Below are 56550 nucleotides of genomic sequence, written 5' to 3'. Positions count from 1 at the left end.
AAGCAGGTTGCGCGCCGACTTCTCGATGGTCTGCATGTAGTCGGTTTGGCTCGGGGTCAGGCTGGTTTTCAGCAGCTGGCGGGTAAAACCGATGACCCCGTTGAGCGGCGTGCGCAGTTCGTGGGACATGTTGGCCAGAAACTCCGACTTGACCCGCGCCGCCTCTTGCGCCCGTTTCTTGGCCATGTCGAGTTCGACGTTCTGGATCTCGATCTGCTCCAGCGTTTCGCGCAGGTCAGAGGTGGCCTGATCGATATTCTGCTGCATCTCTTCGTGATATTCGGAGAGCGCCTTGGCCATGGCATTGATGCCGTTTTTCAGCATATCCAGCTCGCCGGTGAGCTGGCCGCTGACCCGGGTATCGAGCCGCCCCTCCCTGATCTTGTGCACCGCCTGCACCATGTTGGTGATGGGCTGGGTCACGCTCTTGACCAAGCGGAAACCAAACAGGGTACTGAAGGCGACCCCGATGAGCACCATGATCACCGCAAAGAAGGTGTCGCGGTACTGCAGCAGCATGGCCCTGTCGGTCGCCATCTGCATCGAGATGTAGCCGATCATCGGCGGCTCTACATCGCTGGGCAGCGGGAAGCCATCGAGGCTGGTTTCAGCCTGGATCGGGGTGCGTAAAATGATGTCGTCCCCCTGAAACGTCACGCTGGTCAAATCCGGAATGGGCTCGCCATCGGGCAGCCTGAGCCGGGTGAAATCCCGGTGATAGTTCGAGGTAACGAATAGCTGGTTGTCCTGGGTGAAGACAGCGATGGATTTGATGAAGGGGGAGTTCTTGCGATGGGTCAGGCCAATCAGCCGCTTGAGGGATTCTCGACTGTGCTGGGTCATCCCGTATTCACTGGCGATCGCCAGCGGTTCGATGATGTTGATCCCCTGATCAATGAGGTTGTTTTCCAGCTGCTGGTAGCGGTGGAAGGTGAAGTAACCGGCCATCAGGCCACCGATGATCAGGGTTGGCAGGATGGTGAAGGCGAGAACGCGTGCTCTCAGGCCATATTTGGTCATACGAACAGGCCACCAGTGAACAGGGTTGGCGATAGGGTTGATGGCAATACACGGGCTCTGTGGCCGTATTTGGTCATACTATTATTCTTGTGGGACAATACCCGGCAGCAGATTCCACAATCATGACATAGCCACCTATAGGCACCAAGTTTTATGGCCCAGTTTTTCAAGCCCCAAAAGAAGTCCACCCAGCTCCAACGCATTGAATTTACGATAGACACCCTCGATCACCACTGCGTCGGTATCGGTCGCCATCAGGGCAAGGCGATCTTCGTCGAAGGGGCACTGCCCGGCGAGACCGTCAAGGCACGCATCACCGAAGAGAAAAAGCAGTATGGTCACGCCGCCTTGCAACAGGTGGTTACCCCGGCAGCCAACCGTATCGCCCCCTTCTGCCGCCACTATCGCGAGTGCGGCGGTTGCAGTGCCCAGCACATGTCGGTTGCCGATCAGCAAGCCGCCAAGGCGGCCGGACTGGTCAGCCTGTTCGAGCGGTTGGGCAACATCAAGGCGCCGGCGCTGGAGCCGGTACTGACCGGTGAAGATCGTGCCTATCGCCGGGTCTGTCGTTTGGCCATCAAATTTGACAAGAACGGTCGCTGCACCCGGGTCGGTTTCCGCCGCCGCAACAGCAACGATCTGGTGGAGATCGACGGTTGCCCGGTATTGGCCGAGCCGCTCTCTGCGCTGATTGCCCCGCTGCGTGAGTGCCTCAATCGCTTGAAGAGCCAGCGTGAGCTGGGCCATGTGGAGCTTATCCAGGCGGAGCAGGGGATCATGATGCTGCTGCGCCACACCGGCCGCCCCAATGAGGCGGATCGCGCCCTGCTGGTGGAGTTTGCAAAAGCGCAGGGGATCGACCTCTATCTGCAAGCGGCCGATGATCGCATCGAAGCGCTGCAGCAACAATTTTCCCCATCCTATTCGCTGGATGGTCTGTCTCTTGCATTTGCTCCGGGTGACTTCATTCAGGTCAACGGCCCCATCAACCAGAGCATGGTTGAGCAGGCGCTGACATGGCTCGGGGCGAGCAAGGATGACAAGGTGCTCGATCTCTTCTGCGGTATCGGCAACTTCACCCTGCCGCTGGCCCGTCAGGCTCGCGAAGTGGTGGGTGTGGAAGGTGAACTGGCCATGGTGCAGCGGGCCGAAGAGAACGCCCGTCGCAACGGCATCACCAATGCCCGTTTCTACAAGGCCGACCTGAGCGATGACATCGTCGGCATGTCCTGGGCGCGGGAAGGGTTTGATCTGGTGCTGCTGGATCCGGCTCGCCCCGGCGCGCTGGAAGTGATGGGGCACGTCGTGAAACTTTCACCCAAGCGGGTGGTCTACGTCTCCTGTAACCCGGTCACCCTGGCGCGGGACAGTCAGGTACTGGTGAAAGGGGGTTACCGTCTGGTGCGCCTCGGCATGCTCGACATGTTCCCTCACACCGGTCATCTGGAGTCCATGGCGCTGTTTGAACGGGAGTAAATGACTCATCAGTTCGGCGATGCCGGATAGGTCATCCGGCATGTTCGTTACTCTTTGAGCAGGTGTGTATATGAAGTAATCCTGCTCATCGGTACGGCGATGCGGATATGTAATCTGGCATGTCTGCGGCTGTTTGAGCTGATGTGATTGGGGTAATCTAGAACCTCGTCGTTCGGCAGGGCCTGTTGGCGCGCTCTATTGTCTTTCTGGACAATATGCCTTGAAAAGTGCGCTGGATATCCCCATTTGAGGCAATCTCATGAGGGGGGAAAGTGACAGCTTTCGGCCCGATAATTTAAAGGATTGATACCATGGTTGCGGTTCGCGATATTCATTTGAAAGACAACTTCACCCTGGAAGAGTGGGTCAGCTCGCTCTCCTTGAGTGACAGTGAAAAGGATCAGCTGCGAACCGTCTACCAGTATTGTCTGACGCTCGGTGACGAGGCGCTGACCAGCAAGCTGCTGGTGCGCGGCATCGAAATGGTGGGTATCCTGCAGATGCTCAGCATGGATATCGGTACCCTCAAGGCCGCCATCATCTACCCCTTCGTCGAAGCCGGTCTCATCAGCCAGGAGCGGATGGACGAGGATTTCGGCTCCAAGATCGCCAAGCTGGTGGAAGGGGTGCTGGAGATGGAGGCCATCCGCTCCCTGCAGACCCTCCATCGCAGCGAAACCTCGCCGGAGCAGGTCGACAACGTGCGCCGCATGTTGCTTGCCATGGTCGAGGATGTGCGCGCCGTGGTCATCAAGCTGGCGGAGCGGATCGCCTGCCTGCGGGAAGCGAAGACGGCAGATGAAGAGACCCGGGTGCTGATGGCCCAGGAGATCACCAACATCTATGCACCGCTCGCCAACCGTCTGGGCATCGGCCAGCTCAAGTGGGAGCTGGAAGATCTCGCCTTCCGTTACCTGCACCCGGATACCTACAAACAGATCGCCAAGCAGCTCGACGAGAAGCGGCTCGACCGCGAGCGCTACATCCGCGAGTTTGTGCAATCCCTGCGTAATGGGTTGAAAGAGGCGGGAGTTGACGCCGAGGTGTACGGTCGGCCGAAACACATCTACAGCATCTGGCGCAAGATGCAGAAGAAGCACCTCGAATTCAACGAGTTGTTCGACGTGCGCGCGGTGCGGGTAGTGACCAAGCGGCTGCAGGATTGCTATGCGGCGCTCGGCATCGTGCATACCCAGTTCCACCACATTCCTCGCGAGTTTGACGACTATGTCGCCAACCCCAAACCCAACGGCTATCAGTCGATCCACACCGTAGTGGTGGGGCCGGAGGGCAAGACTGTCGAGATCCAGATCCGTACCGACCAGATGCATCAGGATGCCGAACTCGGCGTCGCGGCGCACTGGCGCTACAAGGAAGGGGCGCAGGCTGGCGGCAAGGCCAACACCTTCGAAGACAAGATCGAGTGGCTGCGCAAGCTGCTCGCCTGGCAGGAAGATCTCTCCGAGAGCGGCTCCCTGCTCGAGGATCTGCGCAGTCAGGTGTTCGAGGACAGAGTCTACGTCTTCACCCCGAAAGGGGATGTCATCGACCTGCCGGCTGGCGCCACCCCGCTCGATTTTGCCTATCACGTCCACAGCATGATCGGCCACCGCTGCATTGGCGCCAAGATTGATGGCCGTATCGTGCCGTTCACCTACGCGCTGCAGACCGGCGATCAGGTGGAGGTGATCACCCAGAAGGAGCCGAACCCGAGCCGCGACTGGATGAACCCCAACGCCGGGTTTCTGCGCTCCAGTCGGGCGCGGGCCAAGGTGGCGACCTGGTTCAGAAAGCTGGATCGGGACAAGAATATCGTGGCCGGTCGCGAGCTGTTCGAGAAGGAGCTGGATCGCCACAACCTCAGCATGTCCAAGATCGACAAGGGCAACATGCTGCGCCGCTTCAATCTGGAGAGCACCGACGATCTGCTGGCCGGTATCGGCAGCGGCGATATCCGCATCAACCAGGTGCTCAATTATCTCGACACCTGCTACAACAAGCCGACGGCGGAAGAGGAAGATCGCCGCTTGCTGGAGAAGCTGGAGCAGAAGGCCAACGCGCCGATGCGCCACAAGCCCAAAGACCACATAGTGGTGGAAGGGGTCGGCAACCTGATGACCCATATCGCCCGCTGCTGCCAGCCCATTCCGGGGGACTCCATTCAGGGCTTTATCACCATGGGGCGCGGCGTTTCGATCCACCGGGAAGATTGCGAGCAGTTGAAAGAGCTGTCACGTCGCAACCCGGAGCGGCTGATCGATGCGGTGTGGGGGGAGAACTACTCCGGCGGCTATGGCCTCACCATCCGGATCATCTCCAACGATCGCTCCGGCCTGCTGCGCGATATCACTACCGTGCTGGCCAACGAGAAGATCAATGTGATGGGGGTGCGCTCACGCTCCAATGTGCGCGAACAGACCGCCGAGATCGACATGGAGCTGGAAATTTACAACATCAACGCCTTCAACCGGGCGTTGGCCAAGCTCAGTCAGCTTAACGACGTGATCAGCGCCAAACGGCTTTGATATCGAACCGACCGGCCCCAGTGGCCGGTCTGCATTTACGACCCTTTTTGAACGAATCGAAAGCGAATATCCCATGTCCCAACGTTACGATCTGCCCCAACTGCTCGACATCATGGCTCGTTTGCGTGATCCGCAAAACGGCTGTCCCTGGGATCTGAAACAGGACTTCCAGACCATAGTGCCGCACACCCTGGAAGAGGCCTACGAGGTGGCCGATGCCATCGAGACCGAAGATTGGCAGGGGCTGAAAGGGGAGTTGGGGGATCTGCTGTTTCAGGTGGTGTTTTACGCCCAGCTGGGTAAAGAGCGGGGCTTGTTCGACTTTGCCGATATCGTCGATACAGTGAGCGAGAAGCTCATTCGCCGTCACCCCCACGTTTTTTCCGATGCAGATCTCTCCAACGAGCAGGCGGTAAAAGCGAACTGGGAGGCGGAAAAAGCCAAAGAGCGGGCGGCCCTCGACAAAGAGAGCGTGCTGGACGACATCCCGCAGGCGTTGCCTGCCCTGACCCGCGCCGCCAAAATTCAGAAACGCTGCGCCACTGTCGGTTTTGACTGGAAGACGCTGGGGCCTGTGGTGGACAAGATCCACGAAGAGATCGACGAGGTGATGGAAGAGGCATTGATGGCCGATGTGGACGAGGCGCGGGTGAGCGATGAGCTCGGTGACCTGCTGTTTGCCACCGTCAATCTGGTGCGTCATCTGGGCAAGGATCCGGAGCAGGTATTGCGCGGTGCCAACGCCAAGTTCGAACGTCGTTTTCGTCAGGTTGAGCAGATAATCTCCGCAGAAGGCTTGAAAATGACCGATTGCACCCTGGAAAAGCTCGATGCCGCCTGGGATAAGGCGAAGGAAACCGAGCAAAGTTGATTTGGCGCAAGATGGGGGGACGGTGAGCCTGATAGATTTTTGCTCATTGTTTGGGAGAGGGGTTTTTGGTATACTGTTTCCCCGTCCTGCTTCATCCCCGAAGCACCCCTTAAAATTCCCTAAACTTCTTTCAGGTTCAGCATGACGACCAAATATATTTTTGTTACTGGTGGCGTTGTTTCATCCCTCGGCAAAGGCATTGCCGCAGCTTCTCTGGCAGCCATTCTGGAAGCCCGTGGTCTGGATGTGACCATCATGAAACTGGACCCGTACATCAACGTGGATCCGGGCACCATGAGCCCGACCCAGCATGGTGAAGTGTTCGTAACCGAGGACGGGGCCGAAACCGATCTGGATTTGGGTCACTACGAGCGTTTCATCCGCACCAAGATGACCCGTCGCAACAACTTTACCACCGGCCGTATCTACGCCGACGTACTGCGTAAAGAGCGTCGTGGTGACTATCTGGGCGCCACCATTCAGGTTATCCCGCACATCACCAACGCCATCAAAGAGCGGGTGATTGCCGGTGCCGAAGGCCATCAGGTTGCCATCGTCGAAGTGGGCGGTACCGTAGGTGACATCGAGTCCCTGCCGTTCCTCGAAGCCATTCGTCAGCTGGCCGCCGAAGTGGGCCGCAACAACGCCATGTTCATGCACCTGACGCTGGTTCCTTACCTGGCTGCTGCCGGTGAAGTGAAGACCAAGCCGACCCAGCACTCCGTTAAAGAGCTGCTCTCCATCGGTATCCAGCCGGATGTGCTGATCTGCCGCTCCGACCGTGCCATTCCGGCCAACGAGCGCGCCAAGATTGCCCTGTTCTGCAACGTGCCCGAGCGCGCCGTCATCTCCATGAAAGACGTCGACTCCATCTACAAGATCCCGGCACTGCTGAAATCCCAGAATCTGGACTCCTACTTCACCGAGCGTTTCGGTCTGGAGTGCAAAGAAGCCGATCTCTCCGAGTGGGAACAGGTTATCTACGAAGAGGCCAACCCGACTGGTGAAGTGACCATCGGTATGGTCGGCAAATACGTCTCCCTGCCGGACGCTTACAAGTCCGTCAACGAGGCGCTCAAGCACGGTGGTCTCAAGACCCGTCACTCCGTCAACATCAAGTACATCGACTCTCAGGATATCGAGACCCGTGGCGCCGAGCTGCTGGAAGGTCTGGACGCGATCCTGGTGCCGGGTGGCTTCGGTGAGCGCGGTGTGGAAGGCAAAATTCTGGCTGCCCAGTATGCCCGCGAGAACAAGATCCCCTACCTGGGTATCTGCCTCGGCATGCAGGTTGCCATGATCGAATTCGCTCGCAACGTGGCGGGCATGGAAGGGGCTCACTCCTCCGAGTTCAAGAAAGATTGCGCGTATCCGGTCGTCGGCCTCATCACCGAGTGGGTGGATGAAGAGGGCAACGTCGAGACCCGTACCGAGAAGTCTGATCTGGGCGGTACCATGCGTCTGGGTTCCCAGCTCTGCCACCTGGTCGAAGATTCCAAAGTGCGTCAGATGTACGGCAGCCCGACCATTTACGAGCGTCACCGTCACCGTTACGAAGTCAACAACAAGCTGCTGCCGCAGATTGAAGCGGCAGGTCTGAAAGTGACCGGTCTCTCCGCCGACAAGAAGTTGGTGGAAATCATCGAGATCCCGGATCACCCCTGGTTCGTGGCTGCGCAGTTCCACCCGGAGTTCACCTCTACTCCCCGTGATGGCCACGCTCTGTTCGCCGGTTTTGTGAAGGCGGCAGGCGAGTATCAGAAGCGTAATTTGAAGTAATTGAAAATAAATGCGGTTGGGGCACTGTGCCACAGCCGCTTTTTTTGGCATATTTTTGTTGTTTTTTTACGAAACCTGAGGAAATACACATGTCCAAGATCGTTAAAGTGATCGGTCGTGAAATCATCGACTCCCGTGGTAACCCGACCGTTGAGGCCGAAGTTCACCTGGAAGGTGGTTTTGTTGGTATGGCAGCCGCTCCGTCTGGCGCGTCCACCGGTTCCCGCGAAGCGCTGGAACTGCGTGACGGCGACAAGAGCCGTTTCCTGGGTAAAGGCGTGCTGAAAGCCATCGAAGCTGTAAACGGTCCGATCGCTCAAGCTCTGCTGGGTAAAGATGCCAAGGACCAGGCCACCGTTGACCAGATCATGATCGACCTCGACGGTACCGAGAACAAATCCAAGTTCGGCGCCAACGCCATCCTGGCTGTTTCCCTGGCTAACGCCAAAGCTGCCGCTGCTGCCAAAGGCATGCCGCTGTACGCCCACATCGCCGAGCTGAACGGCACCCCGGGTGTTTACTCCATGCCGCTGCCGATGATGAACATCATCAACGGTGGTGAGCACGCCGACAACAACGTCGACATCCAGGAGTTCATGATCCAGCCGGTTGGCGCCAAGACCCTGAAAGAAGCCGTTCGCATGGGCGCAGAAGTGTTCCACAACCTGGCCAAAGTGCTGAAGTCCAAGGGCTACAACACTGCAGTTGGTGACGAAGGTGGTTTCGCTCCGAACCTGAAATCCAACGCCGAAGCGCTGGAAGTTATCGCTGAAGCCGTTGCCGCTGCCGGTTACAAACTGGGCACCGACATCACCCTGGCTATGGACTGCGCTGCTTCCGAGTTCTACGACGCAGAGAAGAAAGAGTACAACCTGAAAGGCGAAGGTCGTGTCTTCACCTCCAACGGTTTTTCCGACTTCCTGGCTGACCTGACCACCAAGTTCCCGATCGTCTCCATCGAAGATGGCCTGGACGAATCTGACTGGGAAGGTTTCGCCTACCAGACTGCTGAACTGGGCAAGAAAATCCAGATCGTGGGTGACGACCTGTTCGTAACCAACACCAAGATCCTGAAGCGCGGTATCGACAACGGCATCGCCAACTCCATCCTGATCAAGTTCAACCAGATCGGTTCCCTGACCGAAACTCTGGCTGCCATCAAGATGGCCAAAGACGCTGGCTACACTGCCGTCATCTCCCACCGCTCCGGTGAGACCGAAGACGCGACCATCGCCGACCTGGCTGTTGGTACCGCTGCTGGCCAGATCAAGACCGGTTCCATGAGCCGTTCTGACCGTGTTGCCAAGTACAACCAGCTGATCCGTATCGAAGAAGCTCTGGGTGCCAAAGCTCCTTTCCGCGGTTGAAAGAAGTTAAAAACCAGGCTTAATTTGCTGGTTTGCCAGCCTCGGCTGGAATGAAAAAAAACCGGAACCCTTGGGTTCCGGTTTTTTTATGCCTGATCCTTGCCACAACGGCCTGAGAGGCGAGGGCGTTGTGCCTCTGGTCTCGGGTCAGACAAAGGGGTGCATGCGCTGATAGCGCCCTGCATGCGCCTTGAAGCCCAGCTTTTCAAACAGGGCGATAGAGCGGACGTTATCTGCATCGATATCTGCGGTGAGGCGGGTGACTCCCAACGTGCTGGCGTGGGCGAACAGCAATCCCAGCGCCTCCGACATAAACCCTCTGCGCCAATAGGCCGCATTGAGCAGGCAACCCACCTCGCAGCAGTGGCCCGCCTCACTGAAACTGTGCAGGCCGCAGGTGCCGATCACCTTATTGCTCTTCCGCTCGACAATCGCCCACTCTAGCGACTCCCCCGTTTGCTCCAGCCGCACCACGCTTGCCATCAACTGCGCCACCATGGTGGGAGAGGTAAAGCAGGGATCAGAGGCAAACTCCATGGTCAGCGGATTGCCATAAATCTCGAACAGATCGGCGGCATCCTGCGGGCCAATGGTGCGCAGTACAATCCGTGTGCTGGTTAAGTCAGGTTTCATTAATCTCCTTGGGTAGTATTACGCCAGTAAATATATAGGTGAATAAAGAGACCGTATAAAAGTCGGTCTATAAAGGCAATTGGTACTATCACGACATACTCGTATCGCTACCACGATTCCGTATAACAGCGTAGCCACAAAACTCAACGCATGATAAAAACGCTACTTGTTGGCAGCCCCTGTTCAAGCATTTTTTATAATTATTTACCCACGGTATGGTATTTTTGATTCGATTATTTCTATATGATGTTCTGACCAGCCAAATTCTCCTTCATATTTGTTCCACATAAAACGAATGTATTGTTCTAACGAGTTAACAACCATTTTCCTATCAGGAACTGGGCCCACGTGAATAGCCTTGATTGAAGATAGAGAAATTTCTTTTTCAATGTAAGGAACTAAAATATTACCTTTAACACGGAACATGGTCTTTGGATATTTTTCTCCAACAGCCTCAGCATGTCTAATTTCACTTTCCTCTGTAAAACCAGAGTCTTTGAAAACTGATGCTAGTTCAATCAACTTGGGAACGAAATCAAATGCATCACCGAAAAACTGGCCATCATTTCTCTGAAAAAAAGACTCTAAACCTAAAACAGCCTCCTTTGTTGCTTGTCTGGCATTTTCCCGCTTTTCATCACTGTCATATAAGCATTTCCTGAGGGTGAATCCTTCATTCTCAAGGTCAAGTTCTTCAAACTCAATGGCAAACATTCCATATGAACGCCACTGACTCAAGAGATCCGATTTTAAACTAAAAGAACAGATAAAAATGGGGTCTTCTTCTGTTCCATACAGCAAGTACTCATTGATTTCAGACTTGATATATTCAATGGCTCTTTTGCGTTGTGCTCTAGAACTTTCCGACCAACTACCATTTTCTATTGCGTCATAAATAAAGGTAAGACCATCAGATAGTTCTTTTGAGTCATTCAAATATCGGCTGTCTGTTAACCTCAGCTTTCTAGTTTCTATGATTGATTTAACTGCGTTTAAATCAGTGTAATGATAAATTGACACAGACTAACTTCTCCAATTCTTATAACAGTAATCAGATGGAATATGGTACTAAAACATTAATACAGCCTTCCATCTAACTCCGCTAAAACCGGATACAGGCTGCGATAATTAATTTTTAAAATCATATTCTTATCTTTACCCACATGAAACTATACGTATTCGCTTGATCTCTTCTTTTTCACAATAATTACGACTGTATAGAAACGCCGTGTGACGTTAGCCATGGCAAGCGCTGACATGGCTACCGCCCCTGAATTTCAGCTTCCAGTCTGCTGCGGTTCACCAACGGGATGGGGTTGGCATGGCTCATGGGAGACTCCGACGAGGCAAGTGTTGCCAAATGGCAATATTAACCATGGCGCTGTGGAGAGAAAGCTCAATATTGAGATTTTCTGTGCAAGATCAATAAATTAATCAAATATCCCCCGCGATTGATGACGCGCCGAGATAGCGTGGACAACCATTTTTCATCTATCACCATAGAATATTCATGGTCATATCCGGCTTGAACCAGCATAAAACTCTTTGTTATTGTCCGCATTCCCCGCTGAAATAGCTTATTTATCTATAAATCAACAAGATAGCATTATGTGGTGGCGTCGCGGGGGCATCTGCTATCGGGAAGGAGAGTTATGAAGTCGCAGTTCAAAGTGGCGCTGGCCATGTTGGTCCTGTTCGTCGTCCAAGGCTGCACAGCCCCGGATTCATCCGCCAAACGCAATGCACCCGGCCCGGTGCTGACAGTGCATTACGAAAGTGCCCCCCTGATCCCCGTCACCATCGCCGGTGAGCAGTACCAGTTTTTGCTGGATACCGGGGCCAGTATCACCTTTATCGATCGTCGTCTGGCCAGCCGCTTCAAGGCGCTGACCTTAAGCGAATTGCCCAGGGCCTATCAGGCTGATTTTGCCACTGTGAGCAGCGTTTCGAGCCAACTGGGCAGCGAGCAGCTTGGCTTTGTTGAGCCGCAGCCCTTCTCGCTGGGGTCGGTCACCATTGATGACAGCGATCTGTGGGCAACCGTTGATTTCGATCTTTTCTCCCAGTCTCTTGGCAGCCGTATCGATGGCATCCTCGGGATCGACACCATCCGCCGTTTCAACTGGGTGTTTGATCGCGACAGGCATCAGCTCACGGCTTCGCTGACGGCTCCGTCGGCAGCCACGTTCGAGCGTTGCATCGGCTATGAAGATAGCTACAACCGCTCCCCGGCAGTCTATCTGACCCACGGCGAGAGCAGCGTGCGCATGTATCTGGATACCGGGGCCGATCAGAGCTATGCCGACCATGCCTTTATCGACTTTATGGCGAGCCAGGAGGCGATCTCTGGCGAAGATGCGATGCCACGCAAAGGGGTGGATGCCAGCGGTATGGTGGAGGGGCGTGACCATATCCTCACCGGCCTGCACTTTGATGAGCGCCAGCTCGGTGAGCTGCGCGTGTCGGAAAACAGCAATGAGCAGTATGGTCTGGGGCTGGATTTTGTTAACCGCTTCAATCGCTTTGCGATCATGCCCGGGCGGATGATGCTCTGCTACGATGCCGACAGCCTGGCGCGCAAAGTGCCGCCAGTCCTGCGCAATATCGGGGTGCGTTTTGATGGCGAGCATCTGCAGGTCTACTACAGCGACGAACGGGATCTTGCCCCTTATGGTCTGGCCAATGGCGACATTCTGGAGCAGATCAACGGGGTGGCTTATCGTCCCCTCGATATCGACAAGGTGCGTGAACTGCTCAGCACCAGCAAGCCGGGGTCGCTCAAGTTGCGGATTGTGCGGGAAGGAAAACCGCTGGATATCGCTATCTAGTCAAGGTGGGGGGCGGCAAGACGAGCCGCCCCCATGAGCCTCAGCCCTTGGTCGGATTTTCCATGCAGGTGAGGGTTGGCTGGCCGTAACGCTCCAGCGTGGCGTCGTCCCCCTTGGTGAAGAAGGTGAGGTTTTGCCCTTCATAACGGGCGCCGCTGGCGCTGGGGGCTTCATAGGCGAGCACTTGTTGCTGCTTGTCGCCCTCGCTCAGGTTGATCACCGCGGCGGGCAGCTTGGCATCGTTATAGAAGTAGGTAGAGAGAGTGACGTTCTTGCCGCACTGGTAGTTGACCGGTGCCGGCACCATCAGCTGGCCGCCGCTGATTTGCAGTTCGGTGATCCGCAGCAGGTAGTTATCCTCCACACACTGGCGCAGATCCTGCCCCTTCCAGCAGTCGTTGCGACCCTTGATCCAGCCGCGCTGCATGGCACGCTCGGTCTTGAGCTGTTCGGGAGAGAGCGCGGCAATCGCCTTGGGGTAGAGGGCCGCCAGTTCATTATCAAGGGCGGCCAGTCCGGCATCCTTGCAGATCAGGTTTTCGACCGACCCGGAGGCTTTGGTGCAGTCAAAGGAGGGGGTTGCGGCACTGGCGAGCAGAGGGGCAAACAGCAGGGGGGCAAGCAAGGTCATGTTCATCGATAGGTTCCAGCAATGAAGAGGGCATATCTGCCTACTACAGCACACTCTACAGGGCAATGCAGCAGGTGAGCCGAGCCCACTTGCACTGCTGAATGGCTGCCAAACGGAAAAACCCGACACTCCTGGCCGGAATGTCGGGTTTTTTGTGGCCGCGATAAAGGGGGGAGGCGGGTTGCCCGGTCGATCAGGCCAGCGCCAGTTGTTGACTGCGGGCGCGCCACAGCCGCTCGTGGAAGAAGAACACCACGGTGTTGATGGCCGGTTCGATCATCGCCATCACGCCGCCGGTGAGCAGCTCGCCGCTCAGCAGGAAGGCCACCCCGAAGGCCACCGAGAAGTGGACCACCGCGAAGCTGCTGGTCTTGGCCTGCAGGCTGTGATTTGGCTTGAGCTTGTGCCAGCCAAGGTCATGAAAGTAGAAGGCGACCGTGTTGACGGCGGGCTCGATCAGGGCGATCAGGCTGGCGGTCAGCAGTTCACCGGTCAGCAGGTAGGCCACGGTAAAGGCGACACCGAAGTGCAAGATGGCAAAGCTGATGGTCTTTTTCATGATGGCGGCTCCCTCTGTTGATGATGAGAGTATCCGCCGAAATGAGATTAAATGAAAACTATTCTCATCTATTGACAGAATAGAGAGAACCTATCAACGGGCGAGTGGCCGGTGCGGTTCAGCGGTTGCCAATCGCAGCCAAGGCGATAAAGTACAGGTTCTTCACACTTGCCCATGAAAAAGGATCTTTCATGAATATCAATGCCACCCTGCTTGGCCAGTTCATTGCGTTGTTGATGGTCATCGTCGGCGTCATCGCCTGGCGACTGGCGCGCCGCAAGAGCGAGCATCCGGCGCTGATCACCCTTATCTGCTCCCTGCTCTGTCTGTTTCCGCCCTTTGGCCTGCTGGCCCTGTTGCTGGTTACGCTGAAACAGGATCTGCCCGCCCGCTCATAGGGCGCGCAGGTTCAGGCTGCCGCACACACCGGCTGCACCAATAGAAAAAGCCCCGTGATGGGGCTTTTGCGTTTCAACTTTGTGGTCGCTGTGGGGCGGGGGATTAACCTTCGGCCTTGTTGAGCCACTCGACCTTGTACTGGGCGCCGGCGCCCTGCGCCAGCTTGGCGCACAGTGGTTTGAGGAAGGTTTCAATCTGCTCGTCCAGCATCCAGGGCGGGCTGATGATCAGCATGCCTGAACCGTTCATGCCCCAGTCGGCAGTCTGACCGGCCACTTCCAGCTCGGCCACCAGTACGTTACCGAAGTTCTCGCGCTTGATGGCGCGCAGCATGTCGCGGGATTTGTCCGCCTCCTGCCCGAGGATCGGATACCAGAGGGCGTAGATGCCGGTCGCCCAGCGCTTCTGCGCCTTTTTCAGGGTGTCGACCACGGCGAAGTAATCTTCCTTGAGCTCATAGGGCGGATCGATCAGCACCAGCCCGCGGCGCGGGGTCGGCGGCAGCAGCGCGATCAGCCCCTCGAAGCCGTCACGGTGGTGTACGGCGACGCGAGGGTCATAACCCATGTTGGCGCGCAGGTCTTCGACCTCGTTGTTGTGCAGCTCCATCAGCGCCAGCTTGTCCTGCTCGCGGGTGAGGCGACGGGACAGCTCCGGCGAGCCGGGGTAGTAGTGCAGCTGGCCATCGCTGTTCATCTCTTCGATGATGCCGAGATAGGGGGCCATGGCAGACCACTGGGCCCGCTCGTCCCACAGGCGACCGATGCCGTCGGCATACTCGGCCTTCTTCTGGGACCAGTCGCCGCGCAGGTCGTAGAGACCGCCACCGGCATGGGTGTCCAGCACGATGAAGGGTTTCTCCTTCTTCTTGAGGGACTCGATGATCAGGGCCTGAACGGCATGTTTCAGCACGTCGGCATGGTTGCCGGCGTGAAAGGCGTGGCGGTAGCTCAGCATATTAGATCTCTGAGGGGGCCCTGCTGGGCACCCAGTAACGATAGATAGTTCAACAAATTGCGGCTGTTGCCGCGAAACAGGGAGAGGCTGCGCAGGGTCTGCAACAGGACGCCCTGTTGCAGCCGCTCCAGCTCCAGTTCGTGGGCCAGCATCGACTGATACTGCTGCTCGTCGAGTCGCGTCTTGGCGCTATGGCGCAGGGCGCGCCACGGGGTCAGCACCGCCTCGGTCTGCACCAGCGCCGGTTGCAGGTCTGTGAGATCGACCACGATGCCGAGTTGATCAAGTCGGTGCAGCAGCAGCGCCAGATTGACGTTGCCCCCCTGCTCCTGCACGGTGAGCCAATCCTGGCTGCGCTCACCATAGACCTTGCCGCTCCAGTGCCAGAAGCCGATCGGCGTCGGCAATTCGTGGACCGCGACCCGCTCGCTGACCATCAGCTGTTCGTCACGCAAAGAAGGCTTGCTCCATGGTTTCCAGCTCTTCTGAGAGGCTCATCCACTCCAGCTCCACCTCTTCCAACTGCTCCTTGAGGGGGCCCTGGGATTTGAGCAGCTCGGAGAGCTTGGTTTTAGCGCTCTCTTCGTAGATGGCCGGATCGGCCAGCTGGCTCTCGATGTCGGCCAGCTTGCCCTGCAGTTTCTCCATGCTCACTTCGAGCTTTTCGAGCTTCTGGCGCAGGGGACGGGTTTGCTGGCGGAATTCCGCCTCGCGCCGCTTCTGATCCTTGCGCGCCACCGCCGAGTTGGCAGAGACGGGGCCATCCGTCGGTTTGGCGTTGGCCTCTTTCTCCTGCTCGCCGAGCCACTTGTGGTAGTCGTCCAGATCGCCGTCGAACGGCTCGACCCGGCCACCGTGCACCAGATAGAAGTCATCAGTGGTGGTGCGCAGCAGGTGACGGTCGTGGGAGACCACTACCATGGCCCCTTCGAAGCCTTGCAGCGCCATGGTCAGGGCGTGGCGCATCTCCAGATCCAGGTGGTTGGTCGGTTCATCCAGTAGCAAGAGGTTCGGCTTTTGCCAGGTGATCAGCGCCAGCACCAGCCGCGCTTTTTCGCCGCCGGAGAAGGGGGCCACCTTGTCGAGCGCCTTGTCACCGTGAAAACCGAAGCTGCCCAGATAGTTGCGCAGCTCCTGCTCGGTCTTGTCCGGCGCGAGGCGGGCCAGATGATCGAGCGGGGAATCATCGAGACGCAGGGTCTCCAGCTGATGCTGGGCGAAGTAGCCGATGCTCACCCCAGCGCTCACTTCGAGCTTGCCCGACAGCGGCGGGTTGGAGCCCGACAGCATCTTGATAAAGGTCGATTTACCTGCGCCGTTGCGGCCGAGCAGACCGATGCGCGAACCCGGTACCAGATTGAGTTTGATCTTCTCCAGGATCACCTTGTCGCCGTAACCGGCAGAGAGGTTTTCCATGGCGATGAGCGGGGTCGGCAGGGCCGACGGCTCGCGAAACTCGAAGCTGAATTCCGAGTCGGCGTGGGCGGGCAGGATCTTCTCCATCCGCTCCATCGCTTTCAGGCGGCTCTGGGCCTGACGGGCCTTGGAGGCCTTGTAGCGGAAGCGGTCCACATACGCCTGCATGTGGGACATCTCCCGCTGCTGCTTCTCGTACATCGACTGCTGCTGGGCCAGCTGTTCGGCGCGCTGCAGTTCGAAGTCGGAGTAGCCGCCGGTGTATTCGTTGAGCTTGCCGTTCTCGATATGGATGATGCGGCTGATGACCGAATCGAGGAAATCGCGGTCGTGAGAGATGAGCACCAGCGTGCCCTGATAGCCCTTGAGCCACTTCTCCAGCCAGATGACGGCGTCGAGATCCAGGTGGTTGGTCGGTTCATCCAGCAGCAGCAGATCGGAGCGGCAGAGCAGCGCCTGAGCTAGGTTCAGGCGCATGCGCCAGCCACCGGAGAAGCTGCGCACCGGCGAGCTGAGCTGTTCGTCGCTGAAACCGAGGCCGTGCAGCAGCTCGGCGGCGCGGGCGCGAATGCTGTAGGCGCCAATGGTATCGAGGCGACCGTGCAGCTCGGCCACCAGCAGACCATTGTCATCCTGCTCGGCCTGCACCAGCTGGGCTTCCAGCGAGCGGAACTCCTTGTCGCCGTCGATCACGTACTCGAGCGCGGAGCAGTCGAGCGCCGGGGTCTCCTGCGCGACACCAGCGATCTGCCAGCCAGCGGGCAGGCTGAAGGTGCCGCTGTCGATGGCCAGCTCGCCCCGTACCAGTGCAAAAAAGGTGGACTTGCCACAGCCGTTTTTGCCCACCAGACCCACTTTGTGGCCGGGGTGAATGGTGGCGGAGGCGTTGTCCAGCAGCTTGCGGCCGCCGCGGATCAGTTCGATTTGACTGGCAACTATCATGGGTGGGATCTGCTTGCTCAAAATGGAGGAGAAAAACTGGCGCGGATCTTACGTGAAATGACGCTGATTTGCACTGTAGCGAAGGGCTGGCCACTGGCTGGCGCTGCAAAAACATGCCATAACAGAGAAACCAGTTTGGTTACGGGAGGTTAGCATGCATATCAGGGATATTATGACGACCCGGGTCGCCACCGTTTCAATGGATGATCGACTCCGAGTCATCAGGGATATCTTCGAGCAGGCACACTTTCGCCATCTGCTGGTGTTGGAAGAGGAGGAGCTGGTGGGGGTCATCTCGGATCGGGATCTGTTCCGCGCTATCAGCCCCTATCTCGACTCCGAAGCCGAGATGAGCCGCGATACCGAAACCCTCAACAAGCGGGCCCACCAGATCATGAGTCGTCAGCTCGTCACCATCGCTCCCCATCTCACCGTGCGCGACGGCGTCAAGCTGATGCTGGATAAGGGGGTATCCTGCCTGCCGGTGCTGGAGAATGGCGCTCTGGTCGGCATCATCAGCTGGAAAGATTTTCTCAAGGCGGCGCTGGAGAGTGACGCGCTGGTTTGAGCCCAACGCTCATCGCCATCAGCTGACAGAGAACAAATAGAGAGAGGGGAGCCAAGGCTCCCCTCTCTCTATATTGGCTTTGCCGACAATGCCGGTTTGCACGCCGCCAGCATCATCATGGCTCGGGCTGCCCTGCGACAAGACAGGAGGGGCCGCTGCCGGAGAGGTGCGGCTGAAGATGGGTGCGGATCTCCTGCAGGGTGCGCTGGTACTGCCGGGCATGTTGATCGAGAAACGCGGGGCTGTGCTTGAGGCGTCGCTCCAGGGTATCAACCAGCAGCGCCACCCTGGGAGCGGCCATACCCGCTGGCCAGCAGTGTTGCAGCAGCTCCAGCAGTTGCCAGGCATCGCCCGGCAGGGCGGGGAACTCCTCCAGCAGCTGCAAGCCCGCTTGCAGGGCTGTCTGATATTGGCTGGCCTGCATCGCCTTGTGGCGTAGCTGGCGCAGTTCGTTCAGCCGCTGCTCTCTCGCCGTCAGACGCTGGCCCAGCTCGGCCACCAGATGGTGGAACAGCTGGCGGGTGAGCGGGTGGGGCGCCACCCTGACGCGGTATTGGGTCAGCTGGGTCAGGTAGCGCTGGGCGTGGTGGGGCAAACCGCAGAACTGGCTGACCGCAAAGCCGAGCAGCAGGGTGAGGTGGTTGTCGCTCCCCTCATCCGGCTGGTGGTGGGCAATCAGGATCAGCGCCTCGTCGAAGCGGTAATCCAGCCCCAGTATCAACGCCTGCAGCAGCTCATATTCGTGGGGTTGCAGGTGGACGGTGCGCTTGAGGTGCTCCCACTCCTGTTGCAGGGAGCGGATCCGGTTGCTGGAGGGGGCGTGCCACAACACTGCCAGACTGGCATTGAGCATGAAGCTGTCGATGGCGAGCCGGACGCGCTGCTCGCTGAAGTGGCGCAGGGTCAGGCTGTTGGCCTGCTCCAGCACCTTCTCCTCATCTTGCAGCACCAGCCCGAGCAACATCGCCAGCTGGTGCCAGCGCGGCTGATGGGGGCGGATCTGCAGCAGCTCTCCCATGGTCTCCCACGCCGCCAGCCAGTGATGCTGATGCAGCTGGCTGGCGAGTTGCAGCTCCAGCAGGGTGGCCATCGAGACGCTGGCTTGATGGCGCTGCAAGTCGGTCCGGGCGCTCTGCAATTTGCCGAGCCCCAGCATGGCGTAGAAGAGCCCGGCCCTTGGCCAGCTCGCCTGATACTCGTTGGCACAGAGGGCATAGTGCTGGGCGGCGGTGATCCGCTCGGCTGATTGCAACAGCAGGTAGCCCTTGAGTCGATCCAGCCAGGGGGTCAGCGAGCGATTCTCTCGTTGAAACAGCAGGTCTTCACAGAGGGCGGTAGCCAGTTGCCACTCCCGCAGCAGAATGGGGGCGGCCAGCGTGCGGGTCAGGTTGCTTAACTTCACCAGCTGGCCGAGCACTGCGGTGAGCTGTTGGGTCATGAAGGGGAGGGGCAGATAGAGGGAGAAGTAGAGATCCGAGGGGAGAAACTCCTGTTCGCTCTGGTCGGCATCGAGCAGCAGCAATACGCAACCGGGTTGCAGCAGGCCGAGATAGTGCGCTTCGTGCAGCAGCCGGGCTCCGTCAAGATCCTGCTGCTTGTCCTGCTGACAGATGATGGCGTCGAAGGCGTGCTGTTGCAGCAGGGCCAGCAGGCCACTGCGCTCGTGGTTTGGATGACTGTGGTAGTGGATCCGGTCGGCGGGCACTCCCTGTTCGGTCAGTTCCCGGGTGATGGCGCTACGGAGCAGGGGATCCTCTTCAAGCAGCAGTATCGTCATGCAGGTACTTCCTGTGAGCAAACCATTAGGTTGATTATGGTAGACCCAAGAGGAACATAGGCACAGCACTCGCTGAGTGAAAAGCTGACAGTAGCCAGCAGGGTACTGGAGGGCGCACTATGGGCTGTTATTTCAATCGGTTATGCCACCTCTCAGGGCGGCAACCTGTTATTGCCGAGGGCGGATCTGCGTCCCGAAGGGGCTGTCGCTCTGGCGGATCAGCCGCGACCCCTTGCCCTGTTCCCCCAGCCAGCTCAATTCCAGCTTGCCGAGGCGGCCCAGATGGCGTAGCTCGAACTCGTAGCGCTGGCAGAGGTTGTCCTGGGGCAGGCTCGCCATCCCCGCTGGCAGTCGGTATTGATAGCGAAGGAGTGGCCCATCCTCCAGCTTGCTGGTCACCGGCACCAGCCCCTCTGGGGTGGGCAGCGGCGCCCCGAGCGCACGGCGCAAACTGAGCGGGGCATCGATCGCCTTTTGATAGTGCAAGCCGTTCATCGCCGCCAGCTCCTCTTCCAGTCGTTGCAACTCCCCTTCCAGTCCATTGAGTGCCGCCCCCAGCTGCTGGTGGGTCGTTGACGAGGCGCAGCCACCCAGCAACAGGGTGGCAAGCAGCAGGGCGGCTCTGATGGGGGGCACGGCATCTCCTTGGCTATGACGATGAAGCGTGAAGGTCAGGTCGGCTGGCCCTGACTATAGCAGGGGATTGCTGGGGGGCGTCCCCTGCAGCAGTTGCGCCAGACGGGCCAGCCCTTCGCCGACCCGGGCGTCGGTGGCGGGTTGGCTCAGGCTCAGGCGCACCCCCTGCGGAGCGGCAAACTGACCGGCGGCGAAGTGTTCCCCGCTCGCCACGCCAACGTCAAGGGCATCGGCGGCAGCGGCAAACTGCTGGCTGCGCCAGGGCTCCGGCAGCGGCAGCCAGGCGTGCATGCTGCCCGGCTGCCAGCGGGCGGCGGGCAGCAGGTGGCGCAGCAGTTCGCCACGGCGTTTGAGGATCTCTCGCTGCTGCTCGACCAGCGGCATGATCTGGCGCTGACTGACCATTTTGCAGGCGAGCTCGATCAGCAGCGGGCTCACCATCCAGCTCGACAGCCGCATGGTCTGGGCGAAGGCGCTGCGCAGGGCAGGGGGCGTCAGCACGAAGCCCACCCGCAGACCGCCGCAGGCGATCTTGGCCAGACTGCCCAGATAGATGACCCGCTCCGGCGCCAGATTGACCAGAGGGATCACAGGTTGCTGGGGCAGCAGGCCGTTGACGTCATCCTCGATGATCAGCAGATCGTGGCGACGGGCGATGGCGACGATGGCCTCCCGCCGCGCCTGACTCATGATGGCGGTGGTGGGGTTTTGCAGGGTCGGGGTGAGGTAGAGCAGCTTGGCCCGGCGGGTGCGGCAGGCGGCGTCCAGCGCCTCGGGCAGCAGCCCCTCCTCGTCCATCGCCAGTCCCACCACCTGATTCTTCAGCTGGCGAGCGTTGCCCAGCATGCCGGGGTAGCTCAGCCCCTCGCACAGAATGGTCTCCCCCACGCAGCCGGTCGCCAGCAGCGCCAGCATGATGCCGTGCTGGGCGCCGTGGCTGAACAGCAGGCGATCCTCACTGCAGGCCACCCCTTGCTCCGCCAGCCAGTCGACGAACTGCTGGCGCTGATCCGGTCGTCCCGCCTCCTGGTCGTAGCCGAGCAGGGCGTTGAGATCCCCGTCCGCCACTTCCCCCAGCATGGGGCGAATGATGGCCGCCCGATCCAGCTGCACCGGCAGGTTCTGCCACAGCTCGATGCGGTGCCCCTCCTCCTGGCGGATCACCCACTCATTGGCGGGATCCGTGTTCGCTCCCTTGACCCAGGTGCCGTGGCCCACCCGGGCGGCCAGCAGGCCGCGCCGCTCCGCCTCGCTGTAGGCGCGGGTGACGGTGCCGACGGTGACACCCAGACGATCCGCCAGGGATCGGTGGGTAGGCAATCGGGTCTGCGGTGGCAGCTCGCCATTCACGATCCCTTGTTCGATCGCTTTGACCAGCTTGAGGTAGAGGGGGCCATCGAAGGCCGCAAGGTCGGGCGTCCAGATTGTCATGGTGACAATAAATCCATTGATCAAAATTTGTTGTCAATATAGCGTGAATTTCAACCTGATAACAACCGAATAGCACACATTGTATCGATACAATGTGGCGAGCAAGGAGTCACAATATGACGATGGAGTGGTATGTCACCCTGTTCGGTTTTGCCGTACTCACCTGCGGTACGCCGGGGCCCAACAACCTGATGCTGACAGCCTCCGGCGCCAACTTCGGGGTGCGTCGCACCCTGCCACATCTGCTCGGGGTGGGGCTGGGGCAGCCGGTGTTGCAACTGGTGCTGGCGCTGGGGCTCTATCCGCTGTTCGAGCGCTGGCCCTTGTTGCGCCTCGGTTTGCAGATCTTCGGTAGCCTCTATCTGCTGTGGCTGGCGTGGCGTATCGCGGTGGCCGGGGCGCCGGGGGATCCGGCACGGAGGGCCCGTCCGCTAACCATGCTGGAGGGGCTGGGCTTTCAGTTCCTCAACCCCAAGGCGTGGATGATGGGGATCTCCGCCATCAGTCTGTTCAGCCTGCCCGGCGCCAGTTACTGGTCGAGTCAGCTGGCGGTGATGGTCATGTTTGTACTGGTGGCCCTGCCGGTCTGCTTTGTCTGGGTGCTGTTCGGCCATCAGCTGAGCAACTGGATCAGCTCGGATCGGGGCTGGCGCCGACTCAACGGTTCTCTCGGTCTGCTGACGGCGCTCTGCGTAGTAATGCTCTGGTATTGAGCCGTGTTGCGCTGGAGGGGGAGGTGGCCTAGAAAGAGGCATTTCTGACTTGTCGCCACGGGGTTGGCTCTGCATATTAGAAGGCTTTCCCCATAACGGGTGCGTTGTATCGACAAGAGGTTGAGATGGATCTGAACTGGTTACTGCCCCTGGCGGGGTTTGCCCTGGTTACCTGCGGCACGCCGGGGCCCAACAATATGTTGCTCACCAGCGCCGGGGCGGCGCAGGGGTTTCGCCGCACGATTCCTCTGCTGGTGGGGGTGGTGGGGGGGATCAATCTGATGATCCTCGCTACCGCGCTGGGGCTTGGTGTGGTGTTCGAGAAGGTGCCGCTGCTGCACGACGGCCTCAAGATTATCGGCTCGGCCTATCTGCTCTGGCTGGCTTGGAAGGTGGCGACCGCCAGCGGCCCGGCCGAGGGCAACCGGCCGCTCATTCCCGCTCATCAGGGGGCCATGCTGCAACTGCTCAATCCCAAGGCATGGATGATGGCGCTCTCCGCCATCAGCGGTTTCACCCTGGCGGGGGAGGCTTACTGGCCCTCTGCGCTCTGGGTGTTGGTGATCTTCTTTATTACCGGCCTCTACACCGGGGCGTTCTGGGTGCTTTTTGGTGCCCAGGTGCGGCAAATCATTCGCACCGCCCGGGGCTGGCGGCGTTTCAATCTTGGCATGGGGCTGGCGACGGCCGCCTGTGTCGGGATGATCTGGATTTAGCCCGGGGTTGACCCGGGCCTTTACCGGCTGTCTTGTTGGCCCTGCGGGGCCTTTTTTATCTCGATCCAGTGACCTTGCCTGCAAGGTGGCGTGGTTCTGCCCTCCCTTGGGATGAAAGGAGTTCATATGAAATGTATCGGTCTGCTGGGTGGCATGAGCTGGGAGTCCACCGTCAGTTACTATCAGGCGCTCAATCGCGGGGTGCGGGCGCAGCTTGGCGGCTTGCACTCGGCGCGGGTGCTGCTCAACAGCGTCGACTTTGCCGCTATCGAGCGGTTGCAGCATGCCGGTGACTGGCCCGCTACCGCCCGCCTGCTGGCGGCGGAGGCGCGCAAGTTGCAGGATGGCGGCGCCGATTTCTTGCTGATCGGCACCAACACCATGCACAAGGTGGCGCCCGAGATTGAGGCAGCCATCGATATCCCGCTGCTCCATATCGCCGATGCTACCGCGGCCAAATTGCAGGCGGACGGGATAACCCGGGTCGGCCTGCTCGGCACTCGCTTCACCATGGAGCAGGATTTTTACAAGGGGCGCTTGCAGGATCGCTTCGGGTTGGCGGTGCTGGTGCCTGCCGAAGCTGAGCGGGAGCGGGTACACAGGATCATCTATGACGAGCTCTGTCTGGGGGAGATCCGTGAATCGTCGCGGGCCGAGTATCTGGCCATTATCGAGGGGCTGGCGGCTGCGGGTGCCGAGGCGGTGATCCTTGGCTGCACCGAGATTGCCCTGCTGGTGGGGGATGCCCGGGCGGCGGTGCCGCTCTACGACACCACCGCCATTCATGCCGAGGCGGCGGTCGCGCTGGCACTGGCATCCGATTAATAAACTGGTCAGATCTCACTATTCATGCTTGTCTCATACCCCTTGCCATAAAAGCGTGTAAAATTGCGCCCTGAATTTTCCCCGGCCAACGCGGGTTGGCTGCGGTTTCCTAGCATGCAAGGCTGACATTGTGACTGAAGTAGATAGATTCGCGGATATTCGCCCCTACCGCGATGAAGAAGTGCCGGCAGCCATCGAACGGCTGATCCAGGATGATGAATTTATCGGCGCCATCGCCAAGTATCGTTTCGGTTCCCTGATGAGCTGGCTGGGTTGGGCCATCCGCCCGATGATCCGCCTGTTCCTGCGCCGCAAATGGTCAAAAGTGACCACTGTGCATCAGGTCCAGATGGGGGTCACCCGGTACATGTCCCGCATGATCGCCACCTCCACCAAGGGGGTGACCTTCTCCGGGATCGAGCATCTGAAGAAAGAGCAGGGCTATCTGTTTGTCTCCAACCACAGAGACATCGCCATGGATCCGGCGTTCGTCAACTGGGGGCTGCACACCCACGGTTTCGATACCGTGCGCATCGCCATCGGTGACAACCTGCTGCGCAAACCCTGCGCCACCGAGCTGATGAAGCTCAACAAGAGCTTTATCGTCAAACGCTCCGCCAAGGGGCCGCGAGAGATGATGAAGGCGCTCGGCGAGCTGTCTGCCTATATTGGCAACTCGGTCCACGAAGGTCACTCCATCTGGATTGCCCAGAAGGAAGGGCGCGCCAAGAATGGCGATGACAAGACAGATCCCGCCATTCTCAAGATGTTCTACGTCGACGGCAAGAAGCAGAAGATCGACTTCGTCGACTACATGCGCAGCCTCAATATCGTGCCGGTCAGCATCAGCTACGAGCTGGACCCGACCGACAAGGCGAAGGCGCGCGAGCTCTACGAGAAGTCGGTCAACGGCAGCTACGAGAAGGGTGAGTTCGAGGATATCGAGAGTATCGTCGCCGGTATCGTCGGCATGAAGGGGCGGGTACACGTCTCCTTCGGCGCGCCGATCACCGAGGGCTTCAGCGATCCGGACGAACTGGCCGCGCTGATCGACAAGGCGATCTGGAGCAGTTACCACCTGTTCCCCAGCAACTATCTGGCGGCAGATGTCTCCGGCAAGGCCAATACCATCGAGCAGGCGGCCTTCCTGACCCGTCAGTCAGAGGTGCCGGAAGAGCACAAGGCGATCTGGCGAGCCATGTACGCAAAACCGGTGGAAAACGCCAAAAAGGCTTGAATGAAACCGGTTGTTAAACGGTTTTGCGAAAAAAACGGGCGCTGATGCGCCCGTTTTTGCGTCTGGTCAAAGTCGAGGGGGAAAGGGTGGTGAATAATATGGTTTCAGCTGGTACGATCACTATGAAAATGGGATTATGTCTCTTGGCAAGGTGCTGACGAGTGTGTAACAGTGCCCATATAGCTGAACATGAGCAAAAGCTCTAAACCGGTTTGCACGGATTGCAGACGGCATTATTGAAGGACCTGTCACAGGTCCTTTTTCATTGGCTGGCAAAGATGCCGCCCAGATATACCTAACAGGAAACAGACGCCATGATCACCGGTAGCCTGAACACCCTGCAGCGAACGCCGCTGCCCGCCCCGCTGGCCCGCATCATGGCCGAGGTGGTGAAGAGCGTGGCTCACTGGGGTGACGCTCCGCTCGGCAAGACCGAGATCGATGGTCTCAACCTGTTCTGTCTGGTGAGCGAGGATCTGACCGAGCCAGCCGCGGATCGCCGTGGCGAATTCCATCAGCAGTATCTCGATATCCAGTTGCTGCTGCGCGGTGAAGAGTGGATAGGTGTGGGCCCCCACGACTACGTGAGCGACGGCGCCGACCATCCCCATCCCGACCTCTGGTTTGTCGAGGACGAGCAGACCAGCTATCTGGCGCTGCAACCGGGCGATTTCGCCATCTTCTGGCCGGGCGAGCTGCACCGCCCGCTCTGTACCTTCAACCAGCCCGCCAGGGTGAAGAAGCTGGTTGTCAAGGTACACAAGGATCTGCTGGCTATCGCCTGAGTACTCCCATTGAGGCGAGCCCTGCGCAGCTGATGCGTTGAGACTCGCAAGCATTGAAACCAGTGATACGCACCACAAGTTGCGATCACTCTTTCAAGAGCAAGAATTGAAAAATTGGACGCACCCTCCTGCGACCATAAGCCCCCGGCAGGGGAATCCCATCCTCTTTTGGATGACACGACACTGTCGGCATAAAGCCGAAGCACAGGAAGATGTAGAAAATGAGCAAGTTGGTATTGATCCTTAACTGCGGTAGCTCTTCCCTGAAATTTGCCGTAATGGACGCCGAAACAGGTGAGGACATGCTGTCCGGCCTGGCCGAATGCTTCAATCTGGATGATGCACGTATCAAATGGAAACTCCACGGGGTCAAGGGCGAAGCCATGCTGGGAGCGGGTGCCGCTCACCAGGAGGCCCTCGACCATATCGTGGGTCACATCCTGCCGCAGGATCCGACTCTTGCCGAGCAACTGGTGGCCATCGGTCACCGAATCGTACACGGTGGCGAGCAGTTCTCCCGTTCCGTGCGTATCGATGACGGCGTGATCGCCGGTATCGAAGCCGCCATTCCGTTCGCCCCGCTGCACAACCCGGCGCACCTCATCGGTATTCGCGCCGCGCTGAAAGTGTTCCCGCAGCTGTCCGAGAAGAACGTGGCCGTGTTCGACACCGCTTTCCACCAGACCCTGCCGCAAGAGGCCTACCTCTATGCGCTGCCGCACAAGCTCTACCGCGAACACGGCATCCGTCGTTACGGTGCCCACGGTACTTCTCACCGCTACATCGCGGAAGAAGCCGCGAAAGAGCTGGGCAAGCCGTTGAATGAGCTGAACATCATCAACTGCCACCTGGGTAACGGTGCCTCTGTCTGCGCCATCAAGAACGGCGAATCCGTTGACACCTCCATGGGCCTGACTCCGCTGGAAGGTCTGGCGATGGGTACCCGCTCCGGTGATATTGATCCGGCCGTGGTCTTCTTCATGCACGACCAGCTTGGATACAGCGTGGAGCAGATCAACCACACTCTGACCCGTGAGTCCGGTCTGCTGGGGATGACCGAAGCGAGCAGCGACTGCCGCTACGTCACCACCAACTACGCCACCGACGCCGGTGCCAAGCGCGCGCTGGATGTCTTCACCTACCGTGTGGCCAAGTATGTCGGCGCCTATGCCGCTGCGATGGACGGTCGTCTGGACGCCGTGGTCTTTACCGGCGGTATCGGTGAGAACGCCGCCATGGTGCGCGAGATGGTGCTGAACCGTCTGGCCCTGTTCGGCTTCAAGGTGGACAAAGAGGCCAACAACGCCGCGGTACTGGGTGGCGAAGGTCGCATCACCACCGCCGACAGCCGTTGCGCCATGGTGATCCCGACCAACGAAGAGCTGGTCATCGCTCGCGATGCCCTGAGCCTGGTCTGCTAAGTCAGCCTCGCTTTGAAACAACGCCCGGCCTGTGCCGGGCGTTGTCGTTTGTGGCGACCCGTTATTTGACATGGGGGAGGGGAGCGGTACCCTGACCACCACTGTTTTTGCAGCCTGCGGGCTGCCCGGTTCGGGAGAGAGCAATGAAAGAGGTGTTTTTTAACTGGTTGTCGGGCCTTGGGGTGGAAGTGACCAGCATGATGGCGCTGGTGATCGCGCTGGGCTTTATCGTCATCACCTCGTTGCTGCTGCACATGGCGCTGCACCGGGTACTGCTGGTCCGGCTGGTGGGGATCCTCGGCAAGGCCAAGCAGGTGTGGCTGCCGCCTCAGCTGCAACAGCGCCTCTTCAACCGGCTCGCCTTTGTGCTGCAGGGGGCCGTGCTGCTCGGTCAGGCGGAGATCTGGCTACCCCGCCAATCGGATAGCCTGAAACTTATCGAGATGGTGGCCCAGCTCTGGATTTTGCTGTTCCTGCTGCTGGCCTTCTTCGCCCTGCTCGACTGCCTGTTGTCGGTGAGCCGTTACACCCGTCTTGGTCGGGATTTGCCCCTGCGCGGCATCTTCCAGGGGGCCAAGCTGGTAGGCAGCATTCTGGTGGGCATCCTGATGATCGCCCTGCTGCTCGGCAAGTCGCCGCTGTTCCTGTTCAGCGGTCTGGGTGCCATGACCGCAGTGCTGATGCTGGTGTTCAAGGATCCCATCCTCGGGCTGGTGGCGGGGATCCAGCTCTCCGCCAACCGGATGCTGAGCGTCGGTGACTGGTTGCAGATGGACAAGTACGGCGCCGATGGCGAGGTGACCGACATCGGGCTTACCACGGTCAAGGTATCGAACTGGGACAAGACCATCACCACCATTCCCACCTATGCCCTGATCTCCGACTCTTTCAAGAACTGGCAGGGGATGACCGAGTCGGGGGGCCGCCGCATCAAGCGCAGCGTCAATATCGACATGACCAGTGTGCGTTTTCTGACGGCCGAGGAGCAGTTGCAGCTCAAGCAGGCCCAACTGCTGGCACCCTATCTCAGCCGCAAGGAGCAGGAGCTGAGTGCCTACAATCAGCAGCTGAGCGATGCCCTGAGCTGCCCCATCAACGGTCGTCACCTCACCAACCTTGGCACCCTGCGCGCCTATCTGGATGCCTACCTGCGCGCCCACCCCGGCATTCGCAAGGACATGACCCTGATGGTGCGCCAGCTGGCACCCACGTCAGACGGTTTGCCGCTGGAAATTTACTGTTTTACCGCGACCACCGCATGGGCCGATTACGAAGGAATCCAGGCCGATATTTTCGACCATATCTTCGCCATCATTGAGCAATTTCATCTGCGGTTGCATCAATCTCCCACAGGTTACGATATGCGTGCCTGGCAACGGGGATAAACAGGGAAATGGGGCGGGTCGAGGTCGTGGAAAAAACCGCATATTAATCATCGACCCGTCGCCACTTGTCAGTTGAAATTTGCCGTGCAGAGGAGAAAAATGGCGGCCTTCTCTTCGCGCCCCTGATCCCCTCTTGATCAGCTGCCAGCCCAGAGACGTCACTTCAAGTCATCATCATGGGAAAGTTATGAAGCTCCTTCGCAATAGTGTGGCAACACTCTGCTACAGCCTGCTGCTGACCGCTGCGCCGGTTTTCGCTGTTGAATATGCTCTGCCTGCGGCCAACAGCCGTCTGGTAGGGGAAAATCTGGAATATGTGGTTCCGGCCGAAGAGAACGGCCAGCCGCTGGAGGCCATTGCGGCCAAATTCCAGCTGGGGCTCACCAACATGACCGAAGCCAACCCCGATGCGGATCCCCTGCTGGTACAGACCGGCGAGAAGCTGGTGATCCCCCAGCAACTGATCCTGCCGGATGCACCCCGTGAAGGGATTGTGCTGAACGTGGCCGAGATGCGCCTCTACTACTACCCCAAGGGTAAAAAAGTGGTGGAAGTGCTGCCCATCGGCATCGGCCAGCTCGGCACCGATACTCCGGAAAACTGGGTGACCAGCGTGCAGCGCAAGAAAGCGGGCCCGACCTGGACCCCGACCGCCAAGATGCATGCCGAATACGCCGCCCGTGGCGAGAGCCTGCCTGCGGTATGGCCGGCCGGCCCTGACAACCCCATGGGTCTGTTTGCCCTCTACATCGGCAAGATGTACGCCATCCACGGTACTAACACCAACTTCGGCATCGGCCTGCGGGTGAGCCACGGTTGCGTGCGTCTGCGCAACGACGACATCGCCTACCTGTTCAAGCAGGTACCGGTAGGTACCCGCGTCCAGTTCGTCAACCAGCCGATCAAGGCCTCTCTCGAGCCCAACGGTGTCCGCTATCTGGAAGTGCATCAGCCGCTGTCGCGCAGCGAAGAGGAGTTCAACTCCAAGCTGCCGGCACCGCTGCCGATGACTCCGGCGGTGACCCGCTTCATTGCCCACGCCGACAGCGACTCCCAACTGGTGAAGCAGGCGCTGGAGCAGCGCAACGGCATGCCGATGGCGATCAACCGCTAACGGCAAATCCCCGTTACGACAAAGGGCGAACAGCATGCTGTTCGCCCTTTTTGTTTCTGCTAGGTTGACTCAGCTTCGCAGCAGATTTGTCTGCAGCTCGCTGCCGAGCTGATCGAGCAGCTGATAACGCGTCTTGTAGCTGGCCCGCTTGCGGGAGGGGATCTCCTCCAGCGTCTTGCGGGGCACCTCCAGCGGCAGGCTCATCCAGAGTTCATCCTGCACACAGCCCTGATGCTCCTGCCACAAGCCGTCGAGGTCGAACTTGACCCGATCGGCGGTGCGTTTGCTGCTCTGATAGACGTGGCTTTGGGTGCGGATCCCGAGCAGGCTCTTGCACGCCAACCCCCGGGCCAGCTCGGCGGCCATATAGACCAGCAGGGACATGGGGCGCAGCCCGCCGCACGCCTTGGTGACCAGCTTGATCTCCTCGCTCTGCCCCTTGCCCCCTTGCAGCGAACAGATCTCCAGCGTGGGCTGCGGCTCGCAGCGCAGATTGAGGGCCATGTAATAGAGCACCGCGTCACCCAGCTTGAGGGTCAGGCTCATCTCCCCCTCTTTGCCCATGTGGGTTTGGTAATCCAGTTGCAGGGTGAGGGGGGCCGTCAGCTTGTCGCTCTGCCACTGGGCCAGCAGCAGGCCGCGCCCGCTGTAGATTGCCAGCTGTTGCGCTTTGGGCAGTTGACGTGCCAGCTGCTGGTAGTGGCCGCTGATAAGCCCGGCTCGCAGGCGCTTGCGGAGCCCCTTGTGGCGATAGGGGTGGATCGGCTTTTCCAGAATATCGGGAAAGCGGCTGATCGCCTGCGCCAGCAGCGGTTGCTCCTGCTGCTGGCGATAGAGGGCACGGGCGCCGGGATTGAGCCAGAGACGCCCCACATACTTGGCCCGTCGGATGAGATGACCCGACTCCTCCACCGGATGAAGGCGGCGGGCGAGGGTTCGCAGGTGTGACAGATGAGATGACATGGTGCCGACCTCTGACTGGTGTGATGAGACAGGGCGGGGAGTGTAGGAGCGGGGCGCTGGCTTGTAAAAAAATGGATAGTAACAAAATGTGAAAACATAACGCTCAATAGCTGCCGTTGCGACGATATGGCCGTCACGGCCACGGCAGGAAATCTGGCGCCATCCTCTTGATGCGGCAGATGATTTGATGCGCAAAGGTTTTTATTGTGTTTTGTGTTTGTTAAAAGTGGTTGAGCTGGCGCGAACGGCTGATTAAGCTAGGCCGGTTTTTTAGGGATGAGCCCGTCACCAGAGCGGGCAGAAAATGACACAAAACGGAGTTTTGCATGACAGCTAGCACACCCATGTTAATCACCTTCCTGGTGTATATCCTCGGGATGGTGTTGATCGGCTTCGTCGCCTATCGTGCCACCCGCAACTTTGATGACTACATTCTGGGCGGCCGCCGAATGGGGAGCTGGGTGACCGCTCTCTCCGCCGGCGCCTCCGACATGAGCGGCTGGTTGCTGATGGGGCTGCCCGGCGCCGTCTTCGTCAGCGGCATCTCCGAGAGCTGGATTGCCATCGGTCTTGTCATCGGCGCCTACCTCAACTGGCGCTGGGTAGCGGGTCGCCTGCGGGTACATACCGAGAAGAACCGCAACGCCCTGACACTGCCGGACTACTTCACCTACCGCTTTGAAGATCACAGCAAGGTGCTGCGCATTCTCTCGGCGCTGGTGATCCTGCTCTTCTTCACCATCTATTGCGCCTCCGGCGTGGTGGCCGGTGCCCGTCTGTTCGAGAGCACCTTCGGCATGGATTACAACACCGCCCTCTGGGTCGGTGCCGCCGCCACCATTACCTACACCTTCTTCGGCGGCTTCCTCGCGGTGAGCTGGACCGATACGGTGCAGGCGACCCTGATGATCTTCGCCCTGATCCTGACCCCGGTCTTCGTCATCATCGCCGTCGGCGGGGTGGACAGCGCCATGATCGAGGTGGCCGCCAAGAGCGCTACCAACCTCGACATGTTCAAGAATCTGGATGTGATCGCCATTGTCTCGCTAATGGCCTGGGGCCTTGGCTACTTTGGTCAGCCCCACATTCTGGCCCGTTTCATGGCGGCGGATTCCCACCACTCCATGGCCAATGCCCGCCGTATCAGCATGACCTGGATGGTGTTCTGCCTCGCTGGCGCGGTGGCCATCGGTTTCTTCGGGCTGGCCTATTTCGCCCGCTTCCCGGAAGTGGCGGCTGGGGTGACCGGCAACCCGGAGCGGGTCTTTATCGAGCTCTCCAAGATCCTGTTCAACCCCTGGATCGCCGGTGTGCTGCTCTCCGCCATTCTGGCGGCGGTGATGAGCACTCTAAGCTGCCAGCTGCTGGTCTGCTCCAGCGCCATCACCGAGGATCTTTACAAGCCTTTCCTGCGCAAGAACGCCTCCCAGCGTGAGCTGGTATGGGTGGGGCGCCTGATGGTGCTGCTGATCGCGGTGATTGCCATCGCCGTTGCCATGAATCCGGAAAACCGGGTGCTGGGGCTGGTGAGCTACGCCTGGGCCGGTTTCGGTGCCGCCTTTGGTCCCGTGGTGCTGCTCTCCGTGCTGTGGCCGCGAATGACCCGCAACGGCGCCCTGGCGGGCATGCTGGTCGGTGCCATCACCGTCATCGTCTGGAAGCAGTTCGGCTGGCTGGGGCTGTATGAGATCATCCCGGGCTTCCTGTTTGCGCTGCTGGCCATCGTAGTGGGCAGCCTGCTAGGCGAAGCGCCTTCAAAAGCGATGCTGGAGCGTTTCCGCGATGCCGAGGAGGAGTACAACACTCCGGCCGAGAGCACGGGAGAGCCGGTCGCGGTGAACTGATCCCCCTTACCGCTTTCTGATTGAGAGCCCCGCCCCCGGACAAGGAGCGCCCTAGTTGGCCATCCTTGCACCGGTTTGGCGGGGCTTTGTGCTATCTGATTCACTCTTGGGCACTTTTTTATGTTCGGCCAGTGGCTCCCGGGTGCTCGCTTTCTTTTGTCTTGGCACCGAATATGGGACACTAGGCCGCCTGAAGGAGACCTAGTGCATGCGGCTATTCACCCTGATCCTGATCCTCCTGCTGGGGGGACTGCAATATGACCTCTGGCTGGGGAAGAACGGGCTATCCGATTATCAGAACCTGTCGGAGGCCATCTCGCAGCAACAGCGGGACAACCAGACTCTCAAGGATCGTAACGACCTCATTTACCGCGAGATAGATGATCTCACCTCTGGCCTCGAGGCCATCGAGGAGTTGTCGCGCAACGATCTGGGTTACATCAAGCAGGGGGAGACCTTCTACCGGATCATCCCCAAAGAGAAAGACAAAGAGACAGCGCCGGACGATGAGCCCTACGATGACTGATGCCAGCCGGATATCCGGCCTGACGGCGATCGTCCCTGCCGCCGGTATCGGCAGCCGAATGGGGGCCGATTGCCCCAAGCAGTACCTGCAACTGGCGGGTAAAACCATTCTCGAACATACCCTGGAGCGGCTGCTCTCCCACCCGGTAATCGCCCAGGTGATCGTGGCGCTGGCGCCCCATGACCGCTGGTTCGAGGCCCTGCCCGTGGCGGCCGACCCGCGAATTGTTCGGGTAGAGGGAGGCGCCGAGCGCGCCTTTTCCGTCCTCAATGGTCTCCATGTGGCGCAAGGGGAGTGGGTGCTGGTGCACGATGCGGCCCGTCCCTGTCTGACTCACGGCGATCTCGATGCGCTGATTGCCGCGGCCATGAACTGCGGCGGTGCCATTCTCGGCAGTCGGGTGCGCGATACCATGAAACGCTCCGATGGGGAGGGCAATATCATCGCCACCGTCGAGCGCGAGCAGCTCTGGCATGCCCTGACGCCGCAGATGTTCCCGACCCGAGCCCTGAAACGGGCGCTCGAAGAGGGGTTGCTGCTGGGCGCCACCATCACCGACGAGGCCTCCGCCATGGAGCGGGCCGGATTCACGGTGCGGATGGTGGAGGGGCGCGCCGACAATATCAAAGTGACCCGGCCGGAAGATTTGTCGCTGGCGGGGCTGTTTTTAAGCCAGCAGGCATAAGCCCCTCAGTCAGAACAGACCGTTCAGAGCAGAGTGTCTCGAACAAACAGGCCCGAACAAGGAGTTAGCATGATCCGGATTGGACATGGTGTGGACGTACACAAAATTGATGGGGTTGGTTTCAGCATGTTGGGAGGTTGCCGCTGATGATGCGCATTGGTCATGGTTTTGATGTCCATAAATTTGGTGGTGTTGGCCCCTGCATGCTGGGTGGCGTGCCGGTTCCCTACGAGCAGGGGCTGGTTGCCCACTCTGACGGCGATGTGGTGCTGCACGCGGTGAGCGATGCCCTGCTGGGGGCCATCGGTGCCGGTGACATCGGTCGCCACTTCCCCGATACCGCTGCCGAGTTCAAGGGGATCGACAGTCGCATCCTGCTGCGGGATGTCTTTGCCCGGGTACAGAAGGCGGGTTATGCCATCGGCAACCTGGATGTGACCATCATCGCCCAAGCCCCCAAAATGGCGCCCCATATCGACGCCATGTGCGCCGTGCTGGCCGCCGATCTGCAATGTGATTTGAACCGGGTGAACGTCAAGGCGACCACCACCGAACAGCTTGGGTTTACGGGGCGCAAGGAAGGGATCGCCACCGAAGCCGTCGTCCTACTGGTGAAACAATAATGCTGGAACAACTTGCCTATCTGCACGGGGCGCCCACCGCCCGCGGTATCCTCAAGGCCGAGGCCGCCGATTTCGTGGTCAATGAAGATCTCGGGTTTGAGCCTTGCGGGGAAGGGGAGCATATCTTCGTCCGGGTGCGCAAAACCGGCGAGAACACCGCCTGGGTGGCGGGTCTGCTAGCCGATGCGGCCGGGGTCAACCGCAATGCGGTGACCTGGGCGGGCCTGAAGGATCGCCATGCGGTGACCGAGCAGTGGTTTGGTATTCACCTGCCGGGCAAGGCCGAACCGGACCTGTCGGTTATCGAGAGCGACAGCATCCAGATCCTGCAAGCCAGGCGTCACAACCGCAAATTGCGGGTCGGCTACCTCAAGGGCAACCACTTCACCCTGCGTCTCACCGGTCTGGAACAGGCCGACGGGCTGGAAGCGCGCCTGCAGGCCATCGCCACTCAGGGCGTACCCAATTACTATGGTGAACAGCGTTTTGGCCGCGATGGCAACAACCTGGAAGCTGCCAAGGCGATGTTTGCCGGCAAGCGGATCAAGGATCGCAACAAGCGTTCCCTCTACCTCTCTGCCGCCCGCAGCATGCTGTTCAACGCCATTGTCAGCGCCCGTATCGAGCAGGGGCTGGCTCATCAGCTGCTGGCCGGTGATTGCGTGATGCTCAAGGGCAGCCACTCCATCTTCAGCGAAGAGAGCGTGACCCCCGAGCTGGAAGCGCGTCTTGCCTCCGGCGACGTGCAGCTTACCGCGCCCCAGTGGGGCCGTGGCCGCCTGGCCAGTCAGGGCGCCGCTGCCGAGTTCGAACAGGGCGTGCTGGCTCCTTACAGCGATTGGTGTGACGGGCTGGAGAAAGCCGGGCTGGATCAGGACAGGCGCCCGCTGCTGCTCAAGCCGGAGCAGATGAGCTGGCAGCTGGACGGTGAGGCGCTGACCCTCTCCTTCTTCCTGCCGGCGGGCGCGTTTGCCACCAGCGTGGTGCGCGAGTTATTGCAGGCCGAAGAGGCCGATCACGGTTTCAGGAATCAGACCGATGCGAATTCTGGTCAGTAATGATGATGGTGTGCATGCCGAGGGCATTCGTGCCCTCAGCGAGGCGCTGCGCGCCTGCGGTGAGGTCATTGTGGTGGCGCCGGATCGCAACCGCAGCGGCGCGAGTCACTCCCTGACGCTGGAAGTACCGCTGCGGGTTACCCGCATTGCAGAAAACGGCTTTAATGGGGGCGAGAGCTATGCGGTGAAGGGCACGCCGACCGACTGCGTGCATCTGGCGGTCAACGAGCTGGTGCGTCCTGAACCCGACATGGTGGTGGCCGGCATCAACCACGGTGCCAACCTGGGGGATGATGTCATCTACTCGGGCACGGTCGCCGCGGCCACCGAGGGGCGCCATCTTGGCTACCCCTCCATCGCCATCTCGCTGGTGGGCAAGACCCACTTCGCCACGGCGGCCCACTATGCGGCCCTGCTGGTGAAGGGGCTGATGAAACACCCCCTGCCTGCCGATCAGATCCTCAACGTCAACGTGCCGGACTTGCCCCTCGAGCAGATCAAGGGGATCAAGACCACCCGCCTTGGCAATCGCCACCGGGCGGAGTCGGTGATCTGCACCGAGGATCCCCGTGGCCAGCCCATCTACTGGATCGGCCCCCCCGGTAGCCAGCAGGATGCCAGTGACGGTACCGATTTTGCTGCCATCGAGCAGGGCTATGTCTCGATTACCCCCCTGACCATCGATATGACTGCCTATGACAGTCTCGCCGGTCTGGGGGCCTGGTTAGATCTGCAGGGATGAGGGTGGTGTGATAGTACAGCGCCTGTTAAATCAGCTCATTGCGCAGGATATTCGCGATTTTCGCGTGCTGGCGACCATCGCGAAAGTGCCGCGCCAGCTGTTCGTGGACGAGGCCATGGCGCACAAGGCGTGGGATAACACCGCCCTGCCCATTGGCCACGGCCAGACCATTTCGCAGCCCTATATGGTGGCGCGAATGACCGAGTTGCTGATGCAAAACAATCCGGCCCATGTGCTGGAGATTGGCACTGGCTCGGGCTACCAGACGGCGATCCTCGCCCATCTGGTGGAGCATGTGTATACCGTGGAGCGGATCAAGTCGCTGCAGTTTCAGGCCCGACGCCGACTGCGCCAGCTCGATCTGCACAATGTCTCGGCCAAGCACGGCAACGGCTGGCTGGGGTGGCCCAACAAGGGGCCTTATGATGCCATTCTGGTGACGGCCGCGGCGAGCGAGATCCCGACGGCACTCACCGATCAGCTGGCCGAAGGGGGCCGACTGGTGTTGCCCGTGGGTGACAGCCAGCAAACCCTGCAACTGATCGAACGATCCGGATCCCAGCTGACCAGCCGTATTCTGGAGCCGGTACGTTTTGTTCCCCTGATTGACGGAGATGTTGAGTGAAGTTGTTTTCCCGTTTGTACGTACTGGTGATGCAGTGGGCTCGCCACAAGCATGCCCCCTGGTATCTCTCCATCACCGCGTTCATCGAGTCGGTATTCTGGCCGATCCCGGTGGATGTGATGCTGGCGCCTATGGCGCTCGCCAAGCCCCACAAGGCGTGGCACTACGCCATGCTGGCTACCGTCTTCTCTGTGTTGGGCGCCCTGTTTGGCTATGCCCTTGGCTATGCCCTGTGGGATCCGGTCGTGCTGCCACTGGTGGAGTCTGTGGGCTATCAGGACAAGATCGAGATTGCTCGCAACTGGTTTGAGCAGTGGGGGATCTGGGTCATTTTCATTGCCAGCTTCACCCCTATCCCCTACAAGGTGTTTACCGTGACGGCAGGGTTGTTGCAAATGGCTCTGCTGCCCTTCATCATCACCTCCCTCATCGGTCGTGGCATGCGCTTTTTCCTGGTGGCGGGCCTGATGCGCTGGGGTGGCGAGAAGATGGAACGCAAACTGATGCACTATGTTGATGTGCTCGGTTGGCTCTGTATTGGTCTGGCCGTGGTGGCCTATTTCTGGTTTAGTCGTTAAGGATCCATTATGCGTTCGCGTATTTGGCAAGGAAGCAGTGTCGTGGTGTTGTCATGGCTGCTGCTTGCCTGCTCCTCCAGTAAAAATGCAGCTCCGGTAGATGGTGTTGATGAGGGGCAGTTTGTCTCGACCATTCCGGCTCGCCAAAGCGGTGCCCAGGTCAGCGCCCCCATTCAGGGCGGCAGCTATGTGGTGAAGCGGGGCGATACCCTCTACTCCATCGCCTTCAACTCCGGCAACGACGTGCCGTCGCTGGCCAGCCTCAACAATATCAGCCCGCCCTACAACATCTATCCGGGGCAGCGACTGCGACTCGATGGTTCCAGCGCCAGTGTTGGCAGCAGCCGCAGTGCCGGTACCTATGAGGTGCGCCGCGGCGATACCCTGAGCAGCATTGGCCGCCAGTTCGGCATGACACCGCAGGCGCTGGCCCAGAGCAACAACCTGAGCGCCCCCTATGCGCTGCAACCGGGTCAGGTGCTCAATGTCCAGACCGCAGGCGGTGGTTCGACCCAGATGGTGGCTGCGACTCGTCCGGCAACCGTGACGCCGGTGGCCGTGAGCCGTCCGAGCAGCGGTCCGCGTCCGTTGGCCGAGCCGAGTGGATCTGGTCAGACCATGCCGTTCATCTCTCAGAAATCCGTTGCTCCGGCAGCACCGAAGGAATACGCTCAGTCCAAAGAACAAAAAATAAACAACTCCCAGTCGAGACTTGCTTGGCACTGGCCCGCAAAAGGCCGGATTGTCGAGGGGTTCTCTGTTGCAGAACAGGGTAACAAGGGGATCGACATAGCTGGCCAGAAGGGGCAACCCGTCTACGCCGCCAGCAGCGGTAAAGTGGTATACGCTGGCAGTGCTTTAAGGGGGTACGGCAAGCTGATTATCCTCAAGCATGATGATGACTATCTCTCCGCTTACGCACACAACGACGAGTTGCGGGTGAAGGAAGGGGACAGCGTCAAGGGGGGCTCGGTCATTGCCAACATGGGTAGCACGGACGCGCCGGATGTGCGATTGCATTTCGAGATCCGGTACAGAGGCAAGTCGATCAATCCGATGAGCTATTTGCCAAAGCGTTAACCCCAGAGAGACCGTCTTACTCTGGTAACGTCAGGGAGACACACCATGAGCCAAGAACAACTGGTAATGCAGGATGCAGAGTTAGAGTTTGACGCTGAACCCGAATCTCACGAGGTAGAAGAGTTGCAGGAGGTAGCCGCCGAGGCGGAAGATATTATCTCCGATGAGTTGCTGGCACCTGAGCTGAACAAGGTGATGGATGCCACGCAACTCTATCTGGGGGAGATAGGTTTCTCCCCGCTGCTCACTGCCGAAGAGGAAGTCTACTACGCCCGTCGTGCCTTGCGGGGTGACAAAGCCGCCCGCAAGCGCATGATCGAGTCCAACCTGCGACTGGTGGTGAAAATCGCCCGCCGTTACAACAACCGCGGCCTGGTGCTGTTGGATCTCATCGAAGAGGGCAACCTCGGTCTTATCCGCGCGGTCGAGAAGTTTGACCCCGAGCGCGGCTTCCGTTTCTCTACCTATGCTACCTGGTGGATCCGCCAGACCATCGAGCGGGCCATCATGAACCAGACCCGTACTATCCGTCTGCCCATTCATGTGGTCAAAGAGTTAAACGTTTACCTGCGCACCGCGCGCGAACTCTCTCACCGTCTCGATCATGAACCGACCGCCGAGGATATCGCCTTCGCGCTGGATCGTTCGGTGGACGATGTGAATCGCATGCTCAAGCTCAACGAGAAGATCACCTCGGTGGACACCCCCATCGGTGGCGATCGCGACAAGGCGCTGCTGGATGTGCTCTCCGACGAGCGCGGCATGGGGCCTGAGCTGGAGTCACAGGAAGATGATATGCGCAGCAGCATTGTCCACTGGCTGGAAGAGCTCAATCCCAAGCAGCGGGAAGTGCTGGCCCGTCGTTTCGGTCTGCTGGGCTACGAGCCGGCTACCCTCGAGGATGTGGGAGCCGAGATTGGCCTGACCCGCGAGCGGGTGCGCCAGATCCAGGTGGAGGGGCTGCGTCGTCTGCGGGAGATCCTGCTGAGCCAGGGGCTCTCCATCGAGGCGCTATTTCGTACCAATTAATCATCCGCACCAGCTGATCAGCCAGATAGCACGAGGGGAGCAACAGCTCCCCTCGTTTTTTATTGCCTGTCGTCTGGCGATGGCTTCGCGGTTATACCAGCTCGGCCAGCATGGTGTCGGCGTAGGGCACCAGCGCTTCTCCCTTCTTCACCTTGGTGAGGTAGTCCGGGTTGGCGATAAGCGGACGACCGATGGCCACCAGATCGAAGCGGTTGGCCTCGATGGCCGCAGCGGCGCGCTCGGCGTCGTAGTTGCCCACCCCGACCAGATTGCCCTTGTAGTGGGCGCGCAGATAGTCGGAGGCGCGGCCACCCAGATAATCGAAGGTGAGGTTGTCATCAAAGATGCCGAGGTGGATATAGGCCAGTGGGCGATCGTTGAGCTTGCCCAGCAGGTAGTCGAACACGGCGCGATCTTCCGGGCTGCCCGCCAGATGGACATAGGCACCCGGGGAGAGGCGAATACCAACCCGATCACCGCCGATACGGGCGCTGATGGCATCGACCACTTCCAGCGCGAAGCGGCTCATCTTTTCCGGGCTGCCACCGTAGTTGTCGGTGCGCAGGTTGGTGGAGTGGTGCAGGAACTGGTCGATCAGGTAGCCGTTGGCACCGTGGATCTCCACCCCGTCAAAGCCCGCCTCGATGGCGTTGGCAGCGGCTTGGGCGTAATCCAGCACCAGCTGGGCGATTTCGGCCTCGGTCAGGGCGCGCGGCACCTGATAGGTCAGCTCGCGCATGCGGGGCACTGTGCCCTCGTGCGCCACGGCAGAGGGAGCCAGCACTTCAGCCTGATGGAAGAAGGGGTGGGAGAGGCGACCGACGTGCCACAGCTGGGCGAAAATCTTGCCACCCTTGGCGTGCACGGCGCTGGTCACTTTTTTCCAGCCATCGATCTGCGCCTGGGTGAAGAGGCCCGGGGTATTGGGGTAGCCCTGCGCGTCGGGGCGGATGATGACGGCCTCGGAAACAATCAGGCCGATGTCGGCGCGGCGGCCATAATAGGCAGCCATCTGCTCGGTCGGCACCAGACCTGGGCCTGCCATGCAGCGGGTGAGCGGGGCCATCATGAAACGGTTGGCCAGGGTCAGAGTGTCATTGAGTCGATACGGCTGAAACAGGGTATTCATGATAGGTTGTCCTGAACGGGTTATTCTTGAACGTGCATTCAAGACGTTTTTTGCGTCGGGCGCAAGCTTTTTTTGAATGCGCGTTCAAGAAGGTTGGCCCGAGCGGGCGGCTGGGGTAAACTTGCCGCCCTTTCCAGCCACTCTTTATCGGCGGGCCCTGTTGCTCCTTGCCGGTGAACCATTTCCCACGGGAGGAACCATGCGCATAGCCGAGTTTGATCGGGACGAGGTACTGCGAAATGCCATGGAAGCGTTTCGCGCCAAGGGATATGCCAAGACCACCATGCAGGAGCTGGTGGCTGCCACCGGCCTGCACCCGGGCAGCATCTACGGCGCCTTTGGCAACAAGCGCGGCCTGCTGCTGGCGGCGGTGGATCATTATGTCGAGGGTAAACGCACCCAGCGCCGCTCCCTGCTCGACAACCCGAGCCCGCTGGCGGGCCTTGCGGCCTATCTCGACCGGATTGTGGGGGAGGCGCTCTGCGGCTCCTGTCTGGTGACCCGCACCATGATGGAGCTGAGCGAGCAGGATGAGGAGCTGACCCAGCGGGTCAAGGGGATCTATGGCGAGCTGGAGCAGGATCTGGCCGAGTTGCTGACGCAGGCGCAGGCCAAGGGCGAGCTGGCCCCGGATAGCAATATCCACACCCTCACCGCCCTGCTGCTGATCAACCTGCAAGGGCTGGTCACTTTCGCCCAGTGTCGCCCCGATCGCCCCCTGCTCGACGACGTAGTCGCCCAGCTGATGCGGGCCCTGCGGGCGTAACGCGATACCGCAGAAACAACAGTGGCTCCCTCGGGAGCCACTGTTGTTTTCGGGAGGTGAACTCCGCCTTACCTCGGCCCCACCAGCTCCTTCATCAAATCTTTCAGCCATACCAGTGCCGGTTGCTGGGCATGCACGGGGTGCCAGACGCAGTTGAGATGGTAGTCGGGCACGTCTTCGGGCAGCGGCAGGCTTTTCAGCGGCCAGTGGGTGGCGAGTAGCTCGGCCACCATGCTGGGCAGCACCAGCAGGTGATCGCTCTGGCTGACAATGGCGGCGGCGGACATATAGCTCTGGCTGTTGACCGAGATGGTGCGGCTAAAGCCCTGACTCTTCAGATAGCGGTCTAGGCTCGCCTCCGAGGTGCCAAGGGGCGAGTGGAACACATGGGGCATAGCGATGAGCTGCTGCAGGGTGATGCGCTCCTGCCATCGGGAGGGATCATCCTCGGCGCCGGCGGGGGCCGATTTGGCAATGGGCAGATCGGCGCGCACCAGCCCGGCCAGCGGCTCGGTGAGCCAGGTCTCTTTGCCGAGATACCCCGGCACCTGCATGTACTCGTCAAAGCCCAGCACCAGATCGATCTCGCCGCTCGCCAGCTCGGCTTCGGGCAGGGTGTCGCGCAGGATGCGGATCTCGATGGTGACCCCCGGCGCCAGCCGTCTGAGGCGCTGGATCAGCGGCGGGATCAGCACACACTCCACGTAATCTGTGGTGCAGAGCACGAAGCGCCGCTTCGACTGGCTCGGCTCGAACTCCTCCTCCTCCAAGAGCTGCTGCTCCAGCAGCCGCAGCGCCTGCTGCACCCCGAGGTGCAGCCGCTGGGCGCGCGGGGTCGGCAGCATCCCCTGCGGGGTGCGCACCAAAAGCGGGTCGCCGAGAAAGGTGCGCAGCCGGTTTAGGGAGTGGCTCATGGCGGGCTGGCTGATAAAGAGCGCCTCGGCGGCGCGGGTGACGCTCCCTTGCGTCATCAGGGCGTCAAAAGCGAGCAGCAGATTGAGGTCGAGCTGGTGCAGTTTCATGGGGGGATTATTCGCCGTGTTTATGGGACAATCCATCCTATTCATTTGATGGATGGGGGCGCAACGTCTTACTCTGCGACCCACTCTTATTTTTCCAAGGTTCCCGCGCCGCATCGGGCGTAAACGGGGGCCTCAATCCATGCAAGGAGCCTTGCGATGAGCATCAAGACCATTAACTCCACGCCGGCCGCTGACGGCTTCACCATGCCCGCCGAGTGGGCGCACCAGCAGGCCGTCTGGATGATCTGGCCGTTTCGTCCGGACAACTGGCGCGTAGCTGGTCGCTTCGCGCAAGAGACCTTCGCCAAGGTGGCCGATGCCATCGGCGGTGCCACCCCGGTCTTTATGGGTGTACCAGCCCAGTTTATGGAGCAGGCCCGCGCCATCATGCCCGCTCACGTCACTCTGGTCGAAATGGACAGCGATGATTGCTGGGCCCGCGATACCGGCCCGACCATCGTTACCAACGCGGCCGGCGAGTGCCGTGGCGTGGATTGGGGCTTCAACGCCTGGGGTGGTCACAAGGGCGGTCTCTACTACCCGTGGAATCAGGATGAAGAGGTCGCTGCCCAGATGCTGGCCCAGCACGGCATGGCTCGCTACGACGCGCCGCTGATTCTGGAAGGGGGCTCCATCCACGTCGATGGCGAAGGCACCTGCCTGACCACCGCCGAGTGCCTGCTCAACGAAAACCGCAACCCGCACCTGACCAAAGAGCAGATCGAAGCTTACCTGCGCGACTATCTGGGCGTCACCAGCTTTATCTGGCTGGACGAAGGCGTCTACATGGATGAAACCGACGGCCACATCGACAACATGTGCTGCTTCGTGCGTCCGGGTGAAGTGGCCCTGCACTGGACTGACGATCAGAACGATCCCCAGTACGCCCGCTCCGTGGCCGCCCTCAAGGTGCTGGAAGCGGCGGTCGATGCCAAGGGTCGCAAGCTGAAAGTGTGGAAGCTGCCCCAGCCGGGCCCGCTGTTCTGCACCGAAGAGGAGTCTGCCGGTGTCGAGAGCGGTACCGGTGTGCCGCGCGAGGCAGAAGGCCGTCTGGCCGGTTCCTACGTGAACTTCCTCATCACCAACGATCGCATCGTCTATCCGCTGCTGGATGCCGCCACCGATGGCGAAGCCCAGCGCATTCTGGAAGAGATCTTCCCGGATCACACCGTGGTCGGCGTGCCGGCCCGCGAGATCCTGCTGGGCGGTGGCAATATTCACTGCATTACACAACAGATCCCCTCCGGCAAATAAGAACCGGATGACGATCCTGCTGCGAGACCGTGATCAAGGCTCATGTGCTGCTCGGAAGCCTCACGTATGTTTATACGTTCCGGTTCCTGCGCTGCTCTTCACCTTGCTGACGGCCTCTCGCGACGGGTCGTAAACCGGTTTACGCCAGCTGAGGTTGGTATTCAAAACCCCACGCCGTGGGGTTTTCTCTCTTGATGGTGTGATGGTCGCAGGCGCTGATGCGGCGATCATCATGACAAACAGTCACCCTTTTACAGGAGATCCCCATGATCGAAGTGACCGAGGTTTCCATTGCCGAGCTGCGTGCCGCGCTCGAATCAGGCCGCACCACAGCGGTCGAACTGGTCAAGGCCTATCTGGCCCGGATCGAGGCCTACAACGGCCCCGAGACTGCCACCAAACTCAATGCCGTGGTGGTCGCCAATCCCGATGCGCTGAAAGAGGCCGAGGCTTCCGATGCCCGCCGCGCCCGTGGCGAGACCCTGAGCCCGCTCGACGGCATCCCCTACACCGCCAAAGACAGCTATCTGGTCAAGGGGCTGACCGCTGCCTCCGGCAGCCCGGCCTTCAAGGATCTGGTGGCCCAGCGCGATGCCTTTACCGTTGAGCGCCTGCGTGCCGCCGGTGCCATCTGCCTTGGCAAAACCAATATGCCGCCGATGGCCAATGGTGGCATGCAGCGCGGCGTCTATGGCCGTGCCGAGAGCCCCTACAACGCCGACTACCTGACCGCGCCGTTTGCCTCCGGCTCCTCCAACGGCGCCGGTACCGCCACCGCCGCCAGCTTCTCCGCCTTCGGTCTGGCGGAAGAGACTTGGTCGAGCGGCCGCGGCCCCGCCTCCAACAACGGTCTGTGCGCCTACACCCCGTCCCGTGGCGTCATCTCGGTGCGCGGCAACTGGCCGCTGACTCCGACCATGGATGTGGTGGTGCCCTATGCCCGCACCATGAACGATCTCTTGGAAGTGCTCGATGTAGTGGTCGCCGACGATGCCGACACCCGTGGTGATCTGTGGCGCCTGCAGCCCTGGGTGCAGCTGCCCAAGGCCTCTGAAGTGCGTCCGGCTTCCTATCTGGATCTGGCTGCCAAGGCCGATGCCCTCAAGGGCAAGCGCCTCGGCGTGCCGCGCATGTTTATCAACAAGGATGAACTGGCCGGCACCAGCGAAAACCCCGGTATCGGCGGCCCGACCGGTCAGCGCATTCATACCCGCGAGACCGTGATCGCCCTCTGGGAAGATGCGCGCAAGGCGCTGGAAGCCGCTGGCGCCGAAGTCATCGAAGTGGACTTCCCGCTGGTCTCCAACTGCGAAGGGGACCGACCCGGCGCGCCGACCGTGTTCAATCGCGGCATCGTGAGCCCGGAGTTTCTCAACGACGAGCTGTGGGAGCTCTCCGGCTGGGCGTTCGACGACTTCCTGCGCGCCAACGGCGATCCCAAGCTCAACAAGCTGGCCGATGTCGATGGGCCGAAGATCTTCCCCCACGACCCGGGCACCCTGCCGAACCGTGAGGGCGATCTGGCGGCGGGCATGGACGAGTACGTCAATATGGCCAAGCGCGGCCTGAAATCCTGGGACGAGATCCCCACAGTGCCGGACGGTCTGCGTGGACTGGAGAAGACCCGTAAGCTGGATCTGGAGGACTGGATGGACGGGCTCAAGCTCGACGCCGTGCTGTTCCCGACCGTCGCCGACGTGGCCCCGGCTGATGCGGATGTGAATCCGGCCTCCGCCGATATCGCCTGGAGCAATGGCATCTGGGTTGCCAACGGCAACCTCGCCATTCGCCATCTCGGCGTGCCGACCGTCACCGTCCCCATGGGGGTGATGGCCGATATCGGTATGCCGGTGGGCCTGACCTTCGCCGGTCGCGCCTATGACGACAACAACCTGCTGCGCTTTGCCTCGGCCTTCGAGTCCACCGGCAGCAAGCGTATGGTGCCGCCACGCACGCCGCCGTTGGGGTGAGTTCTTTAGCTAGATAGGCAGAGCTAGTTCGGCAATAACGAAAAAACCACCCATATAGAGGGTGGTTTTTTATTTTCCAATATTTTTACTGAGCACGTTAATCTGCAACATAAACACCATTGTTTTTAACGTAATCAAGAGCGAAATTTTACTATGAAAAAGAATTACGGTTCAATGAAATTACGGTGAGGGTATTTTCTTTTTAATTCAGCGAGTGTTTGTGTAAACATACCTTGAATTAATGTCTTTACGTTTGGAACGTTAATGTAAATTTCATTCGTTAGTTCTGTAAGTGAGGGAAGTAGTGATTTCCCTACAATTCCCTCTAACTCATTTAAAGTGAATTCTTCATCATGTCTAAATAAGCTATGCATTTTGCTGTGATACTGGTTTATATATACTTCATTCCTAGTCGAAATCGTGTGAAAAAGCGACTTGAAGTTTCGCTGGCTGCGGTCTAACTCAGCGAGCAACTGCTCATTTGGGGAGGATAATAAAAATAAACACTTTTCTATATCTATAACATTTAATAACGTTTCATCTATGCGATAGGCTGGTAATGCTAAAGCTCTCTTTGCTTCATCAATATTCATGAATTTAGACGAATTTAATTCGTACAGAGATATGATGGTCAATTGTCTGTCTAAAATAAAAGCTATATATTTTAGATAGTTCACTTCTCGTTCTTCTTTTTCTTCTTGTTGTTTATAGAATATGTTTAATATTGTTAATATGGCTGCCAAAGCACCAGCTGAGCCTAAGAATGTTCCAATATTATTTAACACAACTAAAAAACTACTTGATGTATCGTATGAGTATGCAAAAAAAACGGCTGATATGTAGAACCCTAAAAGAACAAAACAGATATTTAGTGAGTGCTTTTTTATGAATGAGTTCACAATGTTCCCTGTGTGTTTTGATTTTTGATACTCTCTATATGATATATCGGTTGCTATAAATTTATCCATAAATATATGGATTATTATAATTTTAAATTAAGAACCGTAGGCTCGAATAGCGAAGCGTATTCGGACTTTCGCGAACAGGTCGTGGCCGAGAAGGTTGCCGGTATTGCCATGACTCGGTGCGTGGCGGTATGCGGACGATTACGCTGTGCTCATCGACCCTACATTATGTGGCTTATTGTTACCTCCCCCTCATCCCCGGCCCTTCTCCCGCAAGGGGAGAAGGGAGCAAATATGCTCCGCTGCTTGTGCGTTGGCTCTGTGGTGCGGGTGAATATGAGTGGCTTGGAATTGGCACGGGCCATCCCCTCTCCCTCGGGAGAGGGTTAGGGTGAGGGGTCGCAATCTGTGCTGCTGGTTCGAATAACGCAGCGTATTCGATCGTTCGCGAACAGGAGGTCGCTGCCGATTCCCCCTGATTTTTTCTGAATTCCACCTGACTTCCCCCAGACTTCACCCTCTCTTCACACAACCTCATTTTCCCCTCACAAATCCCCCGTATCTTCTGCCCACTGCTTAAAAGGCCCGGCTTGCCACAGGGGTGGCGAGGGGGTGGTTGGTTCGAGGGAGCAAGATGATGAAAGGTTGGATGAAGTGCGGATTGGCCGGGGCCGTGGTGCTGATGGCGAGTTTCTGGGGCGGCAGCGTGCGGGCGGCGGTGATCGAGCTCAAGCAGGTGAGCGGCCCTGTCTATGTGGTGGAGGACAACTACTACGTCAAAGAGAACTCCATGGTCTATTTCGGGGCCAAGGGGGTGACGGTGGTGGGGGCGACCTGGACGCCGGATACCGCCCGCGAGCTGCACAAGCTGATCAAACGGGTCAGCAGCAAGCCGGTGCTGGAGGTGATCAACACCAACTACCACACCGACCGGGCGGGCGGTAACGCCTACTGGAAGTCCATCGGCGCCAAGGTGGTGGCGACCCGCCAGACCCGGGATCTGATGAAGAGCGACTGGGCCGAGATTGTCGCCTTTACCCGCAAGGGGCTGCCGGAGTATCCGGATCTGCCGCTGGTGCTGCCGAACGTGGTGCACGATGGCGACTTCATCCTGCAAGAGGGCAAGGTGCGCGCCTTCTACGCGGGCCCGGCCCACACGCCGGACGGCATCTTTGTCTACTTCCCCGACGAGCAGGTGCTCTATGGCAACTGCATCCTCAAGGAGAAGCTGGGCAACCTGAGCTTTGCCAATGTGAAGGAGTATCCGCAGACCATCGAGCGGCTCAAGGCGATGAAGCTGCCGATCAAGACGGTGATCGGCGGGCACGACTCGCCGCTGCACGGCCCCGAGCTTATTGATCACTACGAGGCGCTGATCAAGGCGGCGCCGCAGTCATAACGGCTGCGCGACAGATTGGCAGCAAGCCTTGCCATTGCTGCAATCAGCAGCCATAACGGCACACCACAAAAGGCCCGCTTTCAGGAAATAAGCGGGCCTTTTGCGTTTGCGGTTTTTTGGTGGCTGTGAGTGCGTGGCATTAACGCTGTTCAAGGGAGGGAGGCTTTCATAAGATGGCCCTCTCTCTTTTCCCTGAAAGCTATCCATTTTCGTTATGCAATACGCCTCTCTTGCGCGCCTCAAGCAGGCCTTTATCACCGGGATGTGGGCCTCGCTGGTCAGCATCGTTATCGGCTTCGCCTTCAAGGTGTGGCTGGCGCAGTGGGTCGCCAAGGGGGAGCTGGCGCTGTTCAACAGCGTGGTCGATTTGATCTCCCTCTCCTTTATCCTGATGACAGGTTTTCGCTCCTCCATGGTGGTGAGCTATTCCCAGACCAAGAACGATCGGGACATCATCAATATCTTTCGCTACTTCCTTATCGGCATCGTGCTGCTCACCTGGGGGGCGGTGATCCCCTATATCAAACACGGGCTCCATATCCGAGTGGAGTATCTGCAACTGGTGGGGGTCATCTTCGGGCTGGGGCTCAAGGTCTACTTCACCAATCTGGTGGCCATGTACCGGATGTATCAGCTCTCCAACCGGGTCACCTGGCTGGAGCCGCTGGCCAACGGTCTGCTGTTTATGGCCTGCTACTTTGGGCTCGGGATGGATGCGCTCCCTTCGCTCTTCTACGGGCTGACCTTCTCGTCGCTCGCCATCGCCGGTTATATGTATGTTTCGCGCCGCCGGGCCATCGCCACCAAGCCGCTCGCCAAGGTGGCGCTCGGCCCCGAGATGGTGAGCTATGTGAAGAAGAGCTTTACCGCCTCGCTGGAGGCGGGGGCCAGTATCCTGATGATCTACATCACTGTGCTGCTCACCATCCGCCACTTCAGCATCGACGAGCTGGGGGATTTTCAGGTGGTGGTGCGTCCCATCTTCACCTATATGACCACCTTGTTTGTCTTCCCCATCTACCGCTTTGTACTGCCTGAGCTGGCGGTCAATCTGCGCAATGGCGATCACCGCCAGATCAGGATGATCCGCCGCTGGATCTTCCGCCTCTCCGCCATCGTCAGTCTGGCCTTCTTTGGTTTGATGCTGCTGGCGGGCAAACCGCTGGTGTTGCTGTTCTTCCCCGCCGACTACGTGGGGGCGGTGCCTGTGCTGTTCCACTTCTCCATCTTCTTCATTTTTATGATGCTCAACGGTTATCAGCTCGCCTATATCAAGGCTCACGGTCACTTTACCCGGAGTTTGCTGATCCGGCTGGCAGGCATAGTGGCGCTGGTCGCCGCCTACTATCTGGTGGCCGAGTTCACCGCCAACGTGGTGGCGATTATCGTGGCGCTGGGGCTTGGCTATATGGTGATGTTTATCCTCTCGACCCTGGCGGAGCGGCAGATCTTGCGATCCCTGCCACTGGTGTTGGCGACCCGCTAGGGTGCTACTCGCCAAGAGCAGGCTCCTGTCAGATAACAAAAAACGCCCGTGCGGGCGTTTTTTTATTGGCGGCGCAGGGCAGGCTTAACGCTTGCCCTTGCCACCCTTGTTGCCAGCGAGGGCCTGCTTTCTGGCGCGCTGCTTCTGGGCCGCCTTGCTGTTGCGGCGCGGCTCGGGCTCGAAGCGGGTGAGGTCCGGCTCAAAGCCCGGAAACCACTGCTGGGGCAAGCGGGTGTCGAGCACCGCTTCCACCTTCTCAAGCAGCGGTGCATCTTCCGGGCTGAACAGGGTAATGGCGAGCCCCTTATTGCCGGCGCGACCGGTGCGCCCGATACGGTGGACGTAATCCTCGGCCACAAACGGGAACTCGAGGTTAATCAAGTAGTTGAGAGCGCTGATATCGAGGCCGCGGGCCGCCACGTCGGTGGCAACCAGCGCCTGCAGGGTGCCGGTGCGAAACTCCAGCAGCACCTTCTCCCGAGCGCTTTGCGACAGATCGCCGTGGAAGGCCAGCGCATTGATGCCCGCCTTGCCAAGCTGCTGGGCCAGCTTGTCCGCCCCCTGTCGGGTACGGCTGAAGATAAGTGCCGGTGCCCACCCTTTCACTTTCAGCATATGTTCGACCAGCGCCAGCTTGCGATCGCTGTCCACCGTGTAGACCCGCTGTTCCACCTCGGCCGCCGTGGTGTTGCGCGGCGCTACTTCAATCAACTCGGGGTCGCGCAGCAGCACCTTGCAGAGGGCAAACAGGTTGTCGTCGCAGGTGGCGGAGAAGAGCAGTGTCTGGCGATCCGCCGGAATCTGTTTGAGCAGCGCGGTGATCTCGTCCATAAAGCCCATGTCGAGCATGCGATCCGCTTCGTCAAACACCAGATGGCGCAGGCTATCTAGGCTCAATGCCCCCTGACGCAGATGGTCGAGCAGGCGGCCCGGGGTGGCGATCAGGATATCCACCCCGGCTTGAAGCGCCTCTACCTGCGCCGCGATGCTCACCCCGCCGTAGACCAGCGTGCTGGTGAGACCGGTGCCCTGGCCGTAGCGCGCGACACTCTCGGCAACCTGCACCGCCAGCTCACGGGTCGGCACCAGCACCAGCGCGCGGATCGGGCGGGGCTCTGCTTGTGGCTGTTGTAGCAACTGCTCCAGCAGCGGCAGCACAAAGGCGGCGGTCTTGCCGGTGCCGGTCTGGGCCCCCGCCATCAGATCCCGCCCCGCCAGAATGACGGGGATGGCGCGAGCCTGAATGGGGGTCGGCACGGCATAGCCCAGTTCGGTCAGGGTCTGCTGCAGACGGGGGGAGAGGGCCAGTTCGGCAAAAGAGGCAATGGACATAGAAGGCACCAGTCGGGGTTATCGCGGCCAGCGGCCACGATGCAGTGAGTGATCGTGGCCGCGATGGTAACAGAAGCTGGGGGAGCGGCAGAAGGCGGCTATACCTCTGCGTCGTCCGGCAACGGGCGGATCAGCCGGATCTTTTTGCCCTCATAGCAGGCGATGTTGTGTTTGCCGTGTTGTTTGACGTGGTAGAGCAGCTCGTCGGCCAGATGCACCGCCTCGGTGACGGTGAGGTAGTCGCGAATGCGGATCACCCCGGCGGAGAAGGTGATGGGGGTGGGCAGCTCGGGGATCCCCAATGGTCGATCCAGCAGGCGGCCAGCTGAGTGGATCATCATCTCGTCATCCTCCATCCCCTTGAACAGCACGATAAACTCCTCGCCGCCCCAACGGATGGCGCTGTCCACCTTGCGGATATTGCTTCTAAGGTGGCGGGCAAAGGCGACCAGTGCCAGATCCCCGACGCCATGGCCATAGGTGTCGTTGATTGACTTGAAGTTGTCGATATCGAGGATCATCAGATAGTCGTGCTCATGGAGCAGACTCTGGCAGAGCACATCTCTGCGTGGCAGCCGGGTCAGGTGGTCGGTGTGCGCCAGGGTGCGCAGCCGCAGGTAGATCTGCTTCCAGGCCACCATGCCCAGCAACAGCACGATGAGATAGACCTTGAAGGCCGCACTTTGAAGGGCCAGCTTGACGAAATCGAACCAGCTGTAGGACCACTTCAGATAGAGATCATCCCCCGCCTTGGTGCGCATAAAGGGTTTGCTCAGGCAGAGATGCCTGGGGCGGCAGGGCTCGGCGGCTTCAAACGATATGTTGGTGCGGGTCGGGTTGATGGTGTCGAAGGGTCGCAGCACATCGTTAAATGCTTCATCGACGGCGATATCGATACCGAGCAGTCCGTATTTGTAACCGCCGCGCCCTGACTGATGAATGAAGGGGAAGTACATCACTATGGTGTTGCGCATGCTGAAGCTGTCGATCTCGATATCGGAGACAAAGGCCTCATCGGCGCTGCACAAAGGGCGGCCGGGTGCAAAGCTGGCGCAACCGAAGTAGTGATACCAGGCGGGCAGTGTCATCAGATCCACCTTGATCGGCGCTAGTCTGGTGGGCAGCACATTGTTGTCGGCCACCATGCCGATCAGCCGGTAGTCATTCCAGATGGTGTAGATATTGATCACCTCCGGATAGGAGAGGGCATAGCGGAAGGTGTTGAGGATATTGGCTGCCGGGTATTGCAGCGGAATATCGGCAAAGCGGTATTTGCTTTTGAGGTCATACCCGTAGAGATAGTCGCTGCCGATGCCATTCGGGGGCGGTGGCTGATCGAGCAGATGGTGTTGTGCCAGATAGCTGGTGATGTTCTCCACCTTGAGGATCTTGGCTCGCTGGTAGAAGACCTCGAACACGTTCTTCTGTCTGGCGGTGATGAGATCCATGTCGTGCTGGATAGTGAGATAGGTGTAGTAGAAGACAATGCCCAGCCCGGTCAGGGCGAGCAGGGCTAATCCGGCCACTTTGACGATGAACTGGCGAGCACACGCCGATGGCCAGCGCAAGGCTGGGAGGTTACCTGAAAATAAGGTCATAGGTGTCTGGTTAGAGTACCGATAGGGGCGCGGGCGCCATACGGGCAAAGTATACGCGAAGGAAATCCCGACAGGATCCACCGACAAACCTTGCCAGAAGCTGAAGCCCTCACCACTTATTTATCCCTACTCCACGATCAGCACGCTCTCGCTGGCCAGATGGTGCAGCCACTCCCTGACGATCAGCAGCACGGCGGCAAAGTGCTCGTCACGGGGTAGCTGGTTGGCGGCGAGAGGATCCCCTTCCGCCATGGCGGCCAGCTGGCCAAAGGCTTGCTCCACCAGATCCCGATCGAGCTGGTTGTCCCCCAGCACTTCGGCCAGCGACGGCTGGCTGCGCAGGGTCAGCTGCAAGCCGGGCGGGATCTGTGGGGCGATGCGCATCAGCTCATCTTCCACCACCATGATGGCCCGCTCCAGTTCGAGCGGGGTGGGTGGCGCGTGGCGAAACGGTCCGGGCTGGATGGCGTGGGTGCCAAAGGCCAGCGGGTAGTGTGACGGGGCCGCATCTGGCTGGCTCAGCCAGAGCTGACTGCTCTGTTCACCAATCTCCAGCAGCAGGGTCATCATCTCCGGTACGGGTTGTGTCATGGTGCTGAGCTCCTGTATTGTAAACGTTTTCTCATTCTGCCTTTGATACCCCTGCTGCCGACGTTTGGCGAGCACAATTTCTGCGAGTCGTCCCTCACTTTGTTGCAAACCCCTTGCAAAAAAATCCATTGGTGGCAGTCTGGACGTCTAAATGGCCATTGCCGTTTCGTTATCCTCAGATGATTCAGGAGTTCAGATATGGATATTCGCACCGCTCCCCGCGCCATCGCGCTCGCCCTCATGCTGGCTAGTGGCATCGCCGTCGCCAACGAAGCGCTGGTGATCCAGACCGACTTTGGCCTCAAAGATGGCGCCGTGTCGGCCATGAAGGGGGTTGCCTTCGGGGTGGATCGCACCCTGCCGCTCTATGACCTGACCCACGAGATCCCGGCTTACAACATCTGGGAAGCCTCCTACCGCCTCTACCAGACCCTGCAGTATTGGCCCAAGGGGACTGTGTTTGTCAGCGTGGTTGATCCCGGTGTCGGCACCGAGCGCAAGTCAGTAGTGCTCAAGACCAAGAGCGGCCACTACATCGTGACCCCAGATAACGGCACCCTTACTCTGGTGGCCGAGCACTTCGGTATCGAGGCTGTGCGCCAGATTGACGAGAAGCTCAACCGCCTCAAGGGCTCCGAGAAGTCTTACACCTTCCATGGCCGCGATGTGTACGCCTATACCGGCGCACGGCTCGCCTCCGGCGCCATCAGCTACGAGCAGGTCGGCCCGCTGCTGCCCGCCGAAGTGGTGAAGATCCCCTATCAGCCTGCGGTAGCCGAGAAAGATGGCACCCTCAAGGGCACCATCCCGATCCTCGATGTGCAGTACGGCAACGTCTGGACCAATATCGATGATGCCCTGCTGACCAAGGTGGGGATCAACAAAGGGGATACAGCCTGCATCAAGATCCGCGAAGGGGATGTGGTCAAATATGACGGCAAGGCGCCGTACGTCAGCAGCTTCGGTGACGTGCCGGAAGGTCAGCCGCTGGTCTACCTCAACAGTCTGCTGCAGGTGTCGGTGGCGCTGAACATGGACAGCTTCGCCGCCAAACATCAGGTGCAATCCGGCGCCAACTGGCATATCAGCCTGAAGAAGTGCTCCTGACCCGCACATATATAAGTAGAGATAGAAACAGCAACGGGCGCCTCGGCGCCCGTTTTGTTCTCTGGTAATAAAGAAAGGGATCAGAACTCGTTGGAGAGCGCCTTGTACCCTTTGACCAGATCGATATTGGTATGGGCCACGTCCTCGGAGAACTCGGCGGCATCTACCGAGACCCGCGGGATATGGGTCAGATCGCTCTGCTGGTTGATGCGGGTGGTGGAGGGGACGTAGAACTCCGGCGGCAGATCGCAGCCATCGATCACCGAGTTGTGACGCACCACGGCACCGTCACCGATATGGCAGTTGAACAGCACGCTGTTGAAGCCGATAAAGACCCGGTTTCCCACTTCGCACGGCCCGTGGACGATGGAGCGGTGGGCGATGGAGGTATACTCGCCGATGGTGACGGCGGCACCGGATTTGGAGTGGATCACCACGCCATCCTGAATATTGGAGTTGGCGCCGATGACGATGGGTTCCATCTCGCCGTTGGCATCCACTTCGTCGGCGCGGATCACCGCATAGGGGCCGACAAAGACATTCTCTTTGATGATCACTTTGCCGCAGATGATGGCGGTCTTGTCGATATAGGCGGATTCGTCGATGACAGGCAGATGGCCGGAGGGATTCTTGCGGATCATGTTACATCCTGTGGTTGCTTGAAATGATGCGGTGGCGCACCCGGCGCCAGGATGCCAGCTTACGCCTCGTTATTATCCGGTGAAACCCCGAAGTGGTCTGACCCTTGTCGCAAGCCTTGGCGGGATCACTGTTTCCACGCGCTGGAATATGGGAGCATTGCAGCCATTCCCGAGTTGGTTTAAATGGACACATATAGATGAAGAAGATGATTGCCCTGTTGGCGGGTGGTTTGTTGCTCTCCTCGGCCGTGCAGGCCAAAGGGGAGGCGGGGGAGTTTGACTATTACGCCATGGCGCTCTCCTGGTCGCCCGAGCATTGCGCCGTCAAACCGGCCGATCGGGACCAGTGTTCCCGCAAGCTGGGGTTTGTGCTGCACGGTCTCTGGCCTCAGTACGATCGCGGTTATCCCAGCAACTGCACCCGCGAACGGCTCAATCCCGATATGGAGAGCGAGTTTGCCGACCTCTACCCCAGCCGCTTTCTCTATCGCCATGAGTGGGAGAAGCACGGTACTTGCTCCGGCTTGAGCCAGCAGGCCTTCCATCAGCTGGCAAGCGATCTGCGCCAGAAGGTGAAGATCCCGGCGGCTTATCAATCCCCGGAAGAGCCTCTGCGCAAAACCAGTTTCCAGCTCAAGGCCGATCTGGCGAGCGCCAACCAGTGGCTGGCTCCCGACAACATCACGGTGGCGTGCGCCGATGGTGGCCGCTTCCTGCGGGAGATCTACATCTGCGTCAATAAAGAGGGAACGGATGCGGTCACCTGCTCCGCCGAGATGCAAAAGCGTGAGCGTCGCTCCTGTGGTCAGCCGGACTTCCTGCTGCGCAGTGTGCGTTAAGCCTCCACTCTCTCCATCGGGCCCCTTGCGGGCCTGATGTGTAACCACGGTTATCGGAAAGGAGTCTGACAGATGGATGGCAACAACTGGTTTGGCCCGCAAGAACGGGCAATGTTGCTCGGGGTGAAAGGGGTAGGGCCGACCGTTATCGGGCGGCTCGAACAGCTGGGCTACCATACCATACCCTGGCCGGATTGGCCGAGGCCGACACCACCCATATCGTCCAGCTGGTGGCCAGCATGCTGGGCTCGACTTGCTGGCAGAACAACCCGCAGGCGCGCAGTGCTATCGACGGCGCCATTGCGCTGGCCCGCGCACATCTGGCGGCGGATGCGACAAATGGGGTGAATGGATGAGCCTCTTTACCGAACTGGGGATGCGTTATCCCATCATTCAGGCGCCGATGGCCGGTGTGCAGGGAAGCGAGCTGGCGCTGGCCGTGACCCGTGCGGGCGGCTTGGGCTCCTTGCCTGCCGCCATGCTCACGCCAGCGGAGCTGCGCAGCGAACTGGAGCGACTTGCCCAAAGCGGCCTTGGGCCATTTAACATCAACTTCTTCTGCCATCGGCAACGGGAACCTGATCCCGTTGCTCTGGCCCGCTGGCAGCAGCGGCTTGCTCCCTACTACGCCGAGTTCGGCGTACAGCCCCCAGCTGTTACGACGGCGCCAAGCCGTGCACCTTTCAAGGAGGATCATGCCGCCATGGTGGCTGAGTTCAGACCGGCGGTGGTCAGCTTCCACTTCGG

At 59.5% G+C, this 56550-nt stretch carries 52 protein-coding genes and 2 pseudogenes (2 of these 54 cut by a window edge); 35 read left to right on the top strand and 19 right to left on the bottom strand.

The window, feature by feature from the left end:
* Positions 1-1020 carry the beginning of a two-component sensor histidine kinase BarA gene (gene barA, locus ACTG1K_RS20655; RefSeq protein ID WP_440006594.1) on the bottom strand. Its footprint begins 1698 nt before the window's first position, so only the first 1020 of its 2718 coding nucleotides appear in the window; its start codon is at positions 1018-1020; its stop codon lies beyond the left edge, outside the window.
* 153 nt (positions 1021-1173) lie between these two features.
* Here barA and rlmD point away from each other — a divergent pair, with 153 nt between their 5' ends.
* From rlmD to eno, 5 genes and pseudogenes are all read left to right on the top strand, one after another.
* Positions 1174-2496, top strand: a complete 1323-nt coding sequence (rlmD, locus tag ACTG1K_RS20650) for a 23S rRNA (uracil(1939)-C(5))-methyltransferase RlmD (protein ID WP_440006592.1) — start codon at positions 1174-1176, stop codon at positions 2494-2496.
* A 311-nt stretch (positions 2497-2807) separates the two neighbouring features.
* Complete coding sequence (relA, locus tag ACTG1K_RS20645) at positions 2808-5021, top strand: GTP diphosphokinase (protein WP_005335588.1); 2214 nt, start codon at positions 2808-2810, stop codon at positions 5019-5021.
* Between the two features lie 73 nt (positions 5022-5094).
* Complete coding sequence (mazG, locus tag ACTG1K_RS20640) at positions 5095-5892, top strand: nucleoside triphosphate pyrophosphohydrolase (protein WP_440006590.1); 798 nt, start codon at positions 5095-5097, stop codon at positions 5890-5892.
* A gap of 141 nt (positions 5893-6033) precedes the next feature.
* On the top strand, positions 6034-7671 hold the full coding sequence (gene pyrG, locus ACTG1K_RS20635; protein ID WP_005335584.1) for a glutamine hydrolyzing CTP synthase: 1638 nt from the start codon (positions 6034-6036) through the stop codon (positions 7669-7671).
* 89 nt (positions 7672-7760) lie between these two features.
* Positions 7761-9061 (top strand): annotated as a pseudogene (gene eno, locus ACTG1K_RS20630) (phosphopyruvate hydratase).
* A 124-nt stretch (positions 9062-9185) separates the two neighbouring features.
* Here the strand turns inward: eno and ACTG1K_RS20625 are convergent.
* Both ACTG1K_RS20625 and ACTG1K_RS20620 read right to left on the bottom strand, forming a co-directional pair.
* Complete coding sequence (locus tag ACTG1K_RS20625; RefSeq protein WP_440006588.1) at positions 9186-9671, bottom strand: GNAT family N-acetyltransferase; 486 nt, start codon at positions 9669-9671, stop codon at positions 9186-9188.
* A gap of 204 nt (positions 9672-9875) precedes the next feature.
* Positions 9876-10691, bottom strand: a complete 816-nt coding sequence (locus ACTG1K_RS20620) for a hypothetical protein (protein ID WP_440006586.1) — start codon at positions 10689-10691, stop codon at positions 9876-9878.
* Between the two features lie 632 nt (positions 10692-11323).
* Between ACTG1K_RS20620 and ACTG1K_RS20615 the strand changes: the two genes are divergently transcribed.
* On the top strand, positions 11324-12499 hold the full coding sequence (locus ACTG1K_RS20615) for an aspartyl protease family protein (protein ID WP_440006584.1): 1176 nt from the start codon (positions 11324-11326) through the stop codon (positions 12497-12499).
* 40 nt (positions 12500-12539) lie between these two features.
* Here the strand turns inward: ACTG1K_RS20615 and ACTG1K_RS20610 are convergent, their stop codons facing one another.
* Together ACTG1K_RS20610 and ACTG1K_RS20605 are read right to left on the bottom strand one after the other, a co-directional pair.
* The gene (locus ACTG1K_RS20610) at positions 12540-13136 is read right to left on the bottom strand and encodes an MliC family protein (RefSeq protein ID WP_440006582.1); all 597 of its coding nucleotides are present in this window, start codon (positions 13134-13136) and stop codon (positions 12540-12542) included.
* Between the two features lie 187 nt (positions 13137-13323).
* Positions 13324-13689 (bottom strand): DUF2061 domain-containing protein, encoded by a 366-nt coding sequence (locus ACTG1K_RS20605; RefSeq protein ID WP_042084552.1) that lies wholly within the window; start codon positions 13687-13689, stop codon positions 13324-13326.
* Positions 13690-13880: 191 nt separating this feature from the next.
* On the opposite strand from ACTG1K_RS20605, the gene ACTG1K_RS20600 reads away from it, so the two are divergent.
* Positions 13881-14087, top strand: a complete 207-nt coding sequence (locus tag ACTG1K_RS20600) for a hypothetical protein (RefSeq protein ID WP_440006580.1) — start codon at positions 13881-13883, stop codon at positions 14085-14087.
* 103 nt (positions 14088-14190) lie between these two features.
* Here ACTG1K_RS20600 and ACTG1K_RS20595 read toward each other — a convergent pair whose 3' ends face one another.
* The 3 genes from ACTG1K_RS20595 to ACTG1K_RS20585 are packed head-to-tail and all read right to left on the bottom strand — an operon-like array spanning position 14191 to position 17403.
* A complete protein-coding gene (locus ACTG1K_RS20595; protein WP_440006578.1) occupies positions 14191-15045 on the bottom strand; it encodes a 23S rRNA (adenine(2030)-N(6))-methyltransferase RlmJ in 855 nt (284 codons plus the stop codon).
* Positions 15039-15500: a DUF2390 domain-containing protein gene (locus ACTG1K_RS20590; RefSeq protein WP_440006576.1), complete on the bottom strand. Its 462-nt coding sequence runs from the start codon at positions 15498-15500 to the stop codon at positions 15039-15041. The genes ACTG1K_RS20595 and ACTG1K_RS20590 overlap by 7 nt, the downstream gene beginning before the upstream one ends.
* Positions 15493-17403, bottom strand: coding sequence for an ABC transporter ATP-binding protein (locus ACTG1K_RS20585; protein ID WP_440006574.1), 1911 nt, complete (start codon positions 17401-17403; stop codon positions 15493-15495). Before ACTG1K_RS20585 ends, ACTG1K_RS20590 begins: the two co-directional genes overlap by 8 nt.
* A 154-nt stretch (positions 17404-17557) precedes the next feature.
* Between ACTG1K_RS20585 and ACTG1K_RS20580 the strand changes: the two genes are divergently transcribed.
* On the top strand, positions 17558-17971 hold the full coding sequence (locus ACTG1K_RS20580; protein WP_278171925.1) for a CBS domain-containing protein: 414 nt from the start codon (positions 17558-17560) through the stop codon (positions 17969-17971).
* A 115-nt stretch (positions 17972-18086) separates the two neighbouring features.
* Here ACTG1K_RS20580 and ACTG1K_RS20575 read toward each other — a convergent pair whose 3' ends face one another.
* From ACTG1K_RS20575 to ACTG1K_RS20565, 3 genes are all read right to left on the bottom strand, one after another.
* Positions 18087-19748 carry a hypothetical protein gene (locus tag ACTG1K_RS20575; protein ID WP_440006572.1) on the bottom strand — a complete coding sequence of 554 codons (1662 nt, stop codon included), beginning with the start codon at positions 19746-19748 and terminating at the stop codon, positions 18087-18089.
* Between the two features lie 168 nt (positions 19749-19916).
* Positions 19917-20384: a hypothetical protein gene (locus tag ACTG1K_RS20570; RefSeq protein WP_429150369.1), complete on the bottom strand. Its 468-nt coding sequence runs from the start codon at positions 20382-20384 to the stop codon at positions 19917-19919.
* Between the two features lie 54 nt (positions 20385-20438).
* Complete coding sequence (locus ACTG1K_RS20565; RefSeq protein ID WP_429150371.1) at positions 20439-21815, bottom strand: PLP-dependent aminotransferase family protein; 1377 nt, start codon at positions 21813-21815, stop codon at positions 20439-20441.
* A 116-nt stretch (positions 21816-21931) separates the two neighbouring features.
* Between ACTG1K_RS20565 and ACTG1K_RS20560 the strand changes: the two genes are divergently transcribed.
* From ACTG1K_RS20560 to ACTG1K_RS20525, 8 genes are all read left to right on the top strand, one after another.
* The gene (locus ACTG1K_RS20560) at positions 21932-22528 is read left to right on the top strand and encodes a LysE family translocator (protein ID WP_005335536.1); all 597 of its coding nucleotides are present in this window, start codon (positions 21932-21934) and stop codon (positions 22526-22528) included.
* Between the two features lie 125 nt (positions 22529-22653).
* Entirely contained in the window at positions 22654-23244 is a 591-nt protein-coding gene (locus ACTG1K_RS20555; RefSeq protein ID WP_040068358.1) for a LysE family translocator, read from the top strand.
* A 126-nt stretch (positions 23245-23370) separates the two neighbouring features.
* A complete protein-coding gene (locus ACTG1K_RS20550) occupies positions 23371-24069 on the top strand; it encodes an aspartate/glutamate racemase family protein (protein WP_323928123.1) in 699 nt (232 codons plus the stop codon).
* Between the two features lie 130 nt (positions 24070-24199).
* On the top strand, positions 24200-25306 hold the full coding sequence (locus tag ACTG1K_RS20545) for a 1-acyl-sn-glycerol-3-phosphate acyltransferase (protein ID WP_005362790.1): 1107 nt from the start codon (positions 24200-24202) through the stop codon (positions 25304-25306).
* A gap of 314 nt (positions 25307-25620) precedes the next feature.
* Positions 25621-26091, top strand: a complete 471-nt coding sequence (locus ACTG1K_RS20540) for a YhcH/YjgK/YiaL family protein (protein WP_157162005.1) — start codon at positions 25621-25623, stop codon at positions 26089-26091.
* Positions 26092-26312: 221 nt separating this feature from the next.
* Complete coding sequence (locus ACTG1K_RS20535) at positions 26313-27512, top strand: acetate kinase (protein ID WP_005354534.1); 1200 nt, start codon at positions 26313-26315, stop codon at positions 27510-27512.
* 143 nt (positions 27513-27655) lie between these two features.
* Positions 27656-28897 (top strand): mechanosensitive ion channel family protein, encoded by a 1242-nt coding sequence (locus tag ACTG1K_RS20530; protein ID WP_167571194.1) that lies wholly within the window; start codon positions 27656-27658, stop codon positions 28895-28897.
* A 187-nt stretch (positions 28898-29084) separates the two neighbouring features.
* Positions 29085-30011, top strand: coding sequence for a L,D-transpeptidase family protein (locus ACTG1K_RS20525; protein ID WP_440006568.1), 927 nt, complete (start codon positions 29085-29087; stop codon positions 30009-30011).
* Positions 30012-30080: 69 nt separating this feature from the next.
* Here the strand turns inward: ACTG1K_RS20525 and ACTG1K_RS20520 are convergent, their stop codons facing one another.
* The gene (locus ACTG1K_RS20520) at positions 30081-30974 is read right to left on the bottom strand and encodes a VirK/YbjX family protein (protein ID WP_440006566.1); all 894 of its coding nucleotides are present in this window, start codon (positions 30972-30974) and stop codon (positions 30081-30083) included.
* Positions 30975-31300: 326 nt separating this feature from the next.
* Here ACTG1K_RS20520 and putP point away from each other — a divergent pair, with 326 nt between their 5' ends.
* From putP to rpoS, 10 genes are all read left to right on the top strand, one after another.
* Positions 31301-32818: a sodium/proline symporter PutP gene (putP, locus tag ACTG1K_RS20515; protein ID WP_440006564.1), complete on the top strand. Its 1518-nt coding sequence runs from the start codon at positions 31301-31303 to the stop codon at positions 32816-32818.
* A gap of 208 nt (positions 32819-33026) precedes the next feature.
* Entirely contained in the window at positions 33027-33344 is a 318-nt protein-coding gene (gene ftsB / locus ACTG1K_RS20510) for a cell division protein FtsB (RefSeq protein ID WP_005335520.1), read from the top strand.
* Entirely contained in the window at positions 33337-34029 is a 693-nt protein-coding gene (gene ispD / locus ACTG1K_RS20505; RefSeq protein ID WP_440006562.1) for a 2-C-methyl-D-erythritol 4-phosphate cytidylyltransferase, read from the top strand. Before ftsB ends, ispD begins: the two co-directional genes overlap by 8 nt.
* A 146-nt stretch (positions 34030-34175) precedes the next feature.
* Entirely contained in the window at positions 34176-34652 is a 477-nt protein-coding gene (gene ispF / locus ACTG1K_RS20500; RefSeq protein ID WP_005335518.1) for a 2-C-methyl-D-erythritol 2,4-cyclodiphosphate synthase, read from the top strand.
* On the top strand, positions 34652-35710 hold the full coding sequence (gene truD / locus ACTG1K_RS20495) for a tRNA pseudouridine(13) synthase TruD (RefSeq protein ID WP_139443360.1): 1059 nt from the start codon (positions 34652-34654) through the stop codon (positions 35708-35710). Before ispF ends, truD begins: the two co-directional genes overlap by 1 nt.
* Positions 35691-36452 (top strand): 5'/3'-nucleotidase SurE, encoded by a 762-nt coding sequence (gene surE, locus ACTG1K_RS20490; protein WP_158112834.1) that lies wholly within the window; start codon positions 35691-35693, stop codon positions 36450-36452. The genes truD and surE overlap by 20 nt, the downstream gene beginning before the upstream one ends.
* A gap of 7 nt (positions 36453-36459) precedes the next feature.
* Positions 36460-37077, top strand: coding sequence for a protein-L-isoaspartate(D-aspartate) O-methyltransferase (locus ACTG1K_RS20485; protein ID WP_005335507.1), 618 nt, complete (start codon positions 36460-36462; stop codon positions 37075-37077).
* A complete protein-coding gene (locus ACTG1K_RS20480) occupies positions 37074-37655 on the top strand; it encodes a YqaA family protein (protein ID WP_416033907.1) in 582 nt (193 codons plus the stop codon). The genes ACTG1K_RS20485 and ACTG1K_RS20480 overlap by 4 nt, the downstream gene beginning before the upstream one ends.
* A gap of 9 nt (positions 37656-37664) precedes the next feature.
* Positions 37665-38735, top strand: coding sequence for a LysM peptidoglycan-binding domain-containing protein (locus ACTG1K_RS20475; RefSeq protein WP_440006559.1), 1071 nt, complete (start codon positions 37665-37667; stop codon positions 38733-38735).
* Positions 38736-38780: 45 nt separating this feature from the next.
* Positions 38781-39764 (top strand): RNA polymerase sigma factor RpoS, encoded by a 984-nt coding sequence (gene rpoS / locus ACTG1K_RS20470; RefSeq protein ID WP_005362773.1) that lies wholly within the window; start codon positions 38781-38783, stop codon positions 39762-39764.
* A 91-nt stretch (positions 39765-39855) separates the two neighbouring features.
* Here the strand turns inward: rpoS and ACTG1K_RS20465 are convergent, their stop codons facing one another.
* The gene (locus ACTG1K_RS20465; RefSeq protein ID WP_160881992.1) at positions 39856-40893 is read right to left on the bottom strand and encodes an alkene reductase; all 1038 of its coding nucleotides are present in this window, start codon (positions 40891-40893) and stop codon (positions 39856-39858) included.
* Positions 40894-41092: 199 nt separating this feature from the next.
* On the opposite strand from ACTG1K_RS20465, the gene ACTG1K_RS20460 reads away from it, so the two are divergent.
* Positions 41093-41659: a TetR/AcrR family transcriptional regulator gene (locus tag ACTG1K_RS20460; RefSeq protein ID WP_042081487.1), complete on the top strand. Its 567-nt coding sequence runs from the start codon at positions 41093-41095 to the stop codon at positions 41657-41659.
* A gap of 68 nt (positions 41660-41727) precedes the next feature.
* Here the strand turns inward: ACTG1K_RS20460 and ACTG1K_RS20455 are convergent, their stop codons facing one another.
* A complete protein-coding gene (locus ACTG1K_RS20455) occupies positions 41728-42681 on the bottom strand; it encodes a LysR family transcriptional regulator (protein ID WP_101529599.1) in 954 nt (317 codons plus the stop codon).
* A 156-nt stretch (positions 42682-42837) separates the two neighbouring features.
* Here ACTG1K_RS20455 and aguA point away from each other — a divergent pair, with 156 nt between their 5' ends.
* Together aguA and ACTG1K_RS20445 are read left to right on the top strand one after the other, a co-directional pair.
* Positions 42838-43935, top strand: coding sequence for an agmatine deiminase (gene aguA / locus ACTG1K_RS20450; RefSeq protein WP_440006556.1), 1098 nt, complete (start codon positions 42838-42840; stop codon positions 43933-43935).
* A 266-nt stretch (positions 43936-44201) separates the two neighbouring features.
* Complete coding sequence (locus tag ACTG1K_RS20445) at positions 44202-45905, top strand: amidase (protein ID WP_440006554.1); 1704 nt, start codon at positions 44202-44204, stop codon at positions 45903-45905.
* A 164-nt stretch (positions 45906-46069) separates the two neighbouring features.
* Here ACTG1K_RS20445 and ACTG1K_RS20440 read toward each other — a convergent pair whose 3' ends face one another.
* Positions 46070-46873 (bottom strand): hypothetical protein, encoded by an 804-nt coding sequence (locus ACTG1K_RS20440; RefSeq protein WP_440006553.1) that lies wholly within the window; start codon positions 46871-46873, stop codon positions 46070-46072.
* Positions 46874-47444: 571 nt separating this feature from the next.
* On the opposite strand from ACTG1K_RS20440, the gene cphA reads away from it, so the two are divergent.
* Entirely contained in the window at positions 47445-48209 is a 765-nt protein-coding gene (cphA, locus tag ACTG1K_RS20435; RefSeq protein ID WP_440006551.1) for a CphA family subclass B2 metallo-beta-lactamase, read from the top strand.
* Between the two features lie 214 nt (positions 48210-48423).
* Positions 48424-49695: a hypothetical protein gene (locus ACTG1K_RS20430; protein ID WP_005362755.1), complete on the top strand. Its 1272-nt coding sequence runs from the start codon at positions 48424-48426 to the stop codon at positions 49693-49695.
* An 84-nt stretch (positions 49696-49779) separates the two neighbouring features.
* Here ACTG1K_RS20430 and ACTG1K_RS20425 read toward each other — a convergent pair whose 3' ends face one another.
* The 3 genes from ACTG1K_RS20425 to ACTG1K_RS20415 all read right to left on the bottom strand — a co-directional run bounded on the left by ACTG1K_RS20425 (position 49780) and on the right by ACTG1K_RS20415 (position 53216).
* Entirely contained in the window at positions 49780-51027 is a 1248-nt protein-coding gene (locus ACTG1K_RS20425; protein ID WP_440006550.1) for a DEAD/DEAH box helicase, read from the bottom strand.
* 98 nt (positions 51028-51125) lie between these two features.
* On the bottom strand, positions 51126-52595 hold the full coding sequence (locus ACTG1K_RS20420) for a GGDEF domain-containing protein (RefSeq protein ID WP_429151474.1): 1470 nt from the start codon (positions 52593-52595) through the stop codon (positions 51126-51128).
* Between the two features lie 156 nt (positions 52596-52751).
* The gene (locus ACTG1K_RS20415; protein WP_194494672.1) at positions 52752-53216 is read right to left on the bottom strand and encodes a hypothetical protein; all 465 of its coding nucleotides are present in this window, start codon (positions 53214-53216) and stop codon (positions 52752-52754) included.
* 198 nt (positions 53217-53414) lie between these two features.
* Here ACTG1K_RS20415 and ACTG1K_RS20410 point away from each other — a divergent pair, with 198 nt between their 5' ends.
* Positions 53415-54323 (top strand): SAM hydrolase/SAM-dependent halogenase family protein, encoded by a 909-nt coding sequence (locus ACTG1K_RS20410; protein WP_440006548.1) that lies wholly within the window; start codon positions 53415-53417, stop codon positions 54321-54323.
* Positions 54324-54403: 80 nt separating this feature from the next.
* Here the strand turns inward: ACTG1K_RS20410 and ACTG1K_RS20405 are convergent, their stop codons facing one another.
* Complete coding sequence (locus tag ACTG1K_RS20405) at positions 54404-54964, bottom strand: gamma carbonic anhydrase family protein (protein ID WP_005343397.1); 561 nt, start codon at positions 54962-54964, stop codon at positions 54404-54406.
* Positions 54965-55161: 197 nt separating this feature from the next.
* Between ACTG1K_RS20405 and ACTG1K_RS20400 the strand changes: the two genes are divergently transcribed.
* From ACTG1K_RS20400 to ACTG1K_RS20390, 3 genes and pseudogenes are all read left to right on the top strand, one after another.
* Positions 55162-55803, top strand: coding sequence for a ribonuclease T2 family protein (locus ACTG1K_RS20400; protein WP_139474418.1), 642 nt, complete (start codon positions 55162-55164; stop codon positions 55801-55803).
* A 72-nt stretch (positions 55804-55875) separates the two neighbouring features.
* Positions 55876-56159 (top strand): annotated as a pseudogene (locus tag ACTG1K_RS20395) (helix-hairpin-helix domain-containing protein).
* Positions 56156-56550 carry the start of an NAD(P)H-dependent flavin oxidoreductase gene (locus tag ACTG1K_RS20390; RefSeq protein WP_440006545.1) on the top strand. 652 nt of this gene lie beyond the right edge of the window, so only the first 395 of its 1047 coding nucleotides appear in the window; the start codon lies at positions 56156-56158; the stop codon falls past the right edge of the window. Before ACTG1K_RS20395 ends, ACTG1K_RS20390 begins: the two are co-directional and overlap by 4 nt.

It is taken from the genome of Aeromonas sp. 102P (genome assembly GCF_051920345.1).
Classification (GTDB): Bacteria; Pseudomonadota; Gammaproteobacteria; order Enterobacterales; family Aeromonadaceae; genus Aeromonas; species Aeromonas veronii.
Note: the sequence above shows the minus strand (reverse complement) of the source record. Positions and strands in the feature narration are given on the sequence as shown.

What these genes read in the sequence shown, in the direction of transcription:
- rlmD (WP_440006592.1), top strand. Translation starts at nt 1,174, where the DNA reads ATGGCCCAGTTTTTCAAGCCCCAAAAGAAGTCCACCCAGCTCCAACGC.
- relA (WP_005335588.1), top strand. Translation starts at nt 2,808, where the DNA reads ATGGTTGCGGTTCGCGATATTCATTTGAAAGACAACTTCACCCTGGAA.
- mazG (WP_440006590.1), top strand. Translation starts at nt 5,095, where the DNA reads ATGTCCCAACGTTACGATCTGCCCCAACTGCTCGACATCATGGCTCGT.
- pyrG (WP_005335584.1), top strand. Translation starts at nt 6,034, where the DNA reads ATGACGACCAAATATATTTTTGTTACTGGTGGCGTTGTTTCATCCCTC.
- ACTG1K_RS20625 (WP_440006588.1), bottom strand. Translation starts at nt 9,671, where the DNA reads ATGAAACCTGACTTAACCAGCACACGGATTGTACTGCGCACCATTGGC.
- ACTG1K_RS20615 (WP_440006584.1), top strand. Translation starts at nt 11,324, where the DNA reads ATGAAGTCGCAGTTCAAAGTGGCGCTGGCCATGTTGGTCCTGTTCGTC.
- ACTG1K_RS20610 (WP_440006582.1), bottom strand. Translation starts at nt 13,136, where the DNA reads ATGAACATGACCTTGCTTGCCCCCCTGCTGTTTGCCCCTCTGCTCGCC.
- ACTG1K_RS20605 (WP_042084552.1), bottom strand. Translation starts at nt 13,689, where the DNA reads ATGAAAAAGACCATCAGCTTTGCCATCTTGCACTTCGGTGTCGCCTTT.
- ACTG1K_RS20600 (WP_440006580.1), top strand. Translation starts at nt 13,881, where the DNA reads ATGAATATCAATGCCACCCTGCTTGGCCAGTTCATTGCGTTGTTGATG.
- ACTG1K_RS20595 (WP_440006578.1), bottom strand. Translation starts at nt 15,045, where the DNA reads ATGCTGAGCTACCGCCACGCCTTTCACGCCGGCAACCATGCCGACGTG.
- ACTG1K_RS20585 (WP_440006574.1), bottom strand. Translation starts at nt 17,403, where the DNA reads ATGATAGTTGCCAGTCAAATCGAACTGATCCGCGGCGGCCGCAAGCTG.
- ACTG1K_RS20580 (WP_278171925.1), top strand. Translation starts at nt 17,558, where the DNA reads ATGCATATCAGGGATATTATGACGACCCGGGTCGCCACCGTTTCAATG.
- ACTG1K_RS20575 (WP_440006572.1), bottom strand. Translation starts at nt 19,748, where the DNA reads ATGACGATACTGCTGCTTGAAGAGGATCCCCTGCTCCGTAGCGCCATC.
- ACTG1K_RS20565 (WP_429150371.1), bottom strand. Translation starts at nt 21,815, where the DNA reads ATGACAATCTGGACGCCCGACCTTGCGGCCTTCGATGGCCCCCTCTAC.
- ACTG1K_RS20560 (WP_005335536.1), top strand. Translation starts at nt 21,932, where the DNA reads ATGACGATGGAGTGGTATGTCACCCTGTTCGGTTTTGCCGTACTCACC.
- ACTG1K_RS20555 (WP_040068358.1), top strand. Translation starts at nt 22,654, where the DNA reads ATGGATCTGAACTGGTTACTGCCCCTGGCGGGGTTTGCCCTGGTTACC.
- ACTG1K_RS20550 (WP_323928123.1), top strand. Translation starts at nt 23,371, where the DNA reads ATGAAATGTATCGGTCTGCTGGGTGGCATGAGCTGGGAGTCCACCGTC.
- ACTG1K_RS20540 (WP_157162005.1), top strand. Translation starts at nt 25,621, where the DNA reads ATGATCACCGGTAGCCTGAACACCCTGCAGCGAACGCCGCTGCCCGCC.
- ACTG1K_RS20535 (WP_005354534.1), top strand. Translation starts at nt 26,313, where the DNA reads ATGAGCAAGTTGGTATTGATCCTTAACTGCGGTAGCTCTTCCCTGAAA.
- ACTG1K_RS20530 (WP_167571194.1), top strand. Translation starts at nt 27,656, where the DNA reads ATGAAAGAGGTGTTTTTTAACTGGTTGTCGGGCCTTGGGGTGGAAGTG.
- ACTG1K_RS20525 (WP_440006568.1), top strand. Translation starts at nt 29,085, where the DNA reads ATGAAGCTCCTTCGCAATAGTGTGGCAACACTCTGCTACAGCCTGCTG.
- ACTG1K_RS20520 (WP_440006566.1), bottom strand. Translation starts at nt 30,974, where the DNA reads ATGTCATCTCATCTGTCACACCTGCGAACCCTCGCCCGCCGCCTTCAT.
- putP (WP_440006564.1), top strand. Translation starts at nt 31,301, where the DNA reads ATGACAGCTAGCACACCCATGTTAATCACCTTCCTGGTGTATATCCTC.
- ftsB (WP_005335520.1), top strand. Translation starts at nt 33,027, where the DNA reads ATGCGGCTATTCACCCTGATCCTGATCCTCCTGCTGGGGGGACTGCAA.
- ispD (WP_440006562.1), top strand. Translation starts at nt 33,337, where the DNA reads ATGACTGATGCCAGCCGGATATCCGGCCTGACGGCGATCGTCCCTGCC.
- ispF (WP_005335518.1), top strand. Translation starts at nt 34,176, where the DNA reads ATGATGCGCATTGGTCATGGTTTTGATGTCCATAAATTTGGTGGTGTT.
- truD (WP_139443360.1), top strand. Translation starts at nt 34,652, where the DNA reads ATGCTGGAACAACTTGCCTATCTGCACGGGGCGCCCACCGCCCGCGGT.
- surE (WP_158112834.1), top strand. Translation starts at nt 35,691, where the DNA reads ATGCGAATTCTGGTCAGTAATGATGATGGTGTGCATGCCGAGGGCATT.
- ACTG1K_RS20475 (WP_440006559.1), top strand. Translation starts at nt 37,665, where the DNA reads ATGCGTTCGCGTATTTGGCAAGGAAGCAGTGTCGTGGTGTTGTCATGG.
- rpoS (WP_005362773.1), top strand. Translation starts at nt 38,781, where the DNA reads ATGAGCCAAGAACAACTGGTAATGCAGGATGCAGAGTTAGAGTTTGAC.
- ACTG1K_RS20465 (WP_160881992.1), bottom strand. Translation starts at nt 40,893, where the DNA reads ATGAATACCCTGTTTCAGCCGTATCGACTCAATGACACTCTGACCCTG.
- ACTG1K_RS20460 (WP_042081487.1), top strand. Translation starts at nt 41,093, where the DNA reads ATGCGCATAGCCGAGTTTGATCGGGACGAGGTACTGCGAAATGCCATG.
- ACTG1K_RS20455 (WP_101529599.1), bottom strand. Translation starts at nt 42,681, where the DNA reads ATGAAACTGCACCAGCTCGACCTCAATCTGCTGCTCGCTTTTGACGCC.
- aguA (WP_440006556.1), top strand. Translation starts at nt 42,838, where the DNA reads ATGAGCATCAAGACCATTAACTCCACGCCGGCCGCTGACGGCTTCACC.
- ACTG1K_RS20445 (WP_440006554.1), top strand. Translation starts at nt 44,202, where the DNA reads ATGATCGAAGTGACCGAGGTTTCCATTGCCGAGCTGCGTGCCGCGCTC.
- ACTG1K_RS20440 (WP_440006553.1), bottom strand. Translation starts at nt 46,873, where the DNA reads ATGGATAAATTTATAGCAACCGATATATCATATAGAGAGTATCAAAAA.
- cphA (WP_440006551.1), top strand. Translation starts at nt 47,445, where the DNA reads ATGATGAAAGGTTGGATGAAGTGCGGATTGGCCGGGGCCGTGGTGCTG.
- ACTG1K_RS20430 (WP_005362755.1), top strand. Translation starts at nt 48,424, where the DNA reads ATGCAATACGCCTCTCTTGCGCGCCTCAAGCAGGCCTTTATCACCGGG.
- ACTG1K_RS20425 (WP_440006550.1), bottom strand. Translation starts at nt 51,027, where the DNA reads ATGTCCATTGCCTCTTTTGCCGAACTGGCCCTCTCCCCCCGTCTGCAG.
- ACTG1K_RS20415 (WP_194494672.1), bottom strand. Translation starts at nt 53,216, where the DNA reads ATGACACAACCCGTACCGGAGATGATGACCCTGCTGCTGGAGATTGGT.
- ACTG1K_RS20410 (WP_440006548.1), top strand. Translation starts at nt 53,415, where the DNA reads ATGGATATTCGCACCGCTCCCCGCGCCATCGCGCTCGCCCTCATGCTG.
- ACTG1K_RS20405 (WP_005343397.1), bottom strand. Translation starts at nt 54,964, where the DNA reads ATGATCCGCAAGAATCCCTCCGGCCATCTGCCTGTCATCGACGAATCC.
- ACTG1K_RS20400 (WP_139474418.1), top strand. Translation starts at nt 55,162, where the DNA reads ATGAAGAAGATGATTGCCCTGTTGGCGGGTGGTTTGTTGCTCTCCTCG.